This window comes from Streptomyces venezuelae (assembly GCF_008642375.1).
In the GTDB taxonomy this organism is placed as follows: Bacteria; Actinomycetota; Actinomycetes; order Streptomycetales; family Streptomycetaceae; genus Streptomyces; species Streptomyces venezuelae_G.
Genome location: NZ_CP029194.1, coordinates 6,865,480 through 6,921,234, shown reverse-complemented (window position 1 = coordinate 6,921,234; position 55,755 = coordinate 6,865,480). Strand labels below are relative to the sequence as shown.

Genomic DNA, 55,755 nt, shown 5'->3' with positions numbered 1-55,755 from the left:
CGGCGGGGCTCGTGCTCTTCGTCGTACGGGAGGAGGACCGGGGGGCATACCAGACGCTGTTCCGGGACCGGCTCGTGCGCAAGGAGTACGAGGCGGTGGCCCCGTACGACCCGGCGGTGGAGCTGCCGGTGACCGTCCGGAGCCGTATCGAGAAGGAGCGCGGGGTGATGGCCGCCCGGGAGGTGCCGGGCGAGCCGAACAGCGAGAGCCGCGTCGAGCTGCTCCGGCACGCGGGAGGGCTCGGGTGGTACCGGCTGACGCCCGTCACCGGGCGGACGCATCAGCTGCGGGTGCACATGAACGCGCTGGGGCTGCCGATCCTGCACGATCCGGTCTATCCCGTGGTGCGCGAGGACGGGCCGGAGGACTTCTCGCGTCCGCTGCAACTGCTGGCGCGGACGCTGGAGTTCCCCGACCCGTTCACGGGTGACGAGGTGCGGTTCGAGAGCCGGCAGGCTCTCAGTGGCCGCGGTTGATCCATTCCTGGAGGTGCGGGGACTCGGCGCCGATCGTCGTCGGGTCGCCGTGGCCGGTGCGGACGACCGTCTCCGGGGGCAGGGTGAGGAGCTTCTCCCGGATCGATTCGACGATCGTCGGGAAGTCCGAGAAGGACCGGCCCGTCGCGCCGGGGCCGCCATGGAAGAGGGTGTCGCCGGTGAAGACCGTGCCCAGGTCGGGGGCGTACAGGGAGACCGCTCCCGGGGCGTGACCCGGGGTGTGGAGGACCACGAGGTCGGTGCCGGCGATCGTGAGGACCTGGCCGTCGGCCAGCTCGCCGTCCGGGGTGTGGTCGGGGTGGGTCTGCTTCCACAGCGGCTGGTCGGCGGGGTGGAGCAGGACGCGGGCGCCGGTGGCGGCCGCGAGCGCCGGGGCCGCGTCGACGTGGTCGTTGTGGGCGTGGGTGCAGACGATGGCGCGCAGGGCACGGCCGTCGAGGGCGGCGAGGATCGCCTCGGCGTCGTGGGCTGCGTCGATGACGATGGCCTCGGTGTCGTCGCCGACGATCCAGACGTTGTTGTCGACGTCCCAGGTGCCGCCGTCGAGGCTGAAGGTGCCGGAGGTGACGAGGTGGTCCACGCGGGCGGTCATCACAGCACCACCACCGAGCGGAGGACGTCGCCCTCGTGCATGCGGGCGAAGGCCTTCTCGACGTCGCCGAGGCCGATGGTCTCGGTGACGAAGGCGGCGAGGTCGATGCGGCCCTGCTGGTGCAGGTCGATCAGCATCGGGAAGTCGCGGGAGGGCAGACAGTCGCCGTACCAGGAGGACTTGAGGGCGCCGCCGCGGCCGAAGACGTCGAGGAGGGGGAGTTCGAGCTTCATCTCGGGGCTGGGGACGCCGACGAGGACGACGGTGCCGGCGAGGTCGCGGGCGTAGAAGGCCTGCTCGTAGGTCTCGGGGCGGCCGACGGCCTCGATGACGACGTCGGCGCCGAAGCCGCCGGTGAGCTCGCGGATCGCCTCGACGGCGTCGGTGGAGCGGGAGTTGACCGTGTGGGTGGCGCCCATCTCGCGGGCCTTGTCCAGCTTGCGGTCGTCGATGTCGACGGCGATGATCTTCGCGGCTCCGGCGAGGCGGGAGCCGACGATCGCGGCGTCGCCGACGCCGCCGCAGCCGATGACGGCGACGGTGTCGCCGCGGCCGACGTTCCCGGTGTTGATGGCGGCGCCGATGCCGGCCATGACGCCGCAGCCGAGGAGGCCCGCGACCTCGGGGGCGACGGCGGGGTCGACCTTGGTGCACTGGCCGGCGGCGACGAGGGTCTTCTCGGCGAAGGCGCCGATGCCGAGGGCAGGCGAGAGCTCCGTGCCGTCGAGCAGGGTCATCTTCTGCTTGGCGTTGTGGGTGGCGAAGCAGTACCAGGGGCGGCCGCGCTCGCAGGCCCGACAGGTGCCGCAGACGGCGCGCCAGTTGAGGATCACGAAGTCGCCGGGGGTCACGTCGGTGACGCCCTCGCCGACCGACTCGACGATTCCGGCGGCCTCGTGGCCGAGCAGGAAGGGGAACTCGTCGTTGATGGCGCCCTGCTTGTAGTGGAGATCGGTGTGGCAGACGCCGCAGGCCTGGATCTTCACGACGGCCTCGCCGGGGCCGGGGTCCGGGATGACGATGGTCTCGACCCGTACCGGTTCGTTCCTGCCGGGGGCGATGACCCCCTGGACGTGCTGCGGCATCGCGAACTTCCTTTTCTCCGACCGGATCTTGTAAGGCTCCTGCGTACCACTATCTCCTGACAAGAGGCGAGACCCCGACAGGCCGTGCCTGTGGGGGTCTCGCCGGTTCCCGTGGGGGAGGTCAGTCGCGGGCCGCCGCGGCGGTCGCGCGGACCCGCTTGCGGACCAGGAACCAGCCGCCGACGAGGGCCGCCGCGATGAGCGGCAGGCAGTTCACGGTGGTGCGGCTGATGCCGCCGTCCATCCACATGAGGACGAGGACGGAGCCGAGGAAGACGATGGTCACGATCTGGGTGTACGGGGCCCAGGGCAGGTTGTAGCCGGGGCGGGTGAGCTTGCCCTGCTGGGCGTTGCGCCAGAAGAGCAGCGAGCAGACCATGATCATGGCCCAGGTGCCGATGATGCCGATCGAGGCGAAGTTGAGGACCAGCTCGAAGGCCTCGCCGGGCATCACGTAGTTGAGCGCGACACCCATGACGCCGAAGGCGGCGGTGAGGAGGATGCCGCCGTAGGGGACGCCGCCCTTGTTCATGACGCCGGTGAACTTCGGCGCGGAGCCGGAGAGCGACATGGAGCGCAGGATGCGGCCGGTGGAGTAGAGGCCCGAGTTGAGGCTGGAGAGCGCGGCCGTGAGGACGACCAGGTTCATCACGCCGGCGGCGCCGGGGATGCCCAGCTTGTCGAAGACGGTGACGAAGGGGCTCTGGTCGCCGGAGTACGCGGTGTACGGGAGGATCAGCGCGAGCAGGACGACGGAGCCGACGTAGAAGAGGCCCACGCGCCACATGATCGAGTTGATCGCCTTCGGCATGATCTTCTCGGGGTTCTCGGTCTCGCCGGCGGCGACGCCGCACAGCTCGACGGAGGCGTAGGCGAAGACGACGCCCTGGATGAGCAGCAGCATCGGCATCATGCCGTTGGGGAAGATGCCGCCGTTGTCGGTGATGTTGCCGAGGCCCGGGGTGTGGCCGCCGACGTCGTGCGAGGTGACGACGAGGAAGATGCCGATCAGCATGAAGGCGACGAGGGCGCCGACCTTGATGATCGCGAACCAGAACTCCATCTCGCCGAAGTACTTCACGGAGATGAGGTTGGCGGCGAGGACGACCGCGAGGGCGATCAGGGCGAGGATCCACTGCGGGACGTCGCTGAACATGGCCCAGAAGTGGGCGTAGGTGGCGGCCGCGGTGATGTCGGCGACGGCGGTCGTCGACCAGTTGAGGAAGTACAGCCAGCCGGCCGTGTAGGCGCCCTTCTCGCCCATGAACTCACGGGCGTAGGAGACGAACGCACCGGACGAGGGGCGGTAGAGCACCAGCTCGCCGAGGGCCCGCACCACGAAGAAGGCGAAGACGCCGCAGACGGCGTAGGCGATGAAGAGGGAGGGTCCCGCCTGGGACATCCGGCCGCCGGCGCCGAGGAAGAGGCCGGTGCCGATGGCGCCGCCGATGGCGATCATGTTGATGTGCCGGGACTTGAGGTCCTTGCGGTAACCGGCGTCGCCTGCGTCGACGTGGGGGGTTGCGGCCGGGCTCGCCGGAACGGCGGACAGCGGCTCGGCCGCGATGACGCGGTCAGTCATGGAGTTGTTCGCCTTCGTGAGGGGGGAGCTGTGCGGTACTTCCCGGCCGTGCCCGATGGGGGTCTCCCCGGCACGACCAGCGCACATCCTCACGGCAAGAGCGCCGACTGACTGTGGCGCATGTCACTGATCGCCCATATTTGAGCTAGTTCAGAGCTTCACGGGGCCAGAACGTCCAGTTCCTGGAGGGCGCCGACCGCGATCTGGCGGGTGAGCTCCTCGGCGCGGGCCGCGTCCCGCTCCCGTACCGCCTCGGCGACCTGGACGTGGAGGGTGACGGCGGCGGGGTCGGGGTCCTCGAACATCACGTGGTGGTGGGTGCGGCCGGTGAGGACCTCGGCGACGACGTCGCCGAGGCGGGCGAACATCTCGTTCCCCGAGGCGTTGAGGACGACCCGGTGGAAGGCGATGTCGTGGACGAGGTACTCCTCCAGGCGCCGGCCGCGCGAGGTCGCGACCATGCCGAGGGCCTGCTCGGTGAGCTCACGGCACTGCTCGGGGGTGGCGTGCGTGGCGGCGAGACCGGCGGCGACGGGTTCGACGGCCGAGCGGAGCACCGTGAGGGAGCGGAGCTGGCGGGGGCGGTCGGCGCCGGCGAGCCGCCAGCGGATGACCTGGGGGTCGTACACGTTCCAGCTCGCGGTGGGGAGCACGGTCACGCCGACGCGGCGGCGTGACTCGACGAGGTGCATGGACTCCAGGACGCGCACGACCTCGCGGACCACGGTCCGGGAGACGTCGAAGCGCTGGGCGAGCTCGTCGGTGCGCAGCACGGTGCCCGGCGGGTACTCCCCCGCGGTGATCGCGAGACCCAGGGTGGCGAGGACGTGCGAATGAAGCCCCTGGGCCGGTGTCGTCATGGTCGCAAGCCTATGCGTGCGCGCACGGATGATCACCTCGGGAATTAAAAGTACTACTTTTACGTCACAGGCTCTTGAATACGTCGTACCCAATGGGTTTCATGGGCGCGACGGATCGATGTCGAAGAAGACAGCGAGGCACCACCCATGAGCACCACCCCCCAGCCCGAGGCGAGGACGGTCGTCGTCGTGATGGGCGTCGCCGGTACCGGCAAGACCACCATCGGGCCGCTGGTCGCCGAGGCGATGGCCCTCCCCTACGCGGAGGGCGACGACTTCCACCCGGCGGCGAACGTGGCCAAGATGTCGGCCGGCGTCCCCCTGGACGACACCGACCGGGCGCCCTGGCTCGACGCCATCGGGGCGTGGGCGCACGACCGGGCCGGGCTCGGCGGTGTGGTGAGCAGCTCCGCGCTGAAGCGGGCCTACCGGGACCGGCTGCGCGCCGCGGCCCCCGGAGTGGTCTTCCTCCATCTGACCGGTGACCGGGAGCTGATCGAGGGGCGGATGTCCGCGCGCAAGGGGCACTTCATGCCCACCGCGCTCCTCGACTCCCAGTTCGCCACCCTCCAGCCGCTGGAGGAGGACGAGGCCGGCGTCGCCGTCGACGTCTCCGGCACCCCCGAAGAAATCGCCGCCCGGGCGGTCGCCGCGCTGCGCGCTCTCGCCGGCTGACCTTCCGTCCCCCGTTCCCCGCTCGTACGAAGGACACCCCCGTGACCAGTCTCAGTGTCGAGATCCTGGCAGCGGATGCCGCCGAACCCATCACCTCGGCAGGCAACGCCCAGCTCGGTATCGCCGTGCTCGCCGGCATCGCTCTCATCGTCCTGCTCATCACCCGGTTCAAGCTCCACGCGTTCCTGGCGCTGACCATCGGGTCGCTCGCGCTCGGCGCGTTCGCGGGTGCGCCGCTCGCCGACACGATCAAGTCCTTCACCACCGGCCTCGGCAACACCGTCGCGGGCGTCGGTGTGCTGATCGCGCTCGGCGCGATCCTCGGCAAGCTCCTCGCCGACTCCGGTGGCGCCGACCAGATCGTCGACACGATCCTGGCCAGGGCGAGCGGCCGGGCGATGCCCTGGGCGGTGGTCCTCATCGCCTCCGTGATCGGCCTGCCGCTCTTCTTCGAGGTCGGCATCGTGCTGCTGATCCCGGTCGTGCTGCTGGTCGCCAAGCGCGGCAACTACTCCCTGATGCGGATCGGCATCCCCGCCCTCGCCGGCCTCTCCGTGATGCACGGGCTCATCCCCCCGCACCCCGGGCCGCTCGTCGCCATCGACGCCCTCGGCGCGAACCTGGGCGTCACCCTCGCCCTCGGTCTGGTCGTCGCCGTCCCGACCGTGATCATCGCCGGTCCGCTGTTCTCCCGGTACGCCGCGCGCTGGGTGGACATCCCGGCCCCCGAGAACATGATCCCCACGCGTCCCTCCGAGGACCTGGACAAGCGCCCCGGCTTCGGCGCCACCGTCGCGACCGTGCTGCTGCCGGTCGTCCTGATGCTGGTCAAGGCGCTCGTCGACATCGTCGTCGACAACCCGGACAACGGCCTGCAGAAGGTCACCGACGTCATCGGCTCGCCGCTGATCGCGCTGCTCGCCGCCGTCATAGTCGGCATGTTCACCCTGGGCCGGGCGGCCGGATTCACCAAGGAGCGGCTGTCCTCGACCGTCGAGAAGTCCCTCGCCCCGATCGCGGGCGTGCTGCTGATCGTCGGCGCGGGCGGCGGCTTCAAGCAGACCCTGATCGACATCGGCGTCGGCCAGATGATCCTGGACTTCTCCGAGAACTGGTCCATCCCTGCGCTGCTGCTCGCCTGGCTGATCGCGGTTGCGATCCGGCTGGCGACCGGTTCTGCGACGGTGGCGACGATCTCGGCGGCGGGGCTCGTGGCTCCGCTCGCGGAGGGCATGTCGACGAGCGAGACGGCGCTGCTCGTGCTCGCGATCGGTGCGGGGTCGCTCTTCTTCAGCCACGTCAACGACGCCGGGTTCTGGCTGGTGAAGGAGTACTTCGGGATGACCGTCGGCCAGACGATCAAGACCTGGTCGGTGATGGAGACGATCATCTCGGTCGTGGGCATCGTGTTCGTGCTGCTGCTGTCGCTGGTGTTGTAGCCCGGCGAAATTCCGCGCTGCGGGCCGGTCGTGACTGACAGACTGTCGGCCATGACCGGCCCTGACGCGCTCAAGCCCTATCTGCTCGCCTTCCCCGGCCCCTTGCGGGACCAGCTCGTCGCGGCGGTGCTCGCCGGCGAGAAGGTCTCCACGACGGGCCTCCTCGTGGAGTACGAGATCGAGAACGAGGAGCTGCCCGAGCCGGGCGAGCGCTCGGCGCTCATCGACTCGGACGGTCGCGAAGTGGCGGTCGTGGAGGTGACGGATGTCCGGGTCCTGCCGCTCGGCGAGGTGGACCTCCGGCACGCGCTCGACGAGGGCGAGGGGTACGCGTCGGTGGCGGAGTGGCGATCGGCCCACGAGCGCTTCTGGCACAGCGAGGAGATGCGGGAGGCCTTGGGCGACCCGCACTTCGTGGTGGACGACGGGACGATGGTGGTGGCGGAGCGGTTCCGGGTGGTGGAGTTGATTCAGCCCGGGGGCTGAGGGTCGAGGGCGGCGAGGAGGGCGGCGGCGACGTCGCGGATCTCCCGGATGTCGTCGGTCTCGGCTGCTCGGCGGAGGAGCGGGAGCAGCTCCCGGCTGTCGCGACGGAGGTCGGCGAGGACGCGAAAGGCGGTGAGCCTGACCTCCGGGGCGTGGTCGTTGTCGAAGCGGTCCTGGGCGAGAGCGGCCAGTTCGGGGCCACTGCGGTGTTCCAGGAGAATCACGAGGGCGGTGCACCGTCTGTCGGCGCTCTCGTCGTCCAAGGCGTGATCGAAGACGACGCGTATCGCCTCCGTGTCGTGCCCGTACGTGGTGAGCAGGTGGGAATAGGCCCATGTCTCGAGGTGGGCAAGTTCGACGACCACGTCGCGCGCTGCCTCGGCATCGAGCTTCATGAGGCCTTGCAGGGCCTCCTCCCGGAGCCACCGGCTCGGGTCGTTCCGTGCCTGGTCGAGCAGGGCGTCCCACACGGCCGATTCATGGCCCACGTGTTCCACGAGCAGGTGGAGGGCGGAGCCTCGGACCCCAGCGTCCTCGTCATGAATCAGCCGGTGCGACAGCAGGTCCGACAGCATGTCGATCGGCGTGCCCGCCTCGGCCAGACAACGAATGGCGGACCCTCGGATCTCGGCGACGGGGTGATCCAGAAGCTCGTGCAGGAGGCCGTCCGTGCCCGGGTCGTCGGAGCCGATCTCCCGGACGGCCTCGATCGCGGCAGCCAGGAGCACGGGGACCTCGTCGCGCTTCAGGTACCGCTGGACGAGCGCGCGGACCACGGGTTCGTCGCGTGTGTGTGCCACCACGGTGGTCAATGCTGCCGCGCGGATTCCGGGATCGTCGTCCTCCAGTTCTTTCCGGAGCAGCTCCGCCGCTTCCGCCCCGTTCTCGGCATGGGCGACGAGAAAATCCATGGCGTACCGGCGAAGGCGGGGATCGTCGAGAGCGCGGTGAACTGCGGCTCGTACGTCCGGGGTGTCGATCCGGAGGCGTCGCAGACACTCAAGTGCTGCGTATCGAGCATGCCAGTGCTGGTCCTCGGTCAGCCGCTCGACGGCGAGCCGGGCCACCCAGGCCGGGTCAGCCCCGTCGTCGTACGCGAGGCGGGAGAGGACCGCCCGCACCTCGCCGTTCGGGTCCTCCCGCAGGCAGCGCTCCAACAGCTCCCGCGTCCGCGGCTCAGTGCCCGCCCTGCGCACCAGCAAGTGGAGGGCGCCGACCCTCGCCAGGACACTGTCACTTGTCAGGGCCGTCTCCGTGAGGTGTGCCACGTCGGGCGCGTCCTCTGTGCCTCGCAGGGCAAGGGAGATGTCCGCAGTGAGCTGCTCCGTCGTGTTGGCCGACATGTGCTCGCCGGACTCGTCGTCGCGGGCCCACCGCTCGTGCCAGCACAGGTAGCTCTCCCTGCCCGTCCAGTGGGGCCCCAGAGCCGCCAGGGACGGTCCCAGGGACTCGATGTGCTGGTAGGGGTAGAAGAAGGTAGTGCCCAGCGCACGGGCCACATCGAACAGACGGATGATCGTCTCCACCAGGGCCGTGCTCTGCGGGGCCAGCGCCCCCAGTCGGCGCACCTCGGCCAGGCAACGGGCCGCGAAGGCCGCTTCGGCGAACGCCAGATCACCGTCACCTCCCACGGGCACCGCGATCGCGCGCGGCGCCAGCAGGCGGTCGATCACCCCCGCCACGAACCGCTCGTCCAGCAGGCCCACCAGGAGCAGCAGGATCTCGTGCCACGTCGGGTCGTGGACCTTCACCACGAAGAGCTCTTGGAGGTCTTCCTCCGACAGGCTGCGTTCGCGGTTGAAGCGGTGGGCCAGGTCCGTGGCCGCCAGGTACTCCAGGAACGTGCGGTGGACGAAGCCGTAGACCTCGCCGCCGTAGCGGCTGAGGATGAAGTTGCGGTGGCGGAACTGGTCGAGCATCACCCGGGCCGCCGTCGCCGCGCGATCCGGTGGGAGGGCGTAGCGGTCCCTGAGGTACTCCTCGAAGCTCTTCAGGAGGTCCGGGCCCGCGATGTGGTTGCCCGAGATACCTCCGTGGCCCTCTTGCATCTGGCGCGCGATCAAGCGCAGGAGTTCGCGCTTGTCCTCGGCGGCCAGATACGGAAGGTGCTCCTCGACACGGCTGTCCTTGAGGTACTTGCTGGGGTCCCAGTGCTCCACGAGGACGTCGACGGCGTGCTCGTACACCGTGCGCCGGTCGCGAGGGAGTTCGCGGCGGCGGCCGATGATCGCCAGGATCGTGAGGATCAGGGGATTGCCGGCGAGTTCGCGGACCGAGGCGGACGCGTCGACGGCCGTCGTGACGCGTTCGGTCAGTTTCCGGGCCTGGTCCGGGTCGTCCGGGGACGCCAGCGCGAACCACTGCCCCGCGAACGCGCCGATCTGCTCCCGGTCGAGGTCCTGGAGCATGAAGTTGGTGAAGCCCGCACCGTCCAGGACGGCCCGCTGATAGCCGTAGTCGCGTGAGGTGACGACGATCCTGGCCCGGGCGTGGCGGGCCGCGAAGCCCGCGATGCGGCGGGTGACCGCGTCCCGGACGTCCTTCTCGAAGAGCTCGTCCAGGCCGTCGAAGATCACGAGGGCCTTGTATGGGCTCTCCCCCGCCAGCAGCGCGGTCAGCGTCTCGGGCGGCAGTCCGAGGCCCTCCGTCACGTACTGGTGGGCCAGGAAGTCCTCGAACGTCCGCTCGCGCCAGACGGGTTGTGCGTACTCCCGGAGTTCGACGATCAGCGGGAGGCTGTCGTGCAGTGCGTCGAGGGACCGAGGGGGCTCGGGAGACGTGAGGACGAGCGCCAGATAGCGGGCCAGGCTGGACTTGCCGGAGCCCGGGTGGCCGAGCAGGACCACACGGTCGTGCTCGGGCGTCGTCAGGACGTCGAGTACGGGGAGCGGTGGCCGCTCCTGGTAGGCACGGCGGACGCGGTCGACCGTCTCGCGGTCGATGCCGGGCGGCAGGTCGTGGAGCTCGACCTCGGCCGGGTCCTTGAGGCGGCGCAGGAACTCCTGGGGCAGCTCGACGGGCGGCGGGTCGGCCCGTACGGACTGGGGAACGAAGACGTCCCGCAGCTGCAGGGCCGGGTGCTCGTCCTGTTCCCGGAGGGGGGTGAGGACTTCGAGGTCCAGGCGGCCGTAGCGCTGGCGGACGCGGGTGGCGTAGGCCTCGCGGGCCGACTCGATCTCCGGTGCCCGGGCCGGGGACGGGACGGCTCCGATCGTGACGTGGACGTCTCGCGCCCCGCTGATCTGGGTGAGCGGGCCCTGGATGGTCGCCCCTTCCGCCGTCTGCGCCGCCTTGCGGCGCTTGAAGAATCCCCTCATGGCGTCGAGGACGTCGGGGGCTCGATGCGGACCGAGCCGCCGACCCCGTCGATCTGGTGCAGGTCCCCCGCCGTACGCGCGCCGTGCGCCGACTGCGTCCCGCCGCCGCCCTGGCCCTCGGCCGGAGCGGCGGGCGGGGCGGGGGTGCTCGTGCCGCTGCCGCCGCCGGAGGTGATGACGACGTCTCCCGTGACGTTCCTGATCTGGTGCAGCGATCCTCCGGTGACGGTCCGGTCCGCCGACTGGGTGGTGCCTCGGGCGACGAACCCCGCGACGGCGAGGGCGAAGCCCGCCACCGTGAAGAACAGGCTCAGGACGCTGCTCCACTTGTCCGCCGCGTCCAGGCCCTGCAGGACGAGGAAGGCCGCCAGGCCTCCTAGGGCCAGGAGCGCTCCAACCGACATGAAAACCACACGTTTTGTCACTCCGTCATCTTGCCCCGGCGGCGGGTCCGCCGTCAGCCGACCGCCTGAGCCGCCGCCCGGCCCGCCGCCCTTCCCGAGAAGATGCAGCCGCCGAGGAAGGTGCCTTCGAGGGAGCGGTAGCCGTGGACCCCGCCGCCGCCGAAGCCGGCGGCCTCGCCCGCCGCGTAGACGCCCGGCAGGGGCTCGCCGGTCTCCGTCAGGACGCGGGAGGAGAGGTCCGTCTCCAGGCCGCCGAGGGACTTGCGGGTGAGGATGTTGAGGCGTACGGCGATCAGCGGGCCCGCCTTGGGGTCGAGGATGCGGTGCGGGCCGGCCGTGCGGATGAGCTTGTCGCCCAGGTACTTGCGGGCACCGCGGATCGCCGTGACCTGGAGGTCCTTGGTGAAGGGGTTGGCGATCTCGCGGTCGCGGGCGGTGATCTCGCGGCGGAGCGCCGTCTCGTCGATCAGGTCCTCGCCGGTGATCCGGTTCATGCCGCGGACGAGGGCGGCGAGGTCGTCCTCGACGACGAAGTCGGCGCCCTTGTCCATGAACGCCTGGACCGGGCCGGGGACGTCGGCGCGGGCCCGGCCGATCACGTCGCGGATCGACTTGCCGGTCAGGTCGGGGTTCTGCTCGGAGCCGGAGAGCGCGAACTCCTTGCCGATGATCCGCTTGTCGAGGACGAACCAGGTGTGGTCGTGGCCGGTCCGCATGATGTGTTCGAGGGTGCCGAGGGTGTCGAAGCCGGGGAAGAGCGGGACGGGCAGCCGCTTGCCGGTCGCGTCGAGCCAGAGGCTGGAGGGTCCGGGGAGGATGCGGATCCCGTGCCTGGCCCAGATGGGGTTCCAGTTCTCGATGCCCTCGGTGTAGTGCCACATCCGGTCGCGGTTGATGTGGTTGGCGCCGGCCTTCTCGGCGATGCCGAGCATGAGGCCGTCGACATGGGCGGGGACACCGGAGAGCAGTTTCGCGGGCGGGGTGCCGAGCCGGGCGGGCCACTGCTCGCGGACGAGGTCGTGGTTGCCGCCGATGCCGCCGGAGGTGACGATCACGGCCTGGGCGCGGAGCTCGAAGGTGCCGGTGGGCGTGCGGGTGCTGGCCTCGCCGCGGGCGGCGGAGGAGGGTTCCAGGATCTCGCCGGTGACGGTGTCGACGGTCCCGGCCGTGCGGCCGAGGCCGGTGACGCGGTGCCGGAAGCGGAGGTCCACGAGGCCCCGGGCGGCGCCCTCGCGGACCTTGCGCTCGAAGGGGGCGACGAGGCCGGGGCCCGTGCCCCAGGTGATGTGGAAGCGGGGGACGGAGTTGCCGTGGCCGTTGGCGTCGTAGCCGCCGCGCTCGGCCCAGCCGACGACGGGGAAGAACCGCACCCCGCGCGCGTGGAGCCAGGAGCGCTTCTCGCCGGCGGCGAAGTCGACGTACGCCTCGGCCCATTTCCTCGGCCAGCGGTCCTCGGTCCGGTCGAAGCCGGCCGTGCCGTACCAGTCCTGGAGGGCGAGGGCGTGGCTGTCCTTGATCCGCATCCTGCGCTGCTCGGGCGAGTCGACGAGGAAGAGGCCGCCGAAGGACCAGTGGGCCTGGCCGCCGAGGGACTGCTCGGGCTCCTGGTCGAGGAGGATCACGGTGCGGCCGGCTTCGACCAGCTCGGCGGTGGCGACGAGCCCGGCGAGGCCGGCTCCGATCACGATCACATCAGCGTCGTAGGACATGGATCGCATCTTGGATACACGGATGTATCGAGTCAACTGTTTCGTCCGTCTCCGCTGCCGCTTCTCCTCTCCCTCGGTCTCCATTCCCGCGGCCCTCCCGTTTTCTAATGTCGGGCATTAATATGGTCGTATGGCGAGAACATCGGGACCCGAGACCCGGGAGAAGCTGATCCGCGCGGCGGAGGAGATCTTCGCCGCAAAGGGTGTCGACGGCGCACAGCTGCGGGACGTCGTGGCCCTGGCCGGACAGGCGAACCCCTCCGCGGTGCAGTACCACTTCGGCTCGCGCGCCGGGCTCCTCGACGCGGTCATGGCCGGGCGCCAGGCCCGTACGCGTCAGGTCCTCGCGCCGCTGCTCGACGCGGCCGGCGACGACCTGAAGGAGCTCGTCGCCGCCCTCGTCACGGCCGAGGCGAGCGAGCTGCGCACCGACCGGGGCCGCCGCTGCCTGCGGATCTCCGCCCAGCTCAGCCACGAGAGCGGGATCCGCACCCGCACCCCCCACCCCACGCTCGACGGCACCGTCTACTGGCACCTCATCGAGCGGATGGCCGACCGGCTCGCCGCCTCCCACTTGCCCGAGCCCCTGCTCCTGGAGCGCCTCGATCTGGCGCTGACCGTGGTGGGCGCGGCCCTGGCCGACCGGGCCCGGCAGTACCTCGACGGCACCGAACCCCTCACGGGCGAGGCCCTCTTCCTCGCCGACCTGGTCGAGACGACCACCGCGCTTCTCCGGGCCGCACAGCCCCGGAGCGTCTGAATCACCCGGCATCACCGCGAAGGGACCCTTCATGAACGACCTCACCGGCAGGACCGTGCTCATCACCGGCGGCGCCCGCGGCCTGGGCGCCGAGGCCGCCCGGCAGGCCGTGGCCGCCGGCGCCAACGTCGTCGTCACCGACGTCCTGGACGAGGACGGCAAGGCGACCGCCGACGCGCTCGGCGAGCGGGCGCGCTTCTTCCACCACGACGTGACCTCCGAGGAGGGCTGGGCGGCGGCCGTCGCGTACGCCGTGGCGGAGTTCGGCGGGCTGCACGGCCTGGTGAACAACGCGGGCATCTCCACCGGCGCCTTCCTGGAGACGGAGTCCGTCGAGCACTTCCGCAAGGTCCTCGACATCAACCTGACCGGCGTCTTCATCGGCATGAAGGCCGCGATCCCGGCGATGAAGGAGGCGGGCGGCGGCTCGATCGTCAACATCTCCTCGGCCGCCGGCCTGATGGGCCTGGCCCTGACCGCGGGCTACGGCGCCTCCAAGTGGGGCGTGCGCGGGCTGACGAAGATCGGCGCGGTGGAGCTCGGTACCGCGAGGATCCGCGTCAACTCCGTCCACCCGGGCATGACGTACACCCCGATGACGGCGTCGGTCGGCATCGAGCGCGGCGAGGGCAAGTACCCGAACACCCCGATGGGCCGGGTCGGCGAGGCCGACGAGATCGCGGGCGCGGTCGTCTTCCTCCTCTCGGACGCCGCCTCGTACGTGACGGGTGCGGAGCTCGCGGTGGACGGCGGCTGGACCACCGGTCCGACCGTCAAGTACGTCATGGGGCAGTGACGAACCCCTCCTGCTTGGATGGCGGTCATGAGTGCCGCTGAAGAGATTCATGACGTGGTCGACGAGCACGACCGGGTGATCGGCCGGGCTCCGCGCGGTGAGGTGTACGCGCGGGGCCTGATCCATCGCTGCGTCTTCGTCCGCGTCCGGGACGCCGAGGGCCGGACCTTCGTGCACCGCAGGACACCGGACAAGCTGCTCTTCCCCTCCCTGTACGACATGTTCGTCGGCGGGGTCGTCGGGGCGGGCGAGTCCTACGACGAGGCCGCCCTCCGCGAGGCCGAGGAGGAGCTGGGGGTCACCGGACTGCCCCGGCCCGAGCCGGTGCTCAAGTTCCTGTACGACTCCGGGGGCGTGGCCGGCAAGTGGTGGTCGGCGGTGTACGAGGTCCGGTGCGAGCTTCCGGTGGACCCGCAGGTGGAGGAGGTCGCCTGGCACGCCTTCCTGACGGACGAGGAGCTGGCCGAGCGGCTCGGCGACTGGGAGTGGGTGCCCGACGGCCTGGCCGCGTACGAGCGGCTGCGGGCGGACGGGGGCCGGTGAGGACGGACGGGGGCGGGTGAGGGGGCGGACCGGGACCGGTGAGGGGGACGCTGAGGTCGCCGTGGGGCCCGAGGGAAGGTCGGTGAGGGTGTGCGGGAGCCGGTGCCGAGCACCGGGCAGGCCGATCATCCGACCGTTAGGGTGCACGTGTGAGCGATTTCGTGCAGAGTCTGCGGCTGTGGTTCGCGCCGCAGCGGATCCGGGACGAGGGGGAGACGCCGGACTACCGCTTCTCCCTCGCCAACGAGCGGACCTTCCTGGCCTGGATCCGGACCTCTCTCGCCCTGATCGGCGGCGGTTTCGCCGTCGACCAGTTCCTGCCGGACCTGCGCTGGGGCATCCGGGTCGGGCTCGCCCTCGCGCTGCTCGCGGCCGGGGTGCTGTGCGCGCTGCGGGCGGTCAACCACTGGGTGCGCTGCGAGCGGGCGATGCGGCGCGGCGAGGACCTGCCGGCGTCCCGGTTCCCCGCGGTGCTGAGCCTCGTGGTGGCCGTGGTGGCGCTCGCGATGGTGGTGGTCGTGGTCTTCGGCTGGACGGGGTGACCGGGCGGTGACGGAGGCCCACGGCACGGGGGCCCCCGATCCGGAGGTCCGTGACCCCGGGCTCCAGCCCGAGCGGACGCGGCTCGCGTGGCGGCGTACGACCCTGTCGTGGACGGTGGTGGCCGTCCTCGCGGTCAAGCTGGCCCTGCACGGCGACGCCACGGCGACGGGGCTGACCGCGCTCGCGCTCTCGGCACTGGTCTGGGTCGGCTTCCTGGCCGTCGCCCATCGCAGGATCCGCTCCCTGAGCACCGCCCGGCCGCACCCGCTCTCCCACCGGGGCGCGCTGCTCGCGGCGGGCTGCACGATCGCACTGGCCGTCTTCGGGGCCGCACTCATCTGGTGAGAAGGCGAACCGGGAGGAAAAGGGCGCGCAGGACTAGCCTGGAAGGGTCAGCCGTCCCTTCCGCAGAGGCCACGTCATGACCGTCCTCCACCACGAGCACGCCACCCACGCGCACTCCCACAGTCCGTCGTGCGGGCACACCTCCGTAAAGCACGGGGACCACGTCGACTACGCCCACAACGGGCATCTGCACCGTGAGCACGCCGGGCACTGGGACGAGTGCGAGACCACCCTGCACGTCGCGCACACCCACCCGGACCACACGCACGGGCCGGAGTGCGGGCACACCGCCGTCGCGCACGGCGATCACCTCGACTACGCGCACGACGGGCACCGGCACGCGGCGCACGGCAACCACTGGGACGACCACTGACGCCCACGACCGTTGACGCGCAGAACCGTTGAGCCCCACGCCCCGGTCGGGCCGGGCCGGTTTTCTCCTGCGCTTGTCAACTGGCACTCTTCCCCCGTCCAGTTGAGCTCTCAGCCGGGGGAACCCTCTTGTCTGCCACCGATCCCTATGTGGTCGCGCTCGCTCCGAACGTCCACGCCTTCGTCCAGCCCGACGGCGGCTGGTGTCTGAACAACGCCGGCTTCCTCGGCGACGCGGGCGAGTCCCTCCTCGTCGACACCGCGGCCACCGAGCGGCGGGCCCTGCTGCTGCGCGAGGCGGTCCTCGCGGAGGGGCTGCCGCTGCCCCGGACCATCGTGACCACCCACCACCACGGCGACCACACCTACGGCAACGGGGTGTTCCGGCCGGAGGCGCGGATCGTCGGCCACGAGAACTGCCGGTCCGAACAGCTCGCCGCCGGGCACCAGCTCCATCTGCTGTGGCCGCAGACCGACTTCGGGCGCGTCGACATCCTGCCGCCGTCCGTGACGTACCGCGAGCGGGTGACGCTGTACGTCGGCGACATCGAGGTACGGGTGATCCACCCGGGTCCCGCGCACACCACGGGCGACTCGATCGTGCACCTCCCCGAGCAGGGCGTGGTCTTCACCGGCGACCTCGTCTTCCACGGCGGGACGCCCTTCCTGCCGATGGGGTCGCTCGCCGGGTCGCTGCGCGCGCTCGACCTGCTGCGCTCGCTCGACGCGCCGACGGTGGTGCCGGGGCACGGGCGGGTGACCGACCCTTCGGCGTACGACACGACGGAGCGGTACCTGCTGTGGGTGCGGGAGCTGGCCGCCGAGGGGTACGCGAAGGGGGCGACGCCGCTGGAGACGGCGCGGGGCGCGGAGCTCGGGGAGTTCGCCGCATGGCAGGAGAGCGAGCGGCTCGTCGCGAACCTGCACCGCGCGTACGCGGAGCTGGCCGGCCTGCCGGAGGGGTCGCCGCTGGACCCGGCGGCGGTCTTCGGCGACATGGCGGCCATGAACGGCGGGGTGCCGGTGGCCTGTCACGCGTAGCCCTTGGTCGGGCGGCGGGCGGCGGGGGCTACCACCTGCCGGGGGTCCACCCCGGGTCCGCGGCCCTCATCGCCGCCGCGTCGTCGCGCTCGCGGAGGGTGCCGTCGTCGTCCAGCCAGCGGCGGTGGAGGGCGGCGAGGGCCGGGCGGTCGAGCTCGACGCCGAGGCCCGGGGCGTCGGAGACGGCGAGGCGGCCGGCGCGGAAGACGGGGCGTGTGGTGACGACGTCCTCCGTCTGCCAGGGGTAGTGGGTGTCGCAGGCGTGGTGGAGTCCGGGCAGTGTGGCGGCGACCTGGGTCATGGCGGCGAGGCTGATGCCCAGGTGGGTGTTGGAGTGCATGGAGAGTCCGACGCCGTACGTGCGGCAGAGCGCGGCCAGTTCTCGGGTGCGGTGCAGGCCGCCCCAGTAGTGGTGGTCGCAGAGGACGATCCGTACCGCTCCCTTCGCGAAGGCCTCCGGGACCTCCTCGAAGGTGGTCACGCACATGTTGGTCGCGAGCGGCACGTCCGTACGGGAGGCGATCTCGGCCATGGCGCCGGTGCCGCTCGCCGGGTCCTCCAAGTACTCCAGTACGTCCTTCAGTTCGCGCGCGACGGCCAGCGAGGTCTCCACCGACCAGGCGCCGTTCGGGTCGAGGCGGAGCGGGCGGCCCGGGAACGCCTCGGCGAGCGCGCGGATCGCGGCGATCTCCCGCTCGGGCTCGAACACGCCGCCCTTCAGCTTGAAGGAGCGGAAGCCGTGGAGGCGGTCGAAGCGACGGGCCTGGGCGACGATCCCGGCGGGGTCGAGGGCCGCACCCCAGTCGTCCGTGGGGCCCGCGCCCGGATGGGCGGCCCAGCGGTGGAAGAGGTAGGCGCTGTACTCGACGAAGTCGCGGACCTTGCCGCCGAGCAGGGCGTGGACGGGCAGGCCGAGGGTCTTGCCGAGGGCGTCGAGGCAGGCGGTCTCGAAGGCGGAGACGACGGAGAGACGGAGCTTGTCCGCGGTCCTGACCCCGCGCAGGCCTGCCGCGTCGACTCCCCCGGTCGGCACCGGGAGGGCGGGTTCGACGGAGGACGCCAGAGCGAAGAGCGCGTTCACGTCCGTGACCGCGTGGCCGGGCAGGGCCTCGGCGAGCGGCCGGGCGAGGCCGAGGTAGACGCCGTCGCCGTACGTCTCCCCGAGGCCGCTCACCCCGCCCCTGGTGACCACTTCCACCACGAGTCGTGGCGTGTAGGGCTGGTGGACGCCCTGGACGTTGAGGAGGGGCGGGTCGGAGATGAGGATCGGGGTCAGCCGGACTTCGTCGACGAGCAGCTTCAGCGCATCCATATGTGAACCCTATTCAGGGATGGGGTCCAGGACCAGGGTGCGGCAGCGGCTTTCCCGGCCCACCTCTGGACGACATACCGACTGGTCGGTCATCATGAACGACGACCGAAGCCGATCCGGAGGTACGCACCATGAGTTCCGCCCCGCCACCAGGCCTCGACCCCGAAGCGCTGCGCCGGTTCCTCGACCGCGAGCGGCCCGGCCTGGTGGCCGGCCCCCTCGAAGCCCGACTGATCGAGGGCGGCCGTTCCAACCTGACGTACGTCGTGACCGACGGCGCCGGACGCTGGGTCGTCCGCCGGCCGCCCCTCGGCCACGTCCTCGCCACCGCGCACGACATGCGGCGCGAGCACCGCGTCATCAGCGCCCTGGCCGGGACCGGCGTGCCCGTCCCCCGGACCGTGCTCTTCTGCGAGGACGAGTCGGTGCTCGGGGCGCCCTTCTACGTCATGGAGTTCGTCGAGGGGACGCCGTACCGCTCGGCCGAGGAGCTCGCACCGCTCGGCCCCGAGCGCACCCGCGCCGCCGTCCTCGGCCTGGTCGACACGCTCGTCGACCTGCACGCCGTCGACCCGGCGGCCGTCGGGCTCGGCGACTTCGGCCGCCCCGAGGGCTTCCTCGACCGGCAGCTGCGCCGCTGGGGCAAGCAGCTCGACGCCTCACGCGGCCGGGAGCTCGCGGGGATCGACGAGCTGCACGCCGCGCTCGGCCGCGCGCTGCCCGGCTCGCCACCGCCCACCGTGATCCACGGCGACTACCGGCTCGACAACGTCCTCATCGACGGGGACGACCGCATCCGGGCCGTCCTCGACTGGGAGATGTCCACTCTCGGCGACCCGCTCACCGACCTCGGCCTGCTCGTCATGTACAGCACGCCGCTCGACCTGCCGAACTCCCCCATCTCCACGACGGCCACGGCCCCCGGGCACCCGAGCGCCGCGGAGCTGGCCGAGCGCTACGCGGCCCGCTCGGGCCGCGACACCTCCGCCCTCGCCTGGTACACGGCCTTCGCCTGGTTCAAGCTCGCCGTGATCCTGGAGGGCATCCACTACCGCTGGACGCTCGGGCAGACGGTCGGCGCCGGCTTCGACCGCATCGGCGAACTGGTCCCCGTCTTCATCGAGCACGGCCTCACCACCCTCCAGGAAGGCTGATCCGCCATGGACTTCGCGTACGACTCCCGCACCGAGGAACTGCGGGCGAGGCTCCTCGCCTTCATGGACGAGCACGTGTACCCGGCCGAGGCCGTCGCCGAGGAGCAGCGGGCCCTGCTCGCCTCCCCCTGGGACACCCCGGCGGTCGTCGAGGAGCTCAAGGCCGAGGCCAAGCGGCAGGGCCTGTGGAACCTCTTCCTCCCCGATGCCGAGTACGGTGCCGGGCTGACCAACCTCCAGTACGCGCCGCTCGCCGAGATCACCGGCCGCAGCCCGCACCTGGCGCCGACCGCCCTCAACTGCGCGGCCCCGGACACCGGGAACATGGAGCTGCTCGCCCAGTTCGGCGACGAGGCGCAGCGCAAGCAGTGGCTGGAGCCGCTCCTCGCGGGCGAGATCCGCTCGGCCTTCGCGATGACCGAGCCCGAGGTCGCCTCCTCCGACGCCACGAACATCGAGACCCGGATCCGGCGGGACGGCGACTCTTACGTCGTCGACGGCCGCAAGTGGTACATCTCCGGGGCCATGAACCCCGACTGCAGGGTCTTCATCGTCATGGGCAAGACCGACCCCGACGGGCCCGACCTCCGCCGCCAGCAGTCGATGATCCTCGTGCCGCGCGACACTCCCGGCGTCGAGGTGCGGCGGGCGATGCAGGTGTACGGGTACGAGGACCACTCCCACGGCGGCCACGCCGAGGTGGTCTTCGACGGCGTCCGTGTCCCGGCCGCGAACCTGATCGGCGAGGAGGGCGGCGGCTTCGCCATCGCGCAGGCCCGGCTCGGGCCCGGCCGGATCCACCACTGCATGCGGCTCATCGGCATGGCCGAGCGGGCCGTGGAGCTGATGTGCCGGCGCGCGGTCTCCCGCACCGCCTTCGGCAAGCCGCTCGCCCAGCAGGGCGTCGTCCAGAACTGGGTCGCCAACGCCCGCGTGACGATCGAGCAGCTGCGGCTGCTCGTCCTGAAGACGGCCTGGCTCATGGACACCGTCGGCAACCGCGGCGCGCACACCGAGATCCAGGCCATCAAGATCGCGACCCCGCGCGCGGTGGTCGACATCATCGACAAGGCGGTGCAGACGCACGGGGCGGGCGGGGTCTCGCAGGACTTCCCGCTGGCCGAACTGTGGGCGGCGGCACGGACGCTGAAGCTCGCGGACGGCCCGGACGAGGTGCACCAGCGGTCGCTGGCGCGGCGGGAGCTGAAGCAGTACCTCTGACCCGCGAGACCCCGCTACGGGCGGAGGGCCCGCAGCAGGAGGTCGGCCAGGTGGTCGGCCACCTGCTGCGGGGTGAGCGGGCCGTCCGGGCTGTACCACGTCGACAAGTGGTGCACCGAGCCGAAGTGGTAGTCGACGACCAGGTCGGCGGGGGTCGCCGCGGAGAAGACGCCGGACTGCTGGCCCTCCTCGATCAGCGCCCTGAACCGCTCGTGGTAGCGCCGCCGCTCGCCCCTGACCTGCTTGTTCTTCTCAGGGCTGAGGTGGTGCATGGAGCGGAAGAAGATGGCGGCGTCGTCGAGGTTCTCGATGGTGGTGACGACGACGTCGGCGGCGGCCCCGCGCAGCCGGTCCTCGACGGGCGCGTCGGCGTCCGCGTAGGCGTCGAGGCGCTCCTGCTGGAGGCGCAGGACCCGGGCGTAGACCTCCTGGAGGAGGTCCTCCTTCGAGCCGAAGTAGTGGTAGAGGGCGCCCTTGGTGACCCCGGCGGCCTCGACGATCTCCTGGACGGAGGTGCGGTCGTAACCCTGCTCCGCGAAGAGCCGGGTGGCGGCGGCGAGGAGCCTCTGGGGGACCGGCGCCCCGCTCTCGTCCGTCGTCCTGGCCATGCTCCGCCGCCTTCCCTCGTGATCGTTCCTGGTGGGGGGAACACCGTTCCCGTCCGTAGATCTTCCCATCTGTCGGAGCACCTGCTAGCGGGAGCCCGTCTCCCAGGCGCGCTGGACGTGGTTCATGGTGCCGAGCCAGCGCTCGGGGTCGGTGGCGCGGTTGCGGTAGTAGCCGGCGACCTCGGGGTGGGGCAGGACGAGGAACCGGTCGGCGTCGATGGCGTCGAGGAGGGCGTCGGCGACGTCCTCGGGCTCGATGGCGGTGGGGGCGAGGACCAGCTCGCCGGCCGATCCGGCGGCGGTGAGCATGTCCGTACGGACGCCCTGCGGGCAGATCGCGTGGACCTTGAGGCCGCGGTGGCGGTAGGTGAGGGAGAGCCACTCGGCGAAGGCGTACGCGCCGTGCTTGGAGACGCTGTACGGCGCAGCGCCGATCATGGTGAGCAGCCCGGCGGCGGAGACGGTGGAGACGAAGCGGCCGCTGCCGCGCTCCAGCCACTCCGGGAGCAGGGCGCGGGCCGCGCGGACGTGGGCCATGACGTTGACGTCCCAGGCGGCCGCCCAGACGTCCTCGTCGGCGAAGGCGTCGCCGGGCGAGGAGAGTCCGGCGTTGGCGCACCAGACGTCGATGGAGCCGGGGCCGCCGAGAGCCTCGCGGGCCTCGTCGACGACGGCGGAGGCGTCGCCCGGGACCGCGATGGCGCCGATCTCCTCGGCGACGGCCTTGGTACGGACGGGGTCGAGGTCGTTGACGACGACGCGGGCCCCTTCGGCGGCGAAGCGGCGGGCGAGCGCCGCACCGATCCCGCCGCCCGCGCCCGTGACGACCACTCCGGCGCCCTGAAGGGCACTCGTGTCCGCGCTCATGGATGGACCCACCTCTCCGCAGTCTGCCGGTACCGCGATGCCGCGACGACGACAGACTAACCAGTCGGTATGTGATGGGGGAAGAGTCGGTCCGCACGCCTCGTTCCCCGGGGCGGTCAGGAGCGCTAGCGTGCGTGCCCATGTCACCCGCCCCGGCCGGGGACGGCGATCGAGGAGGTTTCCGCATGAGCCTGTCGCGACGGAGTCTGCTGGCCGCCGGAGGTGCCGTCGGGGCGGTGGCCGCCACGGCGTCCGTCGCCTCGGCCGCCCCGGGCGCCGGGCGCCCCCGCGTCCGTACCGGCTTCGAGCGGCTCGCGGCGGACGGGTACGCCCTCCTGGCCGGCGAGCGGGTCGGCGTCGTCACCAACCCGACCGGGGTCACCGCCGACGCCCGGCACGTCGTGGACGTGATGCACGCCGACGAGCGGGTCGACCTGGTCGCCGTCTTCGGACCCGAGCACGGCTTCCGGGGCACCGCCCAGGCCGGCGGCTCCGAGGGGCGCTACGACGACCCTGCGACCGGCCTGCCCGTCTACGACACGTACCTGAAGAGCGGGCAGCCGCTGGCGGACGTCTTCACGGCCTCCGGGGCGGACACGGTCGTCTTCGACATCCAGGACGTCGGCGCGCGCTTCTACACGTACATCTGGACGCTGTACGACTGCATGGCGGCCGCCGCGCTCGCCGGGAAGCGGTTCGTCGTCCTCGACCGGCCGAACCCGGTGACCGGGCGGGCGGCTCTCGGGCCCGTCCTCGACCGGGCCTTCGCGACCTTCGTCGGGCGCGAGCCGATCGCGCAGGCGCACGGCATGACGGTGGCCGAGCTGGCCCTGCTCTTCGACGCGGAGTTCCTGAGCGCGCCCGTGGCCCTGGAGACCGTCCGCATGACGGGGTGGCGGCGCACCGACTTCTTCGACGCGACCGGGCTGCCGTGGGTGCCGCCGAGCCCGAACATGCCGACGCCCGACACCGCGCTCGTCTACTCCGGCACGTGCCTCTTCGAAGGGACGAACCTCTCCGAGGGACGGGGCACGACCCGTCCCTTCGAGCTGCTCGGCGCCGAGGGGGTCGACCGGCGGTGGGCGGAGGCGGCGAACGCGCTCGGTCTGCCCGGAGTCCGCTTCCGCGAGGCGTACTTCGCCCCGACCTTCTCCAAGTTCCAGGGGAAGACCGTGGGCGGTGTGCAGCTGCACGTCCACGACCGCGAGGCCTTCGACCCGGTACGGACCGGGATCGGGCTCCTGGTCACCGCCCGGCGGTCGTGGTCCGGCTTCGCCTGGCGGGCGGACCACTGGATCGACAAGCTGACCGGATCGGCCCGGGTGCGGACCCTGATCGACGCGGGCGCGGACACCGACGAGGTCGTCGGGGCGTGGGAGGCGGACCTGGCGGCCTTCCGGGCGGTGCGGCGGGAGCATCTGCTCTACCGCTGACGGGGGTTGTCCCCCGGTCGACAGGGGTGCGGGCGGGATGTTCCCGGGGGTGTGCCGCCGACCACGCTTGCCCCATGAACCTCTCCAGTTCTTTCCGTTCTTCTCGTTCCCCCAAGTCCCCCGGGTCGTCCTTACGGCGTCGGAGGCTGCCCCTCGTCGGGCTGCTGGTGGCCGCCTGCCTCGGCACCCTGGCGCCCGCCGCCGGTGCGGCCGGAACCCCGGCCGCACCCGATCCCGCCCGCGAACTCGCCCGCACCGCACAGCCCCTGACCGACCTGCGCCCGCTCGACCGGATGATCGGCTCGGCCAAGGTCGTCGGCATCGGCGAGGCCACCCACAGCTCGGCGGAGTTCTTCGAGGTCAAGCACCGGATCTTCGAACACCTCGTGGAGCGGCGGGGCTTCACCACCTTCGCCCTGGAGGCGCCCTGGTCGACCGGGCTGCTCGTCGACGAGTGGATCCGCACCGGCCGCGGTGACATCCGGGCGATCATGCGGGACGAGTTCCAGGAGTCGTACCGCCTCTGGAACACCGAGGAGTACCTCGACCTCTTCCGCTGGATGCGGCGGCACAACCAGCTCCACCCCGGGCACCAGGTCCGCTTCATGGGCAACGACCTCGGCTACGCCGGGCCGAACGTCTTCGACGCCGTCACCTCGTACGTGGCCCGGACCCGCCCCGCGCTGCTCCCCCGCTTCCAGGAGCTGTACCGGAGTTCGCGCCCCACGGGCGAGGTCGAGGCCTGGATGAAGGGGTACATGGTCAAGCCGCACGCCGAGCGGCAGCGGATGGCCGCCGACGTGAACCGGGCCCTCGCGCTCCTGGAGCGGCAGCGGCCGGGCACGGGCCCCGGGGCGCGGGAGGCGCATGTCTGGGCGGTGCAGCACGCGCGTGCAATCGCCCAGGTCGGTACCGAGTTCGGCCACGACCTGACGTCGGACGGTGTCGCCGACGCGATGCTCTACCGGGACCGCGTCATGGCCGAGAACACCGTGTGGTGGCAGCGGCACACCGGCGACCGGATCCTGCTCGCCGCGCACAACGGACACGTCGGGTACGTGACGCCGAAGCCTGACCAGTACCCGCGGCTCCAGGGCGCCTTCCTGCGGGACGCCCTCGGTGAGGACTACGTGAGCGTCGGTGCCTCCTTCGGGCAGGGCTCGTTCAACGCGCACGACACCGAGGCTCCCGGCGAGCCGCTGCGGGCGTTCACCGTCGGCCCGCTCGGCCCTGACAGCCACGCCGGCACCCTGGACCGGGTCTCCCCCGGCGCCTTCTACCTGGACCTGCGGCGGACGACCCCGGCGGCGCGCGACTGGCTCGGCGTGTCCCGCCCTGTCCGGCACATCGGGACCGCGTACCCCTGGCCGGGCGACGTCGTGCCCGTACGGCTCCCCTCCTCGTACGACCTGCTGATCCACTTCCCCCGGGTCTCGGCGGCGCGGCTGCGCTGACGACCCGGCACACGTCTGGACGGGTCCCCGCGCGGGCATGCTGGCCGTGGAGCCGCTGCCCGCGCAGTCCGCGCGGGGTGTGGCGGCCACCTCGACGTGGAGGGGCGGTCGGGCCGTGACCGGGATGAGTGTGGAACCGTACCGGGAGATCACCTTCGACAAGGACGGCGACGGGCCGGCGGGACAGTCCGCGGCCCTCGCGGCGCTGGCCCGGCAGGGGGTGACGGACCTGGTGCTGCTCGCCCACGGGTGGAACAGCTCCCCGTCCGGCGCCACCCGCCTCTGCTCGGACTTCTTCGCCCCCTTCCCCGGTCTGTTCGGCCCCGGGGTCGAGGCCGGGTACGCGGGGGTGATCTGGCCCTCGATGATGTTCACGGACGAGCCGGTGCCCGACTACCGGGCGCTGGTGACGGTCCTGCCCGAGAAGGAGCCGGTCCTCGGGCGGCTCACGGAGCTGCTGGCGCTGGCGCCGCCGCACGAGGCCGCGTTCGCCGAGTTCGGCGCGCTCCTGAGGGAGCTGGCCGACGTGCCCTCGGGCGCGCCGGGTGCCGCCGGCTTCGCGGAGCCCGTACCGGAGTTCCTGGTCGCGGATCCGGTGGCGGTGTGCGCCCTGTTCACGGAGGCCCTGGAGGGCGGTCCGGGGGGCGGTGCCGACGGGGAGTTCCCGGAGGGCTTCGGGGAGGGGCTCAAGCGGTACTGGAAGGGGGCCAAGGAAGCGCTTCGGCAGGCCACCTACTACGTCATGAAGCGGCGGGCCGGACGGGTGGGCGAGTCCGGGCTCGGGCCCCTGCTCGGCGAGGTCGCCCGTACGGCTCCGGGGCTGCGCGTCCACCTCGTCGGGCACAGCATGGGCGCCCGGCTCGTCGCGTACGCGCTGCGCGGCCTGCCGGAGGGAGCTCGGCCGGTGGCGTCCGTGACGCTCCTCCAGGGGGCCTTCTCGCACTACGCCTTCGCCGCCCGGCTGCCGCACGACCCGCGGCGGTCCGGTGCGCTGCGGGACATGCAGCGCCGGGTGCGCGGGCCGGTCGTGGCCTGCTACTCGCGGCACGACACGGCGCTCGGGGTGATGTACCCGCTGGCGTCCCGGCTCGCGGGCGACTCCGCGTCGCTGACCGCCCTGCCGGGCACCGGGGACCCGCGCTGGGGCGCGATCGGTCACGACGGCGTCCAGGGGGTGCCGGGCACGGCGGCGCGGACCGTGGCGGACGTGCCGCGCGAGGGGGTGCCGGGCTCCGGGTGCGTGAACGTGGACACGGCGGAGGTGGTCCGCTCGCACAGTGACATCCGCCGTACCGAGCTGGCCCGGGTGGTGGTGTCGGCGGCCCGCGCGGGCCGTCCCTGAACCCCATCGGACGCTTGGGTTCCGCTGTACTCCGGTGATCTCTCCCGCCCCGTTGATGGCTGCCATCCGGATTTCGATGGAACACGGCGGGCCACTCGTTCGTCCCACTGATACCGCGGTAGGACCAGCGACGGAGGTGGCGAGAGATGGCCGGATTCCGGAGTCTCGCGAGACAGGTGCGCGATCCCGGGTGCGACACGGCGCTGCGCAGGTACTCGCTGCGCAAGTGTCTGGAGCGGTTCGCGCCGTACGGGCACAGGGCGACCTGGGACCATCTGTGCCGCAGGCACAGGTTCGGTCCCGAGGACCGGGAGCTCGATCCGGGGCGGCTGGTGGCCGCTCTCGACGAGCTGGAGGAGGCGCGGGCGGTGTGGCTCGCGTACGAGGAGCAGTTCGCCGCGCGGCGCAGGCGCGAGAAGCACGACGGGCTGCGTGGGCTCGGCGCGGTCGACGACTGGCACCGGCGGGTCTGGGGCGGCAACGGGGTGGTGCGGTGCGGTGACCCGGCCGTGCACCCGTCGGATCCGCTGCCGGAGGTGCTGCGCCGGCTGATCGCCGCCCTGGAGGACGGTCCGGGCGAGCGGTGTCCGGTGTGTGCGGGGCCTCGGATCGAGTGGCGGGCGGGGTCGGTGGACGCGTACGAGCCGTGGCTCGGCCCGGTGTGCGGGGACTGCGGTGTGGGCGTCCCGCGCGCGGTACTCACGTCGGGTGCGCTGGCCCGGGCCAGGGGGGACGTCCGCCGGCCGCTGGCTCCGGCGGCGTGAAGAGCTTGAGGCCTGAGGCGGTTCGCGTGCCTCATGTGGCGCCAGTGCCTCCGGTGTTCCACGTGCTTCAGGCGTGTCTCAACGGGTCACGGGGGCCCGGGGACTCCGCCGGGGTCCCGATGTCGCCGGAGTCGATCGCGGAGGCCGCGGCCCTCGCGGTGGCGGCGGGCGCGCGGGAGGTACGGGTCCACCCGCGCACGCCTTGCGGCGCCGAGTCCCTCTCGCCGCGGGTGCTCGCCCCGGTCCTGACCGCGGTCAGGACGGCCGTCGCCGTGCCGGTGGGCGTGTCGGCGGGGGCGCCCGCCGAGACCGACACCGGGCGCCGTCTGGAGCGGGTGCGGTCCTGGGCCGCGCTCCTGGAAGGTCCGGGCCTCCCGGACCACGCGTCGGTGGACTGGCACGAGCCGGGCGCGGAGGAAGTGGCGGCGGCGCTCCTGGAGCTCGGGGTGGGCGTCGAGGCCGGGGTGCGGTCGGGGACGGACGGTCCGGCGCGGTTCGCGCGCTCGCCCCTGGCGTCCCGCGTACTGCGGGTCCGGGCGGAGGTCGCCGACCAGGACCCGGCGACGGCCGGAGCATCGGCCCAGGCCCTGCTCGGGGGCCTCGACGTCCCGTCGGGGGTGCCGGTCCTGCTCCACGGCACGGACGGCGGCGCGTGGCCGGTGCTGCGCCTCGCCCGCCGGCTCGGGCTCGGCACCCGGGTCGGTCTCGCCGACACCCTGCTCCTGCCGGACGGGGCCCGGGCCCGCTCCAGCGCCGAACTGGTCGGGGCGGCCCTGGCGTACCCCTCGTGACCCCCGTACCCCTGTAGCCCCGTAACCCGGAAACCCCGCGTCTGTCCCTCGTACCCCTCAGTCCTCCGCGGGGGGCCGGTTGACCGGCATCAGGCGGGAGCCCGCCATCCGCTCGCCGAAGACGTCGTCGGGGTTGGAGAGGACGCAGGTCTCCAGGGACAGGCAGCCGCAGCCGATGCAGTCCGTCAGGTGGTCGCGCAGCCGGCCCAGTTGCTTGATGCGCTCGTCGAGTTCCGTGCGCCAGGCCGCCGAGAGCCGCGCCCAGTCCTCGTTCGTGGGGGTGCGCTCCTCGGGGAGCCGGGCGAGCGCGTCGCGGATCGTGGCGAGGGGGATGCCGACGCGCTGGGCGGCCCGGACGAAGGCGACCCGGCGCAGGGCGTCACGGCCGTAGCGCCGCTGGTTGCCCGTGGTGCGGCGGCTGCTGATGAGCCCCTTCGCCTCGTAGAAGTGCAGGGCGGAGACGGCGGCTCCGCTACGGGCGGAGAGCTGGCCGACGGTGAGTTCGTGGATCTTCTCTGGAATCTGCGGCACTCCACGAACCCTACTGGTGCGTCAGGGGCGGCCGTTGACAGCGGCCCCCGGACCCCACATGCTGAGCAAGCGCTTAGATACCGAGCGGTATGTCGTCGGCATGCCGCTCCGGTACGTCATACGAGAAGGGACGAGGAACATGGCCGAGCCGAGGATCTTCACCTCCGCCGAGGAACTGCGCGCGGGGGTCGGCGAGCAGCTGGGGTACAGCGACTGGCTGGAGATCGACCAGAAGCGCATCGACCTCTTCGCCGAGGCCACGGGCGACCACCAGTGGATCCACGTCGACCCCGTGCGCGCCGCCGACGGCCCGTTCGGCGCGACGATCGCGCACGGCTATCTGACCCTGTCGCTGCTGCCGCTGTTCGTGCCGCAGGTCCTGCGGGTCGAGGGCATGAAGATGGGCCTCAACTACGGCACCGAGAAGGTGCGGTTCCCCGCCCCCGTACCGGTCGGCTCGCGGCTGCGCGCCACGGCCGTCCTGACGAAGGTCGAGGAGGCGGGCGGTGGCGTGCAGGTGACGGCGGCGGTGACCGTGGAGCGCGAGGACTCCGACAAGCCGGTGTGCTTCGCCGAGTCGGTGTCCCGCTACTACTTCTGAGCCCCGGCCGGCGACGCCTGCCGGGGCCCGGGCTACTTCCGGACCCCGACCATCCTCAGCACGAGGTCGGCGTAGAGCGCGCCGACCTCGTCGGGCGAGCGGCGGCCCTGCGTGTTGAACCAGCGCGAGACGTCGATGCAGAGGGACAGCACCGCGACCGTGGTGCCGGGCACGTCCGGCACCACGAACTCACCCGCCTCGACGCCCTCGTCGATGATCCGGCGCACCGCCCCGTCGGACTGCTTGCGCAGCTCCACGATCTCGGCGCGGTGCTCGGGGCCCAGGGCGTCGAGCTCGTACTGGACGACGCGCGCGGTCGTGTGGCGCTCGGCGTGCCAGCGGACGAAGGAGTGCACGGCGTCGGCGAGCCGCTCGGCGGCCGTGCCGTCGCGGTCGGCCGCGGCCCGGAGGATCTCCAGGGCCTTGTCGTGACCGATGCGGCTGATCCGGTGGAGCAGCTCTTCCTTGGTCTTGTAGTGGATGTAGAGCGCGGCCGGGCTCATGCCGGCGCGGCCCGCGATGTCCCGGGTGGTCGTGGCGTGGTAGCCGCGCTCGGCGAACGCCTCGACGGCGGCCACCAGCAACCGCCGGGCCGCCTCGGGCGTGACCTCGCCCCAGGGCATGTCCTCGCCCCCGGGCGTCTCCTCCGCCGCGCTCATCCCACACTCCCTCTCGGACCCCGTCAGGACGAACACCATACAACGAGGGTGAGCAAGCGCTTAGAGATCGGAGGCTCAGAGCTTCTGGAAGGGGTCGTGCTCGGCGAGGATCTTCTCCAGTCGGGCCTGGTCGACCCGGCTGTGGATCTGGCCGGCCTCCTGGCGGTCACGGATGACCTTGGCGAGGGTGAAGGCCGAGGTCGTGAGGTAGAGGACCGAGACGGCGAGGAAGGCCCGCACCCAGGCGCTGGCCTCCAGCTGGTAGACGCCGATGGCCACGGCCGCGCCCGCGACTCCGAAGGAGATGACGGCCTGCATGTAGTAGGCGGCGGTGTTCTGCTGCTTGACCGGTGTGTCGCTCATGAGGACAGCATCGGACGGATGTGGCCGGCGCCACATCCGTCCGGGTACTCAGTGACGTACTCAGAAGGCCGGGTACCGGACGTCAGAAGGCCGAGATCCCCGTCAGCGCCCGTCCGATGATGAGCTTCTGGATCTGACTGGTGCCCTCGTACAGGGTCATGACGCGCGCGTCGCGGACCAGCTTGCCGACGGGGTACTCGTCGATGTAGCCGTAGCCGCCGAAGACCTGGAGGGCGTTGTTCGCCGCGCGGACGGCGGCCTCGGAGGCGTACAGCTTCGCCTTGGAGGCGGCGGTGGCGAAGTCCTCGCCGCGGTCGATGAGGTCGGCGACCCGCCAGGTGAGGAGCCGGGCGGCGTCCACGTCGACGGCGATGTCGCTGATCAGCTCCTGCACGAGCTGGTACGAGGCGATGGGCTTTCCGAACTGCTCGCGCTCCCCCGCGTAGCGGACGGCCGCGTCGAGCGCGGCCTGGGCGATGCCGACGCAGCCCGCGGCGACGGACATGCGGCCCTTGGCGAGGGCGGACATGGCGACGGTGAAGCCCTTGCCCTCGGGACCGAGCATGGCGGTGGCCGGGACGCGGACCTCCTCCAGGACCAGTTCGGCGATGGCCTGGCCCCGCAGGCCGAGCTTGCCGTGCACCGCCCGGCGGGTGAGACCGGGGGTGTCCGTGGGGACGAGGAAGGCGGAGACGCCACGGTGGCCCGGGGTGTCGCCCGTGCGGGCGAAGAGCAGGACGACATCGGCCCAGGTGCCGTTGGTGATGAACATCTTGGTGCCGCTCACGACGTAGTCGTCGCCGTCGCGGACCGCGCGGGTGGTCAGGTTCCCGGCGTCGGATCCGGTGCCGGGCTCGGTGAGGCCGAAACAGCCGAGCGCCTCCCCGGCGGCGAGCCGGGGCAGCCACGCCCGCTTCTGCCCCTCGGTGCCCCAGGTGGCGAGGGTCTTGGCGACCAGGCCGAGGGAGACGGAGACGATGCCGCGCACGGAGGAGTCACCGCGGCCGAGCTCCTCGGTGACGAGGCAGTACGCGAGGTGGTCGCCGCCCGAACCGCCGTACTCCTCCGGGATGGTGAGGCCGAGGAATCCGACGGCGCCGAGCTTCTTCACGATCGCCCGGTCCACCTCCTCGGCGCGGTCCCAGGCGACGGCGTGCGGGGTGACCTCGCGCGCGACGAAGTCCTCGGCGAGCCGCCGTACGGCTTCCTGCTCCTCACTGAGCGCCAGATCCACCGTGCCACCTCATCCGTCTCGTCCGGGCGTTTAATTACCGCTGCTAGTTTTACTGCGCAGGCCTACTATGTGCGCCATGGCCCGACCGCGCAAGCCCCTGCTCAGCCGAGACCGCATCGTGGAGACGGCGGGTGCGCTCGTGGACGCGGAGGGGCTCGCCGCGCTCTCGACGCGGCGGCTCGCGGCCGAGCTCGGGGTGAGCGGCCCCTCGCTCTACAACCACTTCCGTACGAAGGACGAGATCCTCGACGCCGTCGCGGACGCGGTGAGCGCGAAGATCGATCTGTCGATGTTCGCGGAGACCGACGGCCGCGACTGGCGCACGGCCCTGCACGACTGGGCGGTCTCCTACCGCGCGGCCCTCGCCGACCACCCGCACATCGTCCCCGTGCTCGCCCAGGGCCCCGGCCGCCGCCCGGCGGGCCTGCGGGTCGCCGACGCGGTCTTCGGCGCGATGGTCCGGGCGGGCTGGCCCCCGGCCCAGGCCACCTCGATCGGCGCGCTGATGCGGTACTTCGTCACCGGCTCCGCCCTCGGCTCCTTCGCCCGCGGCTTCGTCGACGACGAGACGGCCTACGACCCGGCCGACTACCCCCATCTCGGCCAGGCCCACCTGCTGGCCGAGCACCGCCAGAAGGTCGACGAGCGCGCCTTCGAGACGGGCCTGCGGGCGCTGCTCGACGGACTGCTGATCCAGTACGAGAGCTCGACGGCCGCCGGTGCGGCAGCCGACGGTGCGGCAGCCGACGCTTCGGTGACCGACGGTTCGGCGACCGCCGAACTGTGAGTGCGGGACCCTGGGGTCATGGCAGCCAGTGATCTCGCCGCGCTCGCGGCGCTCTTCGCGGACGAGAGCCGCGCCACCTTCCTGCTCGCCCTGCTCGACGGGCGGGCCTGGACCGCGGGAGAGCTCGCCCGCCACGCCGGCCTGGCGCCGTCCACCGCCAGCGAGCACCTCGGAAAGCTCGTCGCGGGCGGGGTGCTCACGGAGGAACGGCAGGGCAGGCACCGGTACGTCCGGCTGGCCGACCCCGGGATCGCGCATCTCGTCGAGGACCTGGCCGCCCGCTCGGAGCCCGGACCCGCCGTGCCGCCCCGCTCGCTGCGCGCCGCGAGCGCCGGGCGGGCGATGGCCCGGGGGCGGACCTGCTACGACCACCTCGCCGGGCGGCTCGGGATCACGATCACCGAGGCGATGACCGCGCGCGGACTGCTGCGCCAGGACACCGGGTTCGCGCTCACGGACCGGGGCATGGCGTGGTTCGAGGAGCTGGGCGTCCCCCTCGTACGGGCCGGGCGACGGCCCGTCGCGCGCGGCTGCCTCGACTGGACCGAGCGCAGGCCGCACCTCGCGGGGATCGCGGGCGCCGCGCTCTGCCGGCACGCGCTGGACACCGGGTGGTGCGTGCGGATCGGGACCGAGCGGGCCGTGAAGGTCACCGCCGAGGGCGAGGCCGCGCTGCATGGGAGGCTGGGCATCGACCCGGCGTCGCTGCGCTGAGCGGGCCCGCGGCATCGCGGAGAGCGCGCCCGGTCGCCGATATTGCGGTGAGCGCCGAACCGTCCGCGCCCTACGGTCAGGCCATGCAGAACCGAACCTCGCGCCTCGCGCTCGCCGCCGCCGGTGTCACCGTCGTCCTGTGGGCCTCCGCCTTCGTCTCCATCCGCAGCGCCGGGGCGGCCTACTCCCCCGGCGCCCTCGCCCTCGGGCGGCTCCTCGCCGGGACACTGGTCCTCGGCCTTGTCCTTCTGATCCGGCGCGAGGGGCTGCCTCCCCGGGCGGCCTGGCGCGGGATCCTGGTCTCGGGGCTGCTCTGGTTCGGCGTCTACATGGTCGTCCTCAACTGGGGCGAGCAGGAGGTCGACGCGGGGACGGCGGCGATGGTGGTGAACATCGGGCCGATCCTGATCGCGCTGCTCGGCGCGAGGTTCCTGAAGGAGTCGCTGCCGCCCCGGCTGGTCGCGGGCATGGCCGTCTCCTTCGCGGGCGCGGTGGCGGTCGGCCTCTCCATGTCCGGCGGATCCGAGGGTTCCGGCGGATCGTCCGGCGCGCAGACCTCGGCGCTCGGGGTGGTGCTCTGCCTGATCGCGGCAGCGGCGTACGCGGGCGGGGTCGTGGCCCAGAAGCCGGCGCTCGCGCACGGCAGCGCGCTCCAGGTGACGACCTTCGGCTGCCTGGTGGGCGCGGTGGCCTGCCTGCCGTTCGCCGGGCAGCTGGTCGAGGAGGCGGGCAGGGCCCCGCTGTCGGCGACCCTGAACATGGTCTACCTGGGGGTGTTCCCGACCGCGCTCGCCTTCACGACCTGGGCCTACGCCCTGGCGCGTACGACCGCGGGCCGGATGGGCGCGACGACGTACGCCGTACCCGCCCTCGTCGTCCTCCTCGCCTGGCTCTTCCTCGGCGAGCTGCCGGGGGCGCTCACGCTCGCCGGGGGCGCGCTCTGCCTGGCGGGCGTGGCCGTGTCCCGTTCGCGACCGCGGCCGGCCGCCGCTTCCGGAGCGGCCGAGTCCGCCTGACGGGCCGTGTCCACGGTTCCGGACGCTTCACGGGGTGGACGCGACGGCGGTGGCGGCCCTGACCGGCCATGTGATCACCGGCGTGGAGCCGGCGCCGCGCTCACCGGGCGCCGGCGGCCAGGAGCCCGGCGCCTCACCCACGGTGCCGTGAACCGGCACACCGTCAGTTCCCGCGCCCGGAGCGCAGCAGCTGGCGGGCGAAGGCCGACAGCGAGCTGCCGATGCGCTCGGTCGACAGGCCGAGTTCGTGCCGCTGGAACCGGAAGAGCTCCGGCGCCAGCGGGCTGAGCGCGATGTCGATCATCGGGTCCGGATCCTCCACCCCGTGGTCGACGAGCAGCGTGCGGACGTGCACGCGCCAGAACCCGTACGCACCCGTCCTGAAGCGCGCGGCTCCGGTCTCCGCCCCCAGCGCCAGCGGCAGATGACGGTCCAGCAGGTCGAGCATCGCGAGGTAGAAGGCAGCGAGCCGCTCCCCCGCGGGTGCGCCGGGGCCGAGCGGCGGCGGTCCGTGGATCAGCCGGCCCTGGAGTCGGCGCTCGTGCTCGTCGAGGAGGGCGACGGCGACGGAGGGCGGGTCGGGGAAGCTCCGGTAGAGCGTGGCGCGGCCCACGCCGGCCGCTTTGGCGATCCGGTCCATGGTCACCGACCGGGGGTCCTGCTCGGTGAAGAGCTGCTCGGCGGCGGCCAGGATCTGGGCGCGGTTCCGCTCCGCGTCCTTGCGTCTGCGCGGCGCGACCGGCTGCTCGTCCGCCGCCTGCAGATCACCGAGGAGCCCGTCGACCCGGTGCACGGAGGAGCGCGTGGAGGGGCGTGCGGAGGGGGCTCCACGCCCTCGCTGCTCGTCGTCGCTCATGGACCAGACCTTACTTCCCCGAGCCGTAAATGGACACCTTGTCCGTTTGAGATGTCGCGTGGCATGCTAAACGGACACACTGTCCACTTGCTCGTTCGCCATCCCGCCCTGGGAGATCCAGATGCACACCGCGCTCCTCGCCGCGGCCCTGCTGGTCGGCTGCCTCCTGGCCGTCCAGGCCTCGGTGAACCTCCAGCTCAACTCCGCCGTCGGTACTCCGTACGGCGCCTCGACCATCCAGCTCGGCGTCGCGACCGGGCTGCTCACCGTGCTCGCGGTGGCGGCCGGAGCGCTCGGCGCGCTCGGCAGACTGCCCGACGTGGAGGCCTGGCAGTTGCTCGGCGGGCTGGCCAGTCCGCTCTACATCACCAGCGGCATCCTGCTGTTCCCCCGGCTCGGCGCCCTCGCCGCCGTCGGGCTCTTCGTGACCGGCCAGATGTTCGCCTCGCTCGCCCTCGACCTCTTCGGCCTCCTGGGCCTGGAGAGGCAGGAGCTCAACGCCGGGATCGTCATCGGCGCCTTCGCCGTGCTCGCCGGCATCGTCGTGATCATCCGGGGTATGAAGGCGGCGGCCCCGCCCGGCGCGCCGAGGATGTCGAGCGCCGGGCGCGCCGGCCGGCTCTCCCTCGGCGTGCTCGCCGGAGCCGTCCTGCCGGTGCAGGGAGCGGTCAACGCCCAGCTCCGCGCCCAGCTCGAGGAGCCCATCACCGTCGCCGTGATCAGCTTCGCCGTCGCGACCTTCACGATCGCCGTCCTCCTGCTCGTGCTCTACGCGACCCGCCGCACGCCGAAGCCGAAGATCGCCCCGCTGAGGAAGATGCCCTGGTGGGGCTGGCTCGGTGGCGCGTGCGCCGCCGCCTACGTCACCGGCACGTTCCTGCTCATGCCCACCATCGGCGCGGCGGTGACGATCGCGCTCACCGTGACGGGGCAGCAGCTCACCTCGGCGTTGATCGACCACAAGGGCCTGTTCAAGCTGCCGCAGCGCTCGCTGACGAAGCCGCGCGCCCTGGGTCTCGTCCTGCTGATCGCCGGCTCCCTGACCATCCAGCTCGTCTGAGGCTGCCCCCGGCCTCCCTCTTCCGGCGTTCGCGGGTCCTGACGGTCACCTCCGCACGCCTCGCTCTGGACCTGTGACGGGCGGAAGCCCGTACCGGTGTGTCGGCCGGTACGGGCTTCCGCGTCAGGGCGTCAGGGCGTCAAGGCGTCAGGGGAAGACCACCAGGGCCCGGCCGCCCTTGCCCGCGAGCATGTTGTCGAAGGCCGCCGGGATGCCCTCCAGGGTGATCCGCTCGGTGACGAGCGCGCCGAGGTCGAAGCGGCCGGCCCGGATGTGTTCGGCGAGGACCGGTAGGTCGGCGGCCGGGTTCGAGTTGCCGTAGACGCAGCCGGCCAGGGTGCGGCCCCAGTGGAAGAGCTCCAGGGCGTGGAAGGTGACCTGCTGGTCCTTGCCGCCGATGCCGACGACCGTGGTGCGGCCGCCGCGCCGGGTGGAGTCCCAGGCGGTGCGGATGGTGACGGCACGGCCGACGCACTCGACGGCCACGTCGGCGCCCTGGCCGCCCGTCAGCTTCCGGATGTCCTTCGCCGTCGTCCCGGAGGCGACGACGTACTCGGTGGCGCCCGCCGCCCTCGCCAGGGCCTCCTTCTCCGGGGAGACGTCGACCGCGACGATCGTGGACGCGCCCGCGATCCGGGCGGCCTGGAGGGTGGCGAGGCCGACCCCGCCGACGCCGAACACCGCGACCGTCTCGCCCTCCCGGACCCGGGCGGAGTGGTGGACGGCGCCCCAGCCGGTGAGGACGGCGCAGCCGAGCAGGGCGGCGTCGGTGAGCGGTACGCCTTCGGGGGCGGGCAGGACGCAGTTCGCGGCGACGACCGTCTCCTCCGCGAAGGCGGCGACGTTGAGTCCGGGGTGGAGCTCGGTGCCGTCCTCGGTGCGGGCGTGGATGTTCGCGGAGCCGGTGAGGGCGTTGGCGCAGAGCCAGACCTCGCCGAGCGAGCAGGGGTGGCAGTGACCGCAGGAAGGCGCCCAGTTGAGGACGACGCCGTCGCCGGGGGCGACGTGCGTGACGCCCTCGCCGACGGAGACGACGGTGCCGGCGCCCTCGTGGCCGAGGACGGCCGGGACCGGCACCCGCATGGTGCCGTTGGAGAGGGAGAGGTCGGAGTGGCAGACCCCGGCGGCGGCGAGCCGGACCCGGACCTGGCCGGGGCCTGGCTCGGGGAGTTCGATGCCGGTGATCTCCAGGGGGGAGCCGACGGCGGGCAGGACGGCGGCGCGGATCAGGCTCACGTGCGGTGCTCCTCGTGGCTCAGAACTGGAGGGACTTGGTCTGGAGGTACTCGGCGAGGCCGTGCGCGCCGAGCTCCCGGCCGACGCCCGACTGCTTCCAGCCGCCGAAGGGGGCCAGCGGGTTGAACCGGCCGCCGTTGATGTCGACCTGGCCGGTCTCCATGCGGCGGGCGAAGGCGACGGCCTCCTCGGGCTCGCCCCAGACGGCTCCGGCGAGGCCGTACTCGGTGCCGTTGGCGATGGCCAGGGCGTCGGCCTCGTCCTCGTACCGGATGATCGAGACGACCGGGCCGAAGATCTCCTCCCGGGCGATGGTCATGTCGGGGGTGACGTCGGCGAAGACGGTCGGGGAGACGTAGTAGCCGGTCTCGCGCGGGGCGTCGGGGCCGCCGGCGACGAGCCGGGCGCCCTCCTCGACGCCCTTCTCGATGTAGCCGCGGACGCGGTCCCGCTGCTTGGCGTTGACGAGGGGGCCGACGCGCTCGCCGGGGACGTACTTGGCGACGGCCTCGGCGGCGAGCGCCACCGCCTCCTCGTACCGCTCGGCGGGGACGAGCATCCGGGTCCAGGCGCTGCACGTCTGGCCGGAGTTGGACATGACGTTGGCGATGCCGACGGCGACGGCCTTGGGGAGGTCGGCGCTCGGCAGGATCACGTTGGCGGACTTGCCGCCCAGTTCGAGGGCGACCCGCTTGACGGCGCCGCCCGCGAGGGCGCCGATGCGGCGGCCGACGGCGGTGGAGCCTGTGAAGGAGACGAGGTCCACGTCCGGGTGTTCGGCGAGGGCCTGTCCGGCGACCGGGCCGAGGCCGGTGACCAGGTTGAAGACACCGGCGGGCAGACCCGCCTCGTGCACGGCCTCGGCGAAGAGCTGGGCGGTGAGCGGGGTGTCCTCGGCGGGCTTGAGGACGGTCGTGCAGCCGGCGGCGAGCGCGGGGGCGACCTTGGCGACGATCTGGTGGAGCGGGTAGTTCCAGGGAGTGATCGCGGCGACGACACCGACCGGCTCGGCGTAGACGGTGGAGTTGCCGACCTTCTCCTCGAAGGAGTGGGTGGCGGCGAGCTCGGCGTACGAGCCGGCGACCACGACGGGCAGACCGGCGTGGACGGTGGCGGCGAGCTGCGGCGGGGCGCCGAGCTCGGCCGTGACGGTGGCGGCGATCTCCTCCGCACGGGCGGCGAGCGCGTCGCGCAGGGCGGCGATGCGGGCGGCGCGCCCGGCGGGCGGGGTGGCGGCCCAGCCGGGGAGCGCGGCGCGGGCGGCGCGTACGGCGGCGTCGACGTCCTCGGCGGTGCCCGCCGGGACATGGGCGATGACCTGCTCGTCCGCGGGGTTGATGACGGCGATCGAGTCGGAGCCTGCGGCGGGACGCCACTCCCCACCGATGTACATCGCGTCGTGCGCCTTCATCCGCTGTCTCCTCACATGACCGACCGGTTCGTCGCACCCACCAAACTAGCGGTGTTAGTTTTTGGGCGCCAGGCCTTCGGGACGTGCCCCCGGTCTCAGTACCGAGCCGATCGTGCCGCCCCCGCACGGGCCCTGTCCACGGACACCCCGCACAGCCGTACCCGCCCGGAAATGGCGAAAGCCTCCTTGCGCCCCGGCCCTCGCCCGGCCCTTCGGCAATTCCCCGTAACGGCCCGGCCCTACGAGGTGACCGGCCCGGAGCGGCGCGGGCTGCCCGCCAGGGCGCTGGCACCGCGGGCGACCTCACTGGGGCTCGCGGGCCGCTTCGGGCAGGCGGGTCCGGTGGCGGACCCGGCGGGGCCGAGTTGCTCGGTCCTGCCGAGCGGACGGTGGTGGCGCAGGGCGACCGTCAGGCGGAGTACGCGGTGCGGTCGGCGCGGGCCGAACCGGCGGTACGGGAGGGCAGGCCGGAGGAAGCGCGCGGCTGCTCGCGGGGTACCGGGAGGCGGGGCACGGCCCATCTGACGGCCTGGGCACCGCCGGCGTGCGGGCGGGCGGAGGAAGCCGCCGAGGTGGCGGGCGCCGAGGTGGCGCGGGCGGCGCGGGCCGGCGAACGGCTCGCGAAGACCGAGGCCCGTACGGCGCGGGCCGCCGCGCTCGCGGCGCTCGGACGGGAGCGGGAGGCGGCGGAGGGCTTCGACCGGGCGGCCGCCCTGGCGGAGGAACTGCCGTACCTGGCGGGCGCCCGCCAGGTGGCGGGGGCCCGCGCGAGCGGGGAGGGCGGCCGACGGGAGTAGGAGGCGGACGGGAGGAGGGGGCGGACGGGAGGAGGACCGGGCGGCTGACGTGGGAGTGCGACGGACGCGGCTGGGGTCCGTCGGCCGGATCGTCAGATCGTCCGGTCGATGTCGGTGAGGTGGGCGAAGACGACGATGTTCGACTCGTAGCCCGTGCTCTTGTCGAATGCTCCACCGCAGGTGAGCAGCCGGAGTTCGGGCCGTCCCGTGGCCCCGTACACCTCCTTGTCGGGGAAGTCGGCCTTGGCGTACGTCCGGACGCGGTCGACCGTGAAGACGGCGACCCGGCCGTCGGCGCGGGCGACCCTGACGGTGTTGCCCGGGCTGAGCGAGTCGAGGTTGAGGAAGACGGCGGGGCCTTTGCGCGTGTCGCGGTGGCCGACGACGACGGCGGTCCCGCGCTCCCCCGGGGTGGCACCCTTCGCGTACCAGCCGACGACCCGGGGGTTGTCGACGGGCGGGGTGTCGAGCCGCCCGGCGCTGTCGGTGCCGAGGTCGATGACCGGGGCCTCGATGGTGATGGCCGGGACGGCGAGCGCGGTGGGGCGCGAACGGGCCAGCGGCGCGGGGGGCGGCGCAGGCCGGGGCGGGGGCGTGGCCTTGGGGAGAGCCCTCGGCTTCGCCTTGTGGTCGAGGGCGGCCGGGGCACCCGCCGCGGCCGGGCCGGGTGAGGCCGGGCCGGCGGCGAGCGGCGGGTCGGCCGGTTCCCCGTCACCGGCCCACCAGGCGCCCCCGGTCACCAGGACGCACGTCACCGTGACGGTCCTGGTGAGCCGGAGGAGTCGCCGTTGCCGGCGGGTGAAGCGGGGCCGACGGGTGGGGCGGGACCTACGCGGCGCCATTGTCGCGGCGGCGCGAGCGACGGATCAGGACCAGTCCGGCCGTACCGGCGAGGCCCGCCGCGACGGCCGCCCCGATGCCGAAGGCCGAGGAGTCCTCTGCGGCGATCGGCGCGCTGCCGCCGCCGCCCGCGCCGACCGGGCCGTGCGGGGGCTTGTGGTGCGGCGGCTTGCCGTGGCCGCCGGGGCCGCCGTTGGTGTGCGTCGGGGTCGGGGTGGGCGTCGGGTTGGTGATGACGTCACAGTCGACCTGGAAGACCTTCTGCTTGCCCGCCCCTTGCTCGCCCTCGAAGGTCCACACGAGCTTGTACATGCCGTTGGGCAGCGACAGTTCGCCCGTGTGGCCCGTGCCGGTGGTGAGCGTGATGTGGCCGTTGAGGTTCGGGTCGTCCGCCTTGGGTGGCTGGGGGGTGATCTCCCAGTCGACTTCCTGGAGCGTGTCGAAGTTGAAGGCAGCGAGGTAGAACTTGCAGACCTTCGGCTCGTTGCGCGGATCGTCGACGGGCGTGCCGACCTTGTGGATCTTGACGTCGCCGTTGTCGCCCGGGGCGGCGAACGCGGACGGCGCGCCCGCGAGGGCCAGGCTGCCCAGGGCCAGGGCGGCTGCGGCGGTGGCGGCGAGAGAGCGGGCGGTACGAGCGGTCATGCGGGTTCCTCCGGAAGGAGTTCGTCGGACAGTTCAACCGATAATCCGACTATCAGTTACCGCATGACCACGGAGGGTGGCGACATGCTCGCGCCACCCTCCGAAGTCGCCCGTCCGGCCGAGCCGACGCGAGGCCGGCAGGCACGCAGACAGGCCAGGCCAGGCCTCAGATGATTCCGAAGAGGATCCCCGCCGCCAGCACCACCAGCGAGGTCAGCGCGGCCCACTTCACCGTGAAGCGGGTGTGGTCGCCGAACTCCACCTTCGCCATGCCGACGAGGACGTACACGGCGGGCACCAGCGGGCTGGACATGTGCAGGGCCTGACCGACCAGCGACGCCCGGGCGATCTCCAGGGGCGAGACGCCGTGGGCCGCGCCGGCCTCCGCGAGGACCGGCAGCACGCCGAAGTAGAAGCCGTCGTTCGACATGAAGTAGGTGAGCGGGAGGCTCAGGACGCCGGTGACCACGGCCATGTGCGACCCCATGCCCTCGGGGATGGCGCCGACGAGCCAGTCGGCCATGTGCTCGACCATGCCCGTGCCGGTGAGGACGCCCGTGAAGACGGCCGCGGCGAAGACCATGCCCGAGACGTTGAGGACGTTGTCCGCGTGGGCGGCGATCCGGGCCTTCTGCTCGGCCATGTCCGGGTAGTTGACGGTGAGCGCGAGAGCGGCACCGAGAAGGAACAGGACCGGGATCGGCAGCAGTTCCAGGATCATCGCGGTGAGCAGCACGATCGTGAGGCCGGCGTTGAACCAGTACAGCTTGGGACGGAGGGTCGGGCGGTTCGGGTCGAGCCCCTGGAAGCCCTCGTCGTCAGCCGCGCCCACACCCTCGGCGGAGCCGCCGACCGTCTTCTGCTTCGCGTCGGCGCCCGTGCCCGTGCCGCTGCCGCCGCCCGCCGTGACCAGCACGGTCTCGGTCTCCGGCACCAGGGCCTCGTCGAGCGTGAGGTAGCCGATGCGCTTGCGCTCGCGGCGCCCGAGGACGTAGGCGAGGGCGAAGACGAAGAGCAGGCCCACCCCGAGCGCGGGGATCATCGGTACGAAGATGTCGGCGGCGTCCAGCTTCAGCGCGGTCGCGGCGCGGGCCGTGGGGCCGCCCCAGGGCAGGGTGTTCATGACGCCGTTGGCGGTGGCGGCGACACCGGTCATGACGACCAGGCTCATACCGAGCCGCTTGTAGAGCGGATACATCGCCGAGACGGTGATCATGAAGGTGGTGGAGCCGTCGCCGTCCAGGGAGACGATCGCGGCGAGCACCGCCGTACCCACGACGACGCGGACCGGGTCGGCCTTGCAGAAGCGCAGGATGCCCCGGACGATCGGGTCGAAGAGACCGACGTCGATCATGACGCCGAAGTAGACGATCGCGAACATCAGCATCGCGGCGGTCGGCGCCAGCTTGCCGACCCCCTCGATGACGTAGTCGCCGAGCTGGGCCCCCTGGCCCACCGCGACGCAGAAGAGCGCGGGGATCAGCACGAGCGCCGCGATCGGCGACATCTTTTTCATCATGATCAGGACCAGGAAGGTCGCGATCATGGCGAAGCCGAGGACGGTCAGCATGGAGGACACCTCACGTTCACCCTTGAACTGCCGCCGAGCGGCGGTCCGGACGACGGTAGGTGTCCTCTTCTGCCGTTAACAAGATGTTGACGCGTGAGCAATACGAGCAAAACCCCAGGTCACGACGGGGTGGGTGCCACATCGACGGGGAAGCCGTTGAGGACGGCCGTGCCGGAGAGGGGGTCGATCCGGGAGCCGTCGAGGAGCTGGTTGACGTTGACGCCGGGGCGCGCGGACGCGACGGCGAGCCGGGTGCCGGGCCGGTCGTGGCCCCAGCCGTGCGGGAGGCTCACCACACCGGGGCGGACCCCGTCGGTGACCTCCACGGGCACGTCGAGCGTGCCGCCCTCGCCGGTGACCCTGGCGAGGCCGCCGTCGGCGAGCCGCAGCCGGGCCGCGTCCTCGGGGTGGACCTGGAGGGTGCAGCGGTTGGATCCGCCGCCCAGTGCGGGCGTGTTGTGCAGCCAGCTGTTGTTGGAGCGCAGGTGCCTGCGGCCGACGAGCCGGAGGGTGCCCGGGGCCGGTACGGCGTGCAGCGCGGCGCGCAGCCGGGGCAGGTCGGCGGCGAGGGGCGCGGGGAGGAGTTCGATCCGGCCGCTGCGGGTCTTGAGGACCTGCGGGAGGCGCGGTTTGAGCGGGCCGAGGTCGATGCCGTGCGGGTGCGCCCGCAGCTCGTCGAGGGTGAGTCCGTACGGGCCGAGGCGCAGCATCAGGTCGAGCCGGCGCTCGGGGCCGGTGCTTCCGGTGAGCCGGCCGGCGAACTCCTTGGGGTCCGCGCCGTACGCCGGTGAGTGCTCCTGCGTGACGGCCTTGGCGAGGGTGGTCTCGACGGCTAGCTCGTCGACGGCGGAGGGCGGGGCGCCGTGCATGCCCGAGACGGCGAGGATCAGCCGCGCGTGGATCTCGCACTCGTCCATGCCGCCCGCGTCGAGGGGGAGGGCCGCGGGCGTGTAACGGGCCTGGTCGCGGACGGCGAAGCCGTTGAAGGCGAAGTCGAAGTGGGCGCTCCGGGAGGGTGGCGGCGGGGGCAGGAGGACATCGGCGTGACAGGTGGTCTCGTTGAGGTACGGGTCGACGGCGACCATGAGGTCGAGGGAGCCGAGGGCCGCGTCGAGCCGGTTCCCGTCGGGGGCGGAGAGGACGGGGTTGGCGGCGACGGTGATGACGGCCCGGATGCGGCCCTCCCCCGGTGTCTCGATCTCCTCGGCGAGCGCGACCAGCGGCAACTCCCCTTTGATCTCGGGGTGGTGCGAGACCCTGCTGTGCCGGCGGCCGAGGGCGAAGCCCCTGCCGGGGCCCGCCGGGCGGGGGGCGGGTGAGGTGGCGGAGAGCGGGAAGAGCGCGCCTCCGGGCCGGTCGAGGTTGCCGGTGAGCACGTTGAGGACGTCGACGAGCCAGTTGCCGAGGGTGCCGTGCTCCACGGTGGAGCTGCCCATGCGTCCGTAGACGGCGGCGGACGGGGCCGCGGCCAGTTCGCGGGCGAGGGCGCGGACGGTGCCGGCGTCCACGTCGCAGGCGGCGGCGACGGCCTCGGGGCTGAACTCCGCGACCGCGGCCCGTACCTCCTCGACGCCTTCGACCTGGGCGGCGAGCGGGCCGAGGTCGGTGAGGTCCTCCTCGAAGAGGGTGTGGACGAGGGCGGCGAGGAGGAGCGCGTCGGCGCCGGGGCGGATGGCGACGTGGCGGTCGGCGAGGCGTGCGGTGCGGGTGCGCCGGGGGTCGACGACGGTGAGGGTGCCGCCGCGCCGCCGGAGCGCCTTGAGCCGGCCGGGGAAGTCGGGGGCCGTGCACAGGCTTCCGTTGGAGTCCAGCGGGTTGGCGCCGAGGATCAGGAGGTGGTCGGTGCGGTCCAGGTCCGGGACGGGCACGGCGAAGGGGTCCCCGAACAGCAGGCCGCTGGAGACGTGCTTGGGCATCTGGTCGAGCGTGGACGCGGTGAAGAGGTTCCGCGTGCGCAGGGCGCCGATGAGGAGGGGCGGATAGAGGGCGCCGGCCATCGTGTGCACGTTGGGGTTGCCGAGGACGATACCCACGGAGTCCGGCCCGTACTCCTCGATCAGCGGCCGGATCCGGGCGGCGATGGTGTCGAACGCCTCCTCCCAGGTGGCCTCCTGGAGCCGGCCGTCCTTCCGTACCAGGGGGCCGCGCAGCCGGTCCGGATCGGCGTCGACCTCCGGAAAGGCGGCGCCCTTGGGGCAGATGAACCCCTGGCTGAAGACATCGTCCCAGTCGCCGCGGGCCCCGGTGACCCGGGTCCCGTCGAGTGTCAGGGTCAGTCCGCAGGTCGCTTCGCAGAGGGGGCAGATGCGCGGGGCGGTGGACATGGCGTCTCCCGGGAGGCCGACGGTCGGGGCCGGGCGTCGACCCGCCCGCGAGCATACCGACCGGTAGGCATGCCGGGAAGGTCGCGGCGGGACGGTGTTGCGACAGCAGGGGCCCCTGGCGGGAAGGCAGCCGCGGCGGGGGGGCGGCAGGAAGGGGCGCGACGGGAGGTCGGGGCAGGGGGCCGCGACGGGAGGTGGCAGCGGCGGGGTGTTACGACAGGGACGGCGCGAGATAGGCGTGCAGGAGTTGCCGGGTCTCGTCGATGACGGCGGGATCGCCCTCGGGGTCGGAGCGGAAAGCGAGCCGGACCAGGGTGTCGGCGGTCTCGACGCCGACACGGACCTTGCGGCGCAGCGTCTCGTCGGCGGGGCGGCCGAGGTGGGTGGCGAGCAGCTCGCAGATCCGCTCCGCGACGACGGCGTTGGGGTCCTCGCCGGTCTCCTCGGCGGAGGGCACCCCGAAGTCGACGAGCGCGAAGCCGGGGACGGTCCGCTTCATGGCGATGAACGCGTCGAGGACGCCGTCGATGGCGGCGTGCGGGTCCGGGTCGTCGATGGCGTCGAGGTGGGCGGCGATCCGCTCGGCGTACCGGTCGAGATTGCGGTGGGCGAGCGCGGAGACCATGGCCCGCTTGTTGTCGAAGAAGCGGTAGACGGAGCCGATGGGGACGCCCGCGCGGGCGGCGACGGCACGGGTGCTGAGCTGCTCGTAGCCGGTCTCGTCGAGGAGTTCGGCGCAGGTGTCGAGGATCCGGGCGAGCCGCTCGGCGCTCCGCTGCTGCACGGGCGTGCGGCGGAGCCGCTGTGAAGTGTTCGGGCTGGTCTGGGGCACGAGGACCATCATGCCGCGCCTCCGGCTCGTCCGTGCGGGAGCCGGTCCCACCGACACCACGGGCGCTTCCCCGTCCCACGATCGCCAAGGGCGCCCCTCATGACGAGGAGCGCCCCTCCCGCGGGTGCCCTGCTGTGGCGCGTCAGGGATGTCCGTCGCGCCCGTGGCGCCTGTGACGCCTGTGCCGCCTGTGGGTCCTATGACGCGTCAGTCCACGAGATCCGGCCAGACGTTGAAGTCCCCGTCGTCGACGACGTCCTCGCCGAGGCCGAGCTCGTCACCGAGCGCGAGGTACCGCTCGTACCTGGCCTCGCCGATCGGCACGAAGTACCCCTTCAGGGCCCTGAGCAGCAGCCGGAACGCCAGGTCCGGATCGACGTCCACGGCCAGCAGCAGGGCGGGTACGACACCGTCGAGCGGGCTGTAGGCATGACGGGCCGTGGCCTCCTCCAGGGCGGGTCCGACCGATACGACCTCGGCGGCGACCGCCTCCTTCGCCTTGTCGTCCACCGCCGGCGAGGCGGCAGGGACGAAGGAGGGGTCGTCGGACCGGATCCTGTCGGCGCAGACGTCCGCGATCCGGCGCAGCCACACCCGGCCGTCGATCCCGAGGCGTTCCAGGTCGAACTCCCGGAACGTCCCCGCCAGCCACAGGATCTCGACGTCCCGACCGGACAGAGGTGAGTCCAGGAGGGCAAGACAATCCCGCAGGAGCTGGTGGGCGAACGCCCCGTCGTACCGGTCGGCGACGCTTCCGACGACGTCCAGGCCGGCGGTCTCGCTGTCGACCGCGGGGTAGCGGATCCACTTGATCAGCCCGCTGAGCCCGATGTCGACTCCGAGGTGCCGGTGTGGCTGTGCCATGTTTCCTTCTCCTGTCCCTTCCTGTCCTTCTCCTGCCTTCCTGCCTGCCCTTTCCTACTTCGGGTAGGCGGTGTAGACCACGAAGTTGTTCGGGATGTCGAGGTCCGGATCCCCGTCGTGGGCCTTGCCCCGGACCGCCTTGATCTTGATCACTACCTTGTTCCCGGCCGCCACCGGCGCCGTGGCTCCGTGGCGGTAGATCTGGCCGAGCGATCCCTCGCCCCGGAGCTCCCATTCGATGGGGAAGAGGTCGTAGCGGGGATCGAAGCTCTGCGTCTTCGGCAGCCTGCGCTGCTCGTTGATCCACTTCGTGAGCTTCGGCAGGTTCTTCGGGCTGCGCTGCACCCACTGCTGGAAGGCCTCGTTGACGGCGCGCATCGCCGTGTCCTTATCGGTCCAGACCGACGCGATGCCGTCCTCGGCGGCCTTCGCCCACGCCCCTTGCTCGTCGAGGACGTGATCGCGCAGGGTGTGAGCTCCGTTCACGCCCTCGTCCGCGATGATGTTCAGGCAGTTGTGGACGAGCACGTCCTGCGGACGCGTGCCCGTGGTGCGCACGAAGAAGGTGTGCGGACCGTCGACCGTGAGGTCGTAGACCGTCGCCGGGGTCAGGCCCGTTCGGTCGTCGAGGGCGGTCACTGCCCGGACGAGGCCGTCCGGGGTACGCAGGCGGTCACCGACGCGCAGGTCGGAGACGGTTCGCCAGCCGCGGTCGGCCACGAAGAATTTGTGGCCGGCGGTGCTGGTCAGCTTCCCGCCGTCGGCGAGGGTGACGTCCACCAGCCGCTCGGTGTCGTGCCGGAAGGTGGCGGTGACCTTCTGGGTCCGCAGCTCCCCGGAATCGGGGTCGGCGGCCTTCACCAGGTCCCCGATCGCCACCTGGCTGATGGGCCGGTGCGTGCCGTCCGCCATCAACACCGGGGTGTGTCCCGGGAAGCTGTTGCGCACGCAGGAGGTGAAGGCATCCTCGTAGATGTTCACCTGCTGCGTGATCTTGGCGAGCGTCGCGGGGTCCAGGCCGTCGAGGACCTTGAGGGCCCGGTACGCGTCGGCGACGCCGATGCCCGTCTTCATGGCGGCGTGGAGGGCGGTGATCGCCTCGCCGATCTTGACGAACGCCTTGCCCGGGATGAAGTTGCTCGCGGCCCACGCGCAGCCGCTGGCGCTGCCCTTCCAGCAGTCGATGAAGTCCTGGACCAGGGCGGCCCTCAGGATCTTGTAGACGAGGGTCTGCTCGATGAGGTCCCACTTGCTGAAGTACTGGGTGACCTCCTTCTTCAGACCCGTGAACGTCTGGCGGTCGATCAGCAGGGTGTCGATCGCCGGGCAGCCGGAGGCCGTGGCCGGCATCGCGGGGTCGGTGCACAGGAAGAACTCGACGTCGACGTCGAACGTCACGTCGAACGTGACGGTGCAGCCGGTCCAGCCGGGTTCGAGGACGCAGGGGTTCTTGTCGACCGCCTTGGTGACCTTGACACTGTCCTCGTCGACGACGAAGAACGTGCCGCCGATCCCCCCCGTGCCCGCGCCGTCCGTGATCTGCTGGTTGGCCTGCTTCCGGGCGGCGGACTCGGCCGCCTGCTGTGCCTCCTTGGCGTACCGCAGCGCGTCCTTGGCCGCTTCCTCGGCCTGGGTCGCGGCGGCGTCGGCCCGCTGGGCCGCCGCTCGGGCGTCCGTGGCCGCCTGCTCCGCCGCGGTCGCGGCGTCGCGGGCGCCCTGGGCGTCCAGTGCGGCCTGGTCGGCGGACTCGCGGGCGGACTTGGCGTGCCCTTCGGCGCGTCCGGCCGCCTTGTCGGCGGCCTCGGCGTCCACGCCGGCCTGGCGGTCCCACTCGACCGTACGGGCCAGAGACTCGGCCGCCTTGGCCGCGGCCCGGGCGGCGTCGGCCGCGTAGCCGAGGGCCTCCTTGGCGTAGGTGCGCGCGTCGGCCGCGTGGGCGGCGGCGTTGGCGGCGTGCACATAGGCCTGCTTGGCCTCGCCGGTCGCCGCGTCCGCGATGGCCTTGGCGGCGGCCGCCTCGTCCTTCGCGTTCGCGGCGTGGGTGTCGGCGACGGCCTTCTGCTGCTCGGCGATGGTCTTCGACGCCTGGCCGGTCAGGACGACGAGGCCGGCGGCCGCGTCGGTCGTGACGTACGGGGAACCGAGCTGGATCGCGTCGTTGGCGGGCTGGGCGACCTGCGCGGCGGAGTTCCCCGCGTCGACCGCGGCCTGGGCCGTGACGTGGGCGAAGCCGGCGGCCTCGGCGGCGGCGGCCAGGGCCTTGCCGGCCTCCTTGTTCGCCTCGTCCGCGTGGGTCTTGGCCTCCTTGGCCTTGGCTTCCGCCTCGTCGGCGAGCTGCAGCGCGGTCTTCGCCGCGTCGGCGGCACGCTTCGAGGCCTCCAGGGCGTCGGCCACGGCGCTGGTCGCGGTGGCCACCGCGGCCTCGGACCGGAGCTTGGCGGCCTGGGCCGCGTCCGCGTCGGCGCGGGCCCGGCTGGCGGCGGCCTCGGCACGGGTGGCGGCGGCATCCGCCTCGGCGGCGGCCTGCGTCGCCGCGTCGGCCTCACCACGTGCCCTGCCCGCCGCCGCCTCCGCGTTGTCCGCGTGCGCGTCAGCGGCGTCCGCGGCCTCCCGGGACGCCTGCGCGGCCTCGTCCGACTCATGGGCCTGGGCGAAGGCCTCCTTGGCATCGGCCTTGGCCCGGGCGGCCTCGGCCTTCTGCTCTGCGGCCCAGGCGTCGTCCCGCAGCTCACGGGCCTTGTCCTTGGCCTTCACCGCGTCGTTCTTCTTCTGGACCGCGGTGGATTCGGCGGACTCGGCGAGCTTCTTGGCGTCCTGCGCCTTCACCGCCTCCGCCTCGGCGTTCTTGCGGTGCTGGGCCGCCTCGCCCTGCTTTGCGACGGCGGTCAGCTTCTCCTTCTCGGCGGTCTTCTCCTCCGCCTCCGCCGACAGCCTGCGGGCGTGGGCGTCGGCCGCTGCGGCCTTCGCGTCGGCCTCCGCCTTCAGGGCGACGGCGAGCTTGGCCTCGGCGGTCTCCTTCTCCTTCTTGGCCGTGTCGCGCTGGAACTTGGCCCCGTCCGCGGCGGCCTTGGCCTGGAGCTCGGCGGCGCGGGCCGCCTCCTTGCGGAACTCGGCCTTCGACAGGGAGGCCTGGGCGAGGGCGCGCTGCGCGATCGTCTCGCTGTCCGCGGCGGCGGCCCTGGTGGCGGCCTCGGCGGTCTCGCCGGCCTTCACCATCGCGGTGAGCGCGGCGGAGATGCCCTTGGTGACCTGGGCCTTCTGCAGACCCACCAGCATGCCGCGGCCGCGCGGAACGCCCTGGGCGTCGGCTATGTCGTACGCGGCCTGCTCGGCGGCGTCGGAGGCGGCCACGGCCGCCGCGACGGCCGCGGCCTGCTGCTTGATGACGAGCAGCTGGGCCTTCGCGCCGGCCCGGGCGTCCGTGATGCCCTTCGTGGCCTGGTCGAAGTGGGCCTTGGGCTGCACCTCGCCCTTGTTGCCGGAGGGCTTGATGGTGAGCTGCTGCGGGCCGGTGCTGTTGCAGGTGGCGAGGAGCGCGTCCTTGCCGAGGTCGTACGTCGGGAAGTTGAGGCACTTGCCCGAGCCGGCGCCCTTCAGCGCGGTGGTGGCGCGGGGGGTGTAGGCCCAGGTCTGCGCCGGGGAGCTGTTGCAGGTGTAGAGCTGGATCTTCGTGCCGACGGCCGTGCCGCCACCCGCGACGTCGAGGCAGGTCATGGACTTGACGTTGCGCAGGTGCAGGCCGTGGTCGTCGCCCTCCATCCGCCACTTCTGCCCGGCCCCGCCGTTGCAGGTGTAGACCTGGACGGGGGTGCCGTTGGCGGTTCCGCCGCCCTGGGACTCCAGGCACTTGCCCGGTGCGGCCTTGAGCTCGATCGTCGATTCGGCGTCACCGATCCAGCCGACGCCGCCCGCGGACCAGTAGTCCTGCCAGCGGGTGAGGTGGTCGGCGACCCACGAGTGGCCGAGCATCTGACCGAGCGCCCGCGAGCCGGTGGCGAGCGCCTTGGTGGCGCTCACGCTCGCGCTGACGACCCGGTTCCGCTGGGCGGCCTGGGCGGTGATCTCCTGCTGCCACTCGGCGGCGGCCGTCTCGGCGACGGGGCCGAGGACCTTGTTCGGGTCGATCGCGTCGCGCCAGGCGCAGGTCGAGTAGCGGGTCTTCATGTCCTCGACGGCGATGCGGAACTCCGCGGTCCCCGGGGTGGGGGCCTTGCGGGGGAAGCCGCCGGCGGCGAGGAAGAGGCGGGCGTTGTCGGCGCCGGTGGGCTCGAAGGTGGCTTCCTTCAGCCACTTGAAGCCCTCGTGCTCGGCTCCGTCGCGGTACCAGTCGGTGCTGGTCTGCGGGTCGGGAGGGGTGCCGTAGACGGGGGTGCCGAGGTCGGTGACGGCCTTGCGGGTCTTCTCGTCGGCCTTCGGCGTGGGATCGGCGTAGAAGTCGCCCTCGTCCTTCCAGTACCGGTCGGCGATCCACTTGGTCAGGCCGGTCTGGGTGTGGAAGTCCTCGCCCTCGCTGACGCCGGGCGGCCAGTGGAAGGTGGCGTCGTTGATGCCCGCCGGAGTGGTCAGCCCGTACACGGGCTTCTTCCAGCTCTCGCGGAGGGCGTAGATGTCCGCGAGCTCCTTGTCGGCGGCGGCCTTGTCCTTCTCGAACGCCGTGGCGAGCGGCGTGTCCTGCCAGTACTTGCGGTCGGCCGCGGTGTGGAGGCCCTCGGGCGGCAGGTCGAGCCCGCCCTTGGCGACGGCTCCCATGGCGGGTCCGCCCATGCGCAGGACCTCGGCCATCAGGCACTGGTCCTGCCGCAGTTGCTCGGCCGCGGTGTCGTCGTACCAGTCGTAGTCGTTGCCGACCGTGGCCATGCGCGGGGCGACGGAGCCGGGCTGGACGGCCATGCCGCCGAGCACGGCGAGGCCGACCACGGACGTGGTGAGTGGAGTGAGGATCGCGGACAACCGTGATCCGGGTATGAGCATTCCTGGTCTGAAACGCAAGAGTGGATCCTTCGTGTGGAACGAGGACGGTGGGGACGTCCTTCAGGAGAGTCCGGAACTCTGCGCGCGGATCAGGCGGGCACGACGGATCGGCGTCCCGGTGATCCGGGTACGACGAGCCGGTGTCGCGGCACGGCGGGTCCGTTCCTCCCCGTGGCGGCACTGTCCCCCCGGCCGCCGGTGATGTGCGCGCCGTGGTGGAGTGGTCAGGCTCCGCCGGGCGCGCGGTGATCACCATAACCTCAGCCCAACCCCCTTGTTCAAGAGGGTTACTGACGGTTCTCCGACGTCGGGGGGTCAGGCGATGAGCAGTCCGATGCCGCCGAGGGTGTACGCGATCATCAGCAGGAACAGCGGCAGTTGGCCCGCGACGGCCCGGGCGGGCGGGAAGAGCCGGACGGAGCGGTCGTGGGCGGCGACGACACCGAGGACGTGACCGGTGACGATCGCGGCGACCTGGAGGGTCGCGAGGCCGCCGGGACCCAGTGGTGAGGCGGGCGAGGAGGCGTTGTCAGTGCCCGCTGCCATGATGACTGTACGTGTCCCTTCGGTGACGAAGAGCGAGAAGTAGTGGGCGACGAGGTAGCCGAGGGCGATGGGCAGGAGGGAGCGGGCGAAGGAGGTGAGAGGTGTGGTGAGGGACCGGTCCATGAGGCGGAGGGCGCCCGCGCAGAGGCCGTAGAGGGTGGCGGCGAGGGCGACGACGGCGAGGAGGCCGAGCGTGGCGGTGACGGTGGGGCCGAGGGAGGAGGTCTGGAGGGTGGTGATCCAGCGGGGGTTGTCGGAGAGGCCGTCGTAGGCGGTGGAGCCGAGGAGGACGCAGACGGTGGCGACGAGACCGGGGGTCTGCGGGGTGGAGTCGAGGCCGTGGAAGGGGGAGCGCAGGACCAGGCGGCCGTCGGCGCGGCGGCCGAGCGGTGAGAGGCGGGCGAGGAGGGAGGAGTAGACCTCGAAGGGGTCGGCGTGGGCGAACCAGCGGTCGCCGTAGTGGGCGGCGCCGAGGAGCTGGACGCCGGCGTGGACGGCGAGGGCGACGAGGAGGGTGCTGGTGGAGGTGTTGTCGGGGGCGACGAGTTCGAGCCAGGTGAAGAGGAGGAGCCCGGCGGCGGCGGGACGGATGCCGACGGCGGCGGGCACCGGACGCGGGTTCCGTGGCGGGCGGAGGGCGTGGAGGGTGCGGAGCGGGTTGAGGAGGCGCCAGACGGGGCCGAGGAGGAGGGAGGCGGGGACGAGGCCGACCCAGAGGAGGACGTAGAGGGCGCCGGGCGCGGGGTTGCGGTCCGGGTCGTCGGGGCCGAGGAGGAGGTGGGCGAGGAAGAGCAGGGCGACGGCGGCGCCCAGGAGCCGGAGGGTGGTGCGGGTGGCCGGCGCGTCGGCCACCCGCTGGAGGGCCGCGGGGAAGGGGCGTCCGGCCAGGTCGCCCCGGAAGCGGGAGGTGGACCAGAGCAGCCCGAGGGCGAGGAAGGAGACGAGGAGTGCGGTGAAGGCGCCGGCGTAGGCGTAGAAGGGTGAGAGGGGGAGGTCGTGCCGGGAGCCGACGCCGTGGGCCAGCGGGACGCCGGTCACCGGACGACGAGTTGGGTGAGGAGGAGTCCGGACTCGTGGGTCTCGACCTCGAAGAGACCGGTCCGGTCCGCGGTGAGGCTGAGGCTGGCGGGGACGCCGGGCGAGAGGGGGACTTCGCGGTCGTAGCCGTGGACGTGGAGGGTGTCGGCGCGGTCGCCGGTGACGCGGAGGGTGAGGTGCTCACCCTTCTTCAACTCGATGCGGGAAGGGGGTGGTTCGACGGTCTTGCCGGTGATGGTGAGGGTGACGGTACGACCGGTCTCGGACGGCCGGGGAGTCGGCGGCGCGGTGGTCGCGGCGCCGGTGGCGGTGGCCGTGGCGGTGGCCGTGCCGGACGGTCGGGGGCTCGGCGGGGCCGAGGTGGCGGGGGCGTCGTCCAGGCGGACGGTGGCCTGGACGGGGGCGCCGGCGACGGCCCAGACCGTGTGGTCGTCGGCGTGGAGGCGGACGGTCAGGGTGCGGACGCCGGGCGGTACGTGTCCCCAGTCGCCGTACAGGCGGGCGGTCTCCCGGCCGTCGCTCACGAGGCGGGCGTGGCCGCGGCCGGGGAGGGCGGCGCCGCCGGTGCTGTCCGGGGTGAAGCGGAACCTCTCCACCGTGAGGCGGATGTTCCAGCCGCCCTCCGTGTCGGGCCTGGCCTCGACCCGGACGGTGGGCGCGGTCGCCGCGGGGACCTCCCGCAGGCGGTGGCCGGACTCGTCGCGGGCGGGGAGGAGGGTGCCGCTGCTCCCGGAGGCCTCCTCGTGGGTGGTGCCGGGCTTGTGGTGGGTGGCGGCCGGGCCGCCGCAGCCCGCGAGGGACAGTGCGGCGGCCAGGACGAGCGCCGGGGAGAGGAGGGACGGCGCCGACCCACGCGGCTGCGTCGCGGGTGTCACGCCGCCCCCTCCTCGCGGGGCCGGGCCTCACCGGCGGGGGTGGGCTCCGGCTCCGGTCCGGGGTGGGAGTCGGCGGCGGTACCGGAATCGGTGGCAGGGTCGGCGCCGGAGCCGGAGTCGGCGGCGGGGGCGGTCGGCGGGGTGCGGGTGCCTGCCGCGATCACCGCCCAGAGGACCCAGACGACCCCGAGGAGCAGCCGGAACCAGGCGGGGCTGAGGGGAATGCCCGGGACCATCAGGACCGCCTTGTCGAAGGCGTCGAGCAGGGTGAGGGCGCCGAGGGCGACCGTGGTCCAGGCGAAGACGGGGCGGGCGGGCCGCAGGGCGAGGCCGACGAGGGTCCACCACACGCCCATGAGGAGCAGCGCGAGGGCCGGGACGACGGTCGGGGTGAGGGCGAGGGTGGAGCCGGCCACGTCGAGGGTCAGGCCGGCGAGGCCGGCGAGGGTGGCCAGGCCCGCGAGCCGGTGGCCGCGCAGGCGGCGCCACCACAGGGCGGTGCCGGTCAGGGCGAGGACGAGGGCGCTGCCGAGGGCGATCTGGGTCTCGACGCGCTGGAGGCCGCGGGCGCCGTACCAGTCGCAGCCGGCCGGGAGGCGGCGCGCCTGGACGTTGTAGTCGGCGCAGACGAGGAGCTGGGCGAGCTTGACGGGTTCGCCGACGATGCGGTCGGTGTCGCCGGAGACGTCGCCGCGGCGTTCCCCGCAGCCGGGCAGGGCTCCGGGGCTGGCGGCGCCGGCGTCGCTCTGCCAGCAGTTGCCGCTGCCCTGGCCGTCCCACCAGACGTCGGTGCGGTTGGGGCGGGAGTTGCCGGCCTTGTCGACGCCGAGGCGGTTGCCGGCGTAGCGGTTGTGGTGGGAGGTGTCGAACTGCTTGGCCCAGGCGGACTCGCCGCGGATGAAGGCGGGCACGGCGTTCAGGTAGAAGGCGGTGCGCTGGTGGCCGTACACCCAGTTGTCCTCGTAGAGGTTCCAGTTGCCGCCGGCGGTGATGATGCCGGTGCCGGGCGGCATGGAGATCTGGGGGCAGACGACGCCCCGTTCGTAGCCGCGCTCGACGGGCGGCTTGGCGCAGGTGCCGTCGGCGACGTACCGGTAGTAGTTCTGGTTGTTGTCGTGGATCAGGTTGCGTTCGAAGCGGGCGTGGTTCTGGGGAAGTCCGGGGTGACCGGGGAAGGCGGAGTCCATGGAGGCGCCGCCCATGTTGTGGTCGAACTCGTTGTCGTGGACCCAGACCGAGTCCCCGGCGGTGCCGGAGTAGCCGACCATGTTGTGGTGGCTGCGGCAGCCGGTGATCTCGATGGAGTAGCGGGGCACGTCGTAGCCGCGGCCCTCGTTGATGTTCGAGGCCGAGCCGGGGTAGATGCCGGAGTCGCCGTTTCCGTACGACTCGCAGTTCTTGTAGAGGCCGTGGTCGGAGGCGAAGGTGAGGAAGCCGTACTCGTCGTTCCAGCGGGTGAGGACGTCGTCGATGACGAAGCCGTCGGTGGCCAGCACGTACAGCGAGTTGAAGGTGGTGCGCTGGGCGGTGAAGTTGCGGAAGTAGACGCCGTCGGACTGGTCGGCCCGGATGCCGTTGAGCTTCTGGTACTTGGCGTCGAAGACGACGTCGAGGCGGGAGGAGCCGGTGCCCTCGATCTGGAGGTCCTTCTTGCCGAGGATCGCGACCAGGTTCTGGTTGTGCGGGCACTGCCGCTGCTGCTCGTAGCTGAGGATCTGGTAGCCGAACGAGGAGTTCGGGGCCTTGAGCGCGGCGCACGCGCCGGTGGGCCTGGGCAGTGAGGGCTCCTCCTCGTAGAGGCCGGGGAGGACCGCGATCGTCATCCCGGGCCGGTCGACGGCGTCGACGGCCTCCTGGAGGTGGCGGTAGCCCTCGCGCGCGCAGCGGTCGAGGAGGGCGAGGTTGCGGGCCTTGAGCGCGGCCGGGAAAGCGGATGTCCGGCGCGCGAAGTCGGCGCGGTCGGTCTTGCAGACGAGGAGGTCGGGTTCGCCCG

The 55,755-nt window shown here is 72.5% G+C and carries 51 protein-coding genes (2 of these 51 cut by a window edge); 24 read left to right on the top strand and 27 right to left on the bottom strand.

Annotated features, from left to right (window positions below; translation table 11 throughout):
- Positions 1-476, top strand: partial view of a pseudouridine synthase gene (locus DEJ46_RS31630; protein ID WP_150271860.1) — the 3' portion only. 451 nt of this gene lie to the left of the window's left edge; only the last 476 of its 927 coding nucleotides appear in the window; the start codon falls outside the window, past its left edge; the stop codon is at positions 474-476.
- On the opposite strand, the gene DEJ46_RS31625 is transcribed toward DEJ46_RS31630, so the two are convergent.
- From DEJ46_RS31625 to DEJ46_RS31610, 4 genes are all read right to left on the bottom strand, one after another.
- On the bottom strand, positions 460-1,089 hold the full coding sequence (locus DEJ46_RS31625) for an MBL fold metallo-hydrolase (RefSeq protein ID WP_150271858.1): 630 nt from the start codon (positions 1,087-1,089) through the stop codon (positions 460-462). The two genes, DEJ46_RS31630 and DEJ46_RS31625, sit on opposite strands and share 17 nt — an antisense overlap.
- On the bottom strand, positions 1,089-2,174 hold the full coding sequence (locus DEJ46_RS31620; protein ID WP_150271856.1) for an S-(hydroxymethyl)mycothiol dehydrogenase: 1,086 nt from the start codon (positions 2,172-2,174) through the stop codon (positions 1,089-1,091). Before DEJ46_RS31620 ends, DEJ46_RS31625 begins: the two co-directional genes overlap by 1 nt.
- 121 nt (positions 2,175-2,295) lie before the next feature.
- Positions 2,296-3,756, bottom strand: a complete 1,461-nt coding sequence (locus DEJ46_RS31615) for an amino acid permease (protein ID WP_150271854.1) — start codon at positions 3,754-3,756, stop codon at positions 2,296-2,298.
- 158 nt (positions 3,757-3,914) lie between these two features.
- On the bottom strand, positions 3,915-4,616 hold the full coding sequence (locus tag DEJ46_RS31610; protein WP_150271852.1) for a FadR/GntR family transcriptional regulator: 702 nt from the start codon (positions 4,614-4,616) through the stop codon (positions 3,915-3,917).
- Between the two features lie 147 nt (positions 4,617-4,763).
- Here DEJ46_RS31610 and DEJ46_RS31605 point away from each other — a divergent pair, with 147 nt between their 5' ends.
- The 3 genes from DEJ46_RS31605 to DEJ46_RS31595 are packed head-to-tail and all read left to right on the top strand — an operon-like array spanning position 4,764 to position 7,216.
- Entirely contained in the window at positions 4,764-5,291 is a 528-nt protein-coding gene (locus DEJ46_RS31605) for a gluconokinase (protein ID WP_150271850.1), read from the top strand.
- Between the two features lie 41 nt (positions 5,292-5,332).
- On the top strand, positions 5,333-6,730 hold the full coding sequence (locus DEJ46_RS31600; RefSeq protein ID WP_150271849.1) for a GntP family permease: 1,398 nt from the start codon (positions 5,333-5,335) through the stop codon (positions 6,728-6,730).
- A gap of 51 nt (positions 6,731-6,781) precedes the next feature.
- Positions 6,782-7,216, top strand: coding sequence for an ASCH domain-containing protein (locus DEJ46_RS31595; protein ID WP_150271847.1), 435 nt, complete (start codon positions 6,782-6,784; stop codon positions 7,214-7,216).
- On the opposite strand, the gene DEJ46_RS31590 is transcribed toward DEJ46_RS31595, so the two are convergent.
- From DEJ46_RS31590 to DEJ46_RS31580, 3 genes are read right to left on the bottom strand one after another with little or no spacing between them, the layout of a single operon-like run.
- Entirely contained in the window at positions 7,201-10,533 is a 3,333-nt protein-coding gene (locus tag DEJ46_RS31590) for a HEAT repeat domain-containing protein (protein WP_150271845.1), read from the bottom strand. The genes DEJ46_RS31595 and DEJ46_RS31590 overlap by 16 nt on opposite strands.
- On the bottom strand, positions 10,530-10,937 hold the full coding sequence (locus DEJ46_RS31585) for a hypothetical protein (RefSeq protein ID WP_150271843.1): 408 nt from the start codon (positions 10,935-10,937) through the stop codon (positions 10,530-10,532). The genes DEJ46_RS31590 and DEJ46_RS31585 overlap by 4 nt, the downstream gene beginning before the upstream one ends.
- Before the next feature lie 53 nt (positions 10,938-10,990).
- Positions 10,991-12,646, bottom strand: coding sequence for an FAD-binding dehydrogenase (locus DEJ46_RS31580; protein WP_150271841.1), 1,656 nt, complete (start codon positions 12,644-12,646; stop codon positions 10,991-10,993).
- A gap of 130 nt (positions 12,647-12,776) precedes the next feature.
- Between DEJ46_RS31580 and DEJ46_RS31575 the strand changes: the two genes are divergently transcribed.
- The 7 genes from DEJ46_RS31575 (at position 12,777) to DEJ46_RS31545 (ending at position 17,046) form a co-directional block, all read left to right on the top strand.
- A complete protein-coding gene (locus DEJ46_RS31575; protein ID WP_150271839.1) occupies positions 12,777-13,406 on the top strand; it encodes a TetR/AcrR family transcriptional regulator in 630 nt (209 codons plus the stop codon).
- A gap of 31 nt (positions 13,407-13,437) precedes the next feature.
- On the top strand, positions 13,438-14,202 hold the full coding sequence (locus DEJ46_RS31570) for a glucose 1-dehydrogenase (RefSeq protein WP_150271838.1): 765 nt from the start codon (positions 13,438-13,440) through the stop codon (positions 14,200-14,202).
- A 27-nt stretch (positions 14,203-14,229) separates the two neighbouring features.
- A complete protein-coding gene (locus DEJ46_RS31565; protein WP_150271836.1) occupies positions 14,230-14,745 on the top strand; it encodes an NUDIX domain-containing protein in 516 nt (171 codons plus the stop codon).
- A gap of 149 nt (positions 14,746-14,894) precedes the next feature.
- Positions 14,895-15,287 (top strand): YidH family protein, encoded by a 393-nt coding sequence (locus DEJ46_RS31560; protein ID WP_150271834.1) that lies wholly within the window; start codon positions 14,895-14,897, stop codon positions 15,285-15,287.
- Between the two features lie 7 nt (positions 15,288-15,294).
- Complete coding sequence (locus DEJ46_RS31555) at positions 15,295-15,633, top strand: DUF202 domain-containing protein (RefSeq protein WP_150271832.1); 339 nt, start codon at positions 15,295-15,297, stop codon at positions 15,631-15,633.
- 76 nt (positions 15,634-15,709) lie between these two features.
- The gene (locus DEJ46_RS31550) at positions 15,710-16,006 is read left to right on the top strand and encodes a hypothetical protein (protein ID WP_150271831.1); all 297 of its coding nucleotides are present in this window, start codon (positions 15,710-15,712) and stop codon (positions 16,004-16,006) included.
- A 128-nt stretch (positions 16,007-16,134) separates the two neighbouring features.
- Positions 16,135-17,046, top strand: coding sequence for an MBL fold metallo-hydrolase (locus DEJ46_RS31545; protein WP_150271829.1), 912 nt, complete (start codon positions 16,135-16,137; stop codon positions 17,044-17,046).
- Between the two features lie 28 nt (positions 17,047-17,074).
- On the opposite strand, the gene DEJ46_RS31540 is transcribed toward DEJ46_RS31545, so the two are convergent.
- Positions 17,075-18,358, bottom strand: coding sequence for an enolase C-terminal domain-like protein (locus DEJ46_RS31540; RefSeq protein ID WP_150271828.1), 1,284 nt, complete (start codon positions 18,356-18,358; stop codon positions 17,075-17,077).
- Between the two features lie 131 nt (positions 18,359-18,489).
- On the opposite strand from DEJ46_RS31540, the gene DEJ46_RS31535 reads away from it, so the two are divergent.
- Both DEJ46_RS31535 and DEJ46_RS31530 read left to right on the top strand, forming a co-directional pair.
- The gene (locus tag DEJ46_RS31535; protein WP_150271826.1) at positions 18,490-19,512 is read left to right on the top strand and encodes a phosphotransferase family protein; all 1,023 of its coding nucleotides are present in this window, start codon (positions 18,490-18,492) and stop codon (positions 19,510-19,512) included.
- Between the two features lie 6 nt (positions 19,513-19,518).
- On the top strand, positions 19,519-20,733 hold the full coding sequence (locus DEJ46_RS31530) for an acyl-CoA dehydrogenase family protein (protein WP_150271824.1): 1,215 nt from the start codon (positions 19,519-19,521) through the stop codon (positions 20,731-20,733).
- 14 nt (positions 20,734-20,747) lie between these two features.
- Here DEJ46_RS31530 and DEJ46_RS31525 read toward each other — a convergent pair whose 3' ends face one another.
- Together DEJ46_RS31525 and DEJ46_RS31520 are read right to left on the bottom strand one after the other, a co-directional pair.
- On the bottom strand, positions 20,748-21,341 hold the full coding sequence (locus DEJ46_RS31525) for a TetR/AcrR family transcriptional regulator (protein ID WP_150271822.1): 594 nt from the start codon (positions 21,339-21,341) through the stop codon (positions 20,748-20,750).
- Positions 21,342-21,425: 84 nt separating this feature from the next.
- Entirely contained in the window at positions 21,426-22,208 is a 783-nt protein-coding gene (locus tag DEJ46_RS31520; protein ID WP_150271820.1) for an SDR family oxidoreductase, read from the bottom strand.
- Between the two features lie 185 nt (positions 22,209-22,393).
- On the opposite strand from DEJ46_RS31520, the gene DEJ46_RS31515 reads away from it, so the two are divergent.
- The 5 genes from DEJ46_RS31515 to DEJ46_RS31495 all read left to right on the top strand — a co-directional run bounded on the left by DEJ46_RS31515 (position 22,394) and on the right by DEJ46_RS31495 (position 27,992).
- The gene (locus DEJ46_RS31515; protein WP_150271818.1) at positions 22,394-23,641 is read left to right on the top strand and encodes an exo-beta-N-acetylmuramidase NamZ domain-containing protein; all 1,248 of its coding nucleotides are present in this window, start codon (positions 22,394-22,396) and stop codon (positions 23,639-23,641) included.
- A 74-nt stretch (positions 23,642-23,715) separates the two neighbouring features.
- Positions 23,716-25,095 carry an erythromycin esterase family protein gene (locus DEJ46_RS31510; RefSeq protein ID WP_150271816.1) on the top strand — a complete coding sequence of 460 codons (1,380 nt, stop codon included), beginning with the start codon at positions 23,716-23,718 and terminating at the stop codon, positions 25,093-25,095.
- Between the two features lie 124 nt (positions 25,096-25,219).
- Positions 25,220-26,437, top strand: a complete 1,218-nt coding sequence (locus DEJ46_RS31505) for an alpha/beta hydrolase (protein WP_190622988.1) — start codon at positions 25,220-25,222, stop codon at positions 26,435-26,437.
- 146 nt (positions 26,438-26,583) lie between these two features.
- Positions 26,584-27,201: a hypothetical protein gene (locus tag DEJ46_RS31500; protein ID WP_150271814.1), complete on the top strand. Its 618-nt coding sequence runs from the start codon at positions 26,584-26,586 to the stop codon at positions 27,199-27,201.
- 62 nt (positions 27,202-27,263) lie between these two features.
- Positions 27,264-27,992, top strand: coding sequence for a 3-keto-5-aminohexanoate cleavage protein (locus DEJ46_RS31495; protein WP_150274931.1), 729 nt, complete (start codon positions 27,264-27,266; stop codon positions 27,990-27,992).
- Positions 27,993-28,049: 57 nt separating this feature from the next.
- On the opposite strand, the gene soxR is transcribed toward DEJ46_RS31495, so the two are convergent.
- Positions 28,050-28,523 (bottom strand): redox-sensitive transcriptional activator SoxR, encoded by a 474-nt coding sequence (soxR, locus tag DEJ46_RS31490; RefSeq protein ID WP_150271812.1) that lies wholly within the window; start codon positions 28,521-28,523, stop codon positions 28,050-28,052.
- Between the two features lie 139 nt (positions 28,524-28,662).
- On the opposite strand from soxR, the gene DEJ46_RS31485 reads away from it, so the two are divergent.
- Positions 28,663-29,124: a MaoC family dehydratase gene (locus DEJ46_RS31485; protein ID WP_150274930.1), complete on the top strand. Its 462-nt coding sequence runs from the start codon at positions 28,663-28,665 to the stop codon at positions 29,122-29,124.
- A gap of 32 nt (positions 29,125-29,156) precedes the next feature.
- On the opposite strand, the gene DEJ46_RS31480 is transcribed toward DEJ46_RS31485, so the two are convergent.
- From DEJ46_RS31480 to DEJ46_RS31470, 3 genes are all read right to left on the bottom strand, one after another.
- A complete protein-coding gene (locus tag DEJ46_RS31480) occupies positions 29,157-29,783 on the bottom strand; it encodes a TetR/AcrR family transcriptional regulator (protein WP_150271811.1) in 627 nt (208 codons plus the stop codon).
- Between the two features lie 75 nt (positions 29,784-29,858).
- Complete coding sequence (locus DEJ46_RS31475) at positions 29,859-30,146, bottom strand: YiaA/YiaB family inner membrane protein (RefSeq protein WP_150271809.1); 288 nt, start codon at positions 30,144-30,146, stop codon at positions 29,859-29,861.
- An 82-nt stretch (positions 30,147-30,228) separates the two neighbouring features.
- Positions 30,229-31,380, bottom strand: a complete 1,152-nt coding sequence (locus DEJ46_RS31470) for an acyl-CoA dehydrogenase family protein (RefSeq protein WP_150271807.1) — start codon at positions 31,378-31,380, stop codon at positions 30,229-30,231.
- 76 nt (positions 31,381-31,456) lie between these two features.
- Here DEJ46_RS31470 and DEJ46_RS31465 point away from each other — a divergent pair, with 76 nt between their 5' ends.
- The 3 genes from DEJ46_RS31465 (at position 31,457) to DEJ46_RS31455 (ending at position 33,897) form a co-directional block, all read left to right on the top strand.
- Positions 31,457-32,167, top strand: a complete 711-nt coding sequence (locus DEJ46_RS31465; RefSeq protein ID WP_223835221.1) for a TetR/AcrR family transcriptional regulator — start codon at positions 31,457-31,459, stop codon at positions 32,165-32,167.
- Between the two features lie 18 nt (positions 32,168-32,185).
- On the top strand, positions 32,186-32,881 hold the full coding sequence (locus DEJ46_RS31460; RefSeq protein WP_150271805.1) for an ArsR/SmtB family transcription factor: 696 nt from the start codon (positions 32,186-32,188) through the stop codon (positions 32,879-32,881).
- Between the two features lie 83 nt (positions 32,882-32,964).
- On the top strand, positions 32,965-33,897 hold the full coding sequence (locus tag DEJ46_RS31455; protein WP_150271804.1) for a DMT family transporter: 933 nt from the start codon (positions 32,965-32,967) through the stop codon (positions 33,895-33,897).
- 163 nt (positions 33,898-34,060) lie between these two features.
- On the opposite strand, the gene DEJ46_RS31450 is transcribed toward DEJ46_RS31455, so the two are convergent.
- On the bottom strand, positions 34,061-34,753 hold the full coding sequence (locus DEJ46_RS31450; RefSeq protein WP_150271802.1) for a TetR/AcrR family transcriptional regulator: 693 nt from the start codon (positions 34,751-34,753) through the stop codon (positions 34,061-34,063).
- Positions 34,754-34,874: 121 nt separating this feature from the next.
- Here DEJ46_RS31450 and DEJ46_RS31445 point away from each other — a divergent pair, with 121 nt between their 5' ends.
- Positions 34,875-35,813, top strand: a complete 939-nt coding sequence (locus tag DEJ46_RS31445) for a DMT family transporter (RefSeq protein WP_150271800.1) — start codon at positions 34,875-34,877, stop codon at positions 35,811-35,813.
- Positions 35,814-35,960: 147 nt separating this feature from the next.
- On the opposite strand, the gene DEJ46_RS31440 is transcribed toward DEJ46_RS31445, so the two are convergent.
- Positions 35,961-37,043: a Zn-dependent alcohol dehydrogenase gene (locus tag DEJ46_RS31440; RefSeq protein ID WP_150274928.1), complete on the bottom strand. Its 1,083-nt coding sequence runs from the start codon at positions 37,041-37,043 to the stop codon at positions 35,961-35,963.
- Between the two features lie 25 nt (positions 37,044-37,068).
- Positions 37,069-38,460, bottom strand: a complete 1,392-nt coding sequence (locus DEJ46_RS31435) for an aldehyde dehydrogenase family protein (protein ID WP_150271798.1) — start codon at positions 38,458-38,460, stop codon at positions 37,069-37,071.
- Between the two features lie 365 nt (positions 38,461-38,825).
- On the opposite strand from DEJ46_RS31435, the gene DEJ46_RS40180 reads away from it, so the two are divergent.
- Positions 38,826-39,257, top strand: a complete 432-nt coding sequence (locus tag DEJ46_RS40180; RefSeq protein ID WP_223835219.1) for a hypothetical protein — start codon at positions 38,826-38,828, stop codon at positions 39,255-39,257.
- Positions 39,258-39,349: 92 nt separating this feature from the next.
- On the opposite strand, the gene DEJ46_RS31425 is transcribed toward DEJ46_RS40180, so the two are convergent.
- The 10 genes from DEJ46_RS31425 to DEJ46_RS31380 form a co-directional block, all read right to left on the bottom strand.
- Positions 39,350-40,099 (bottom strand): class F sortase, encoded by a 750-nt coding sequence (locus DEJ46_RS31425; RefSeq protein WP_150271796.1) that lies wholly within the window; start codon positions 40,097-40,099, stop codon positions 39,350-39,352.
- On the bottom strand, positions 40,086-40,742 hold the full coding sequence (locus DEJ46_RS31420) for a hypothetical protein (protein ID WP_150271794.1): 657 nt from the start codon (positions 40,740-40,742) through the stop codon (positions 40,086-40,088). Before DEJ46_RS31420 ends, DEJ46_RS31425 begins: the two co-directional genes overlap by 14 nt.
- A gap of 166 nt (positions 40,743-40,908) precedes the next feature.
- Positions 40,909-42,312: a CitMHS family transporter gene (locus tag DEJ46_RS31415; protein ID WP_150271792.1), complete on the bottom strand. Its 1,404-nt coding sequence runs from the start codon at positions 42,310-42,312 to the stop codon at positions 40,909-40,911.
- Between the two features lie 119 nt (positions 42,313-42,431).
- Entirely contained in the window at positions 42,432-44,636 is a 2,205-nt protein-coding gene (locus DEJ46_RS31410; protein WP_150271790.1) for a molybdopterin oxidoreductase family protein, read from the bottom strand.
- A gap of 211 nt (positions 44,637-44,847) precedes the next feature.
- A complete protein-coding gene (locus tag DEJ46_RS31405) occupies positions 44,848-45,477 on the bottom strand; it encodes a TetR/AcrR family transcriptional regulator (protein ID WP_150274926.1) in 630 nt (209 codons plus the stop codon).
- A 198-nt stretch (positions 45,478-45,675) separates the two neighbouring features.
- Positions 45,676-46,332 (bottom strand): hypothetical protein, encoded by a 657-nt coding sequence (locus DEJ46_RS31400; protein WP_150271788.1) that lies wholly within the window; start codon positions 46,330-46,332, stop codon positions 45,676-45,678.
- Positions 46,333-46,386: 54 nt separating this feature from the next.
- Positions 46,387-51,303, bottom strand: a complete 4,917-nt coding sequence (locus tag DEJ46_RS31395) for an RICIN domain-containing protein (protein ID WP_150274924.1) — start codon at positions 51,301-51,303, stop codon at positions 46,387-46,389.
- Positions 51,304-51,618: 315 nt separating this feature from the next.
- Positions 51,619-52,887 (bottom strand): hypothetical protein, encoded by a 1,269-nt coding sequence (locus DEJ46_RS31390; protein ID WP_150271786.1) that lies wholly within the window; start codon positions 52,885-52,887, stop codon positions 51,619-51,621.
- Positions 52,884-53,762: a cupredoxin domain-containing protein gene (locus DEJ46_RS31385; protein ID WP_223835213.1), complete on the bottom strand. Its 879-nt coding sequence runs from the start codon at positions 53,760-53,762 to the stop codon at positions 52,884-52,886. Before DEJ46_RS31385 ends, DEJ46_RS31390 begins: the two co-directional genes overlap by 4 nt.
- Positions 53,759-55,755 carry the 3' portion of a right-handed parallel beta-helix repeat-containing protein gene (locus DEJ46_RS31380; RefSeq protein WP_150271785.1) on the bottom strand. Its footprint extends 148 nt past the window's final position, so 1,997 of the gene's 2,145 nt are visible here — the last part of the coding sequence; the start codon falls outside the window, past its right edge; it ends in the stop codon at positions 53,759-53,761. The genes DEJ46_RS31385 and DEJ46_RS31380 overlap by 4 nt, the downstream gene beginning before the upstream one ends.

Bases quoted from the DNA above. Each gene is read 5' to 3' on its own strand.
- DEJ46_RS31625 (WP_150271858.1), bottom strand. From the start codon at position 1,089: ATGACCGCCCGCGTGGACCACCTCGTCACCTCCGGCACCTTCAGCCTC.
- DEJ46_RS31425 (WP_150271796.1), bottom strand. From the start codon at position 40,099: ATGGCGCCGCGTAGGTCCCGCCCCACCCGTCGGCCCCGCTTCACCCGC.
- DEJ46_RS31410 (WP_150271790.1), bottom strand. From the start codon at position 44,636: ATGTCCACCGCCCCGCGCATCTGCCCCCTCTGCGAAGCGACCTGCGGA.
- DEJ46_RS31575 (WP_150271839.1), top strand. From the start codon at position 12,777: ATGGCGAGAACATCGGGACCCGAGACCCGGGAGAAGCTGATCCGCGCG.
- DEJ46_RS31615 (WP_150271854.1), bottom strand. From the start codon at position 3,756: ATGACTGACCGCGTCATCGCGGCCGAGCCGCTGTCCGCCGTTCCGGCG.
- DEJ46_RS31465 (WP_223835221.1), top strand. From the start codon at position 31,457: ATGGCCCGACCGCGCAAGCCCCTGCTCAGCCGAGACCGCATCGTGGAG.
- DEJ46_RS31510 (WP_150271816.1), top strand. From the start codon at position 23,716: ATGAACCTCTCCAGTTCTTTCCGTTCTTCTCGTTCCCCCAAGTCCCCC.
- DEJ46_RS31535 (WP_150271826.1), top strand. From the start codon at position 18,490: ATGAGTTCCGCCCCGCCACCAGGCCTCGACCCCGAAGCGCTGCGCCGG.
- DEJ46_RS31420 (WP_150271794.1), bottom strand. From the start codon at position 40,742: ATGACCGCTCGTACCGCCCGCTCTCTCGCCGCCACCGCCGCAGCCGCC.
- DEJ46_RS31480 (WP_150271811.1), bottom strand. From the start codon at position 29,783: ATGAGCGCGGCGGAGGAGACGCCCGGGGGCGAGGACATGCCCTGGGGC.
- DEJ46_RS31500 (WP_150271814.1), top strand. From the start codon at position 26,584: ATGGCCGGATTCCGGAGTCTCGCGAGACAGGTGCGCGATCCCGGGTGC.
- DEJ46_RS31435 (WP_150271798.1), bottom strand. From the start codon at position 38,460: ATGAAGGCGCACGACGCGATGTACATCGGTGGGGAGTGGCGTCCCGCC.
- DEJ46_RS31460 (WP_150271805.1), top strand. From the start codon at position 32,186: ATGGCAGCCAGTGATCTCGCCGCGCTCGCGGCGCTCTTCGCGGACGAG.
- DEJ46_RS31450 (WP_150271802.1), bottom strand. From the start codon at position 34,753: ATGAGCGACGACGAGCAGCGAGGGCGTGGAGCCCCCTCCGCACGCCCC.
- DEJ46_RS31550 (WP_150271831.1), top strand. From the start codon at position 15,710: ATGACCGTCCTCCACCACGAGCACGCCACCCACGCGCACTCCCACAGT.
- DEJ46_RS31565 (WP_150271836.1), top strand. From the start codon at position 14,230: ATGAGTGCCGCTGAAGAGATTCATGACGTGGTCGACGAGCACGACCGG.
- DEJ46_RS31445 (WP_150271800.1), top strand. From the start codon at position 34,875: ATGCACACCGCGCTCCTCGCCGCGGCCCTGCTGGTCGGCTGCCTCCTG.
- DEJ46_RS31475 (WP_150271809.1), bottom strand. From the start codon at position 30,146: ATGAGCGACACACCGGTCAAGCAGCAGAACACCGCCGCCTACTACATG.
- DEJ46_RS31610 (WP_150271852.1), bottom strand. From the start codon at position 4,616: ATGACGACACCGGCCCAGGGGCTTCATTCGCACGTCCTCGCCACCCTG.
- DEJ46_RS31525 (WP_150271822.1), bottom strand. From the start codon at position 21,341: ATGGCCAGGACGACGGACGAGAGCGGGGCGCCGGTCCCCCAGAGGCTC.
- DEJ46_RS31405 (WP_150274926.1), bottom strand. From the start codon at position 45,477: ATGGTCCTCGTGCCCCAGACCAGCCCGAACACTTCACAGCGGCTCCGC.
- DEJ46_RS31505 (WP_190622988.1), top strand. From the start codon at position 25,220: ATGAGTGTGGAACCGTACCGGGAGATCACCTTCGACAAGGACGGCGAC.
- DEJ46_RS31485 (WP_150274930.1), top strand. From the start codon at position 28,663: ATGGCCGAGCCGAGGATCTTCACCTCCGCCGAGGAACTGCGCGCGGGG.
- DEJ46_RS31595 (WP_150271847.1), top strand. From the start codon at position 6,782: ATGACCGGCCCTGACGCGCTCAAGCCCTATCTGCTCGCCTTCCCCGGC.
- DEJ46_RS31395 (WP_150274924.1), bottom strand. From the start codon at position 51,303: ATGCTCATACCCGGATCACGGTTGTCCGCGATCCTCACTCCACTCACC.
- DEJ46_RS31520 (WP_150271820.1), bottom strand. From the start codon at position 22,208: ATGAGCGCGGACACGAGTGCCCTTCAGGGCGCCGGAGTGGTCGTCACG.
- DEJ46_RS31605 (WP_150271850.1), top strand. From the start codon at position 4,764: ATGAGCACCACCCCCCAGCCCGAGGCGAGGACGGTCGTCGTCGTGATG.
- DEJ46_RS31415 (WP_150271792.1), bottom strand. From the start codon at position 42,312: ATGCTGACCGTCCTCGGCTTCGCCATGATCGCGACCTTCCTGGTCCTG.
- DEJ46_RS31530 (WP_150271824.1), top strand. From the start codon at position 19,519: ATGGACTTCGCGTACGACTCCCGCACCGAGGAACTGCGGGCGAGGCTC.
- DEJ46_RS31620 (WP_150271856.1), bottom strand. From the start codon at position 2,174: ATGCCGCAGCACGTCCAGGGGGTCATCGCCCCCGGCAGGAACGAACCG.
- DEJ46_RS31400 (WP_150271788.1), bottom strand. From the start codon at position 46,332: ATGGCACAGCCACACCGGCACCTCGGAGTCGACATCGGGCTCAGCGGG.
- DEJ46_RS31590 (WP_150271845.1), bottom strand. From the start codon at position 10,533: ATGAGGGGATTCTTCAAGCGCCGCAAGGCGGCGCAGACGGCGGAAGGG.
- DEJ46_RS31585 (WP_150271843.1), bottom strand. From the start codon at position 10,937: ATGTCGGTTGGAGCGCTCCTGGCCCTAGGAGGCCTGGCGGCCTTCCTC.
- DEJ46_RS31540 (WP_150271828.1), bottom strand. From the start codon at position 18,358: ATGGATGCGCTGAAGCTGCTCGTCGACGAAGTCCGGCTGACCCCGATC.
- DEJ46_RS31455 (WP_150271804.1), top strand. From the start codon at position 32,965: ATGCAGAACCGAACCTCGCGCCTCGCGCTCGCCGCCGCCGGTGTCACC.
- DEJ46_RS31515 (WP_150271818.1), top strand. From the start codon at position 22,394: ATGAGCCTGTCGCGACGGAGTCTGCTGGCCGCCGGAGGTGCCGTCGGG.
- DEJ46_RS31570 (WP_150271838.1), top strand. From the start codon at position 13,438: ATGAACGACCTCACCGGCAGGACCGTGCTCATCACCGGCGGCGCCCGC.
- DEJ46_RS31580 (WP_150271841.1), bottom strand. From the start codon at position 12,646: ATGTCCTACGACGCTGATGTGATCGTGATCGGAGCCGGCCTCGCCGGG.